Source organism: Nonomuraea sp. MTCD27 (assembly GCF_041950495.1).
GTDB lineage: Bacteria > Actinomycetota > Actinomycetes > Streptosporangiales > Streptosporangiaceae > Nonomuraea.
Window position 1 is genome coordinate 227,949 of record NZ_JBGNUW010000003.1, and the last position, 57,487, is coordinate 285,435.

The window sequence follows — 57,487 nt, forward strand, 5'->3', positions numbered from 1 at the left end:
CCTGTCTGAAGGTCCGTACGAGCCGCCTCAGGACTGTCCGGCATCTGAACCGATATCAGCATCTAGGCTCCAATTATCGATATCGATAATTGGAGAGTAGATGGCATGATCTAAGAGTCAAGGGGCATTTTGGCCCTCGAAGCCGCAGGAGGCCTGTTGCCGGAACCCACGGGGAGCCCGTCCACCGTCCCGTCCACCGTCCCGCGCTCCGCACGACCGACCCTGAGCCGGCAGATCCGCGACGGTCTGCTGCGACGGATCGTCGCCGGCGAGCTCGGTGAGGGCGACCGGCTGATCGAGACGAAGATCGCCGCCGAGTTCGGCACCAGCCAGGCCCCGGTCCGGGAGGCGCTGCGGCAGCTCGAGGGCCTCGGCCTCATCGAGGGCCAGCCCCGTCACGGCAGCCGGGTGCTTCCCTTCGCCGAGCAGACGATCCGCGAGGCGTACATCCTGCGGGCGGCGCTCGAGGAGACCGCGACGCGGCTCGCGATGCTGGCCGGGACCCTGCCCTTCGACCGCCTGGGGGAGGCGGTCGAGGAGATGTACCGCCGCGCCCGGGACAACGACGTGCCCGGCATCGGCCTGGCCAGCGCCCGGTTCCACCGGCACGTCGTACAGGCCGGCGGCAACGCGCTGCTGACCCGCGCCTGGGAGGCGCTGCAGATCGAGGCGCGCACGGCCATCGCCCTGATGGTCACCAGGCCGGAGCTCGAGCGGGTCGCCGACGAGCACCGCGAGCTGCTGGACGTGATGCGCGCCGGGGACGTCGAGACGGCCTGCCGGCACGCCCGCGACCACCAGTGGGCCTACGCCGACACACCGCACGACCCGTACGGGACGCCGAGGACGCCTCCACCGGCTTGACCTCCCTGCTACGGCCGGGTGCCATCGCCAAGTTCCTCCCCGCCGCCCCCTGAACGCCCTCGGCGGCCCGGAGCTGGACGGGCTGCGAGAGCCGAGCGCGGAGCTGCCGCACCGGGTGGGCAACCAGAGATCTTGGTTCCGTATAGGCTGCCCGGAAGCCGACAGCCACCGCATCCACGCCAGCCGGGACCATCGCCATGAACGCCGACAAGCACGGCCTCGCGCAGACTCCGGAACGCGCAGCCGCGCTCATGCGCGCCTCCCTGGCGGGGTTGTCGGTCGGAGACGCGTTCGGCGACCAGTTCTTCCTGCATGCCAATCGCCATCTCACCGCCGCGGACCTTCCCGCACCGCCGTGGGAGTGGAGCGACGACACCGAGATGGCCTGCTCGGTCGTCAGCTGCCTGCATCGTCACGGACGCATCGACCAGGACACTCTCGCGACCTCCTTCGCCACCCGCATGGACACCGGCCGTCGCTACGGCGCCGGAGCCTTCGGACTCCTCGAACGCATCCGCGACGGACACCCGTGGCGGGTCGCCTCGGTCGAGTCCTTCGGCGGCAACGGCTCCTTCGGCAACGGCGCCGCCATGCGCGTCGCCCCCCTGGGCGCCTACTACAGCGGCGACCCGGCCCGCGCCGCCGCCGAGGCCACCCGCCAAGCCGAGATCACCCATACCCACACCGAAGGGATGGCCGGCGCGATCGCCGTAGCAGTCGCAGCCTCCCTCGCCGCCACCGGCACCGCGGAGAACATGATCGAGGCAGCGCTCGACCACGTTCCCGGAACCTACGTCCGACGAGGACTCCTACGCGCTCGCCGCCTCAGGAAGGCGACACCGGAGCAAGCAGCGCAGGTCCTGGGCAACGGATCGCGAGTCACCGCCCAGGACACCGTGCCGTTCGCGCTCTGGGCAGCCACCCGCCACCTGGACGACTATCCGGCCGGAGTCCGGGCCTGCGTCACGGTCGGCGGCGACATGGACACCACCGCCGCGATCGTCGGCGGCGTCATCGCCGCCAGCACCGGGATCGGCGGCATCCCGCCAGAGTGGCTCGACTCCCGCGAACCGCTTCCGGGATGGCTGGAGGACGGCCCGGCAGCCTGACGTCGGCGGGTTGTCGAGCGTCGTGGCGGCAAGGCTCCGTGAGCGGCTGCCACCCCCTGCGGATCACCTGAGCGCGGGCCATCAACCGATCGGTGGATGCCGGAGATCGCGCCGGCGGGGGAATCTCGGAACATGACAGACATCATCGAGATCAACGACCTGAGCAAGACCTATGGTGGACCGCGTTTCAGCGGTCCACCGCAGGTAGCGGACGAAGTCCGCACCTCCGGAGCCGGCAAGGCGGTGGACGGCGTCTCCCTGAGGGTGGCGCGTGGCGAGATCTTCGGGATCGCCGGTCCGAACGGGGCGGGCAAGACCACGCTCGTGGAGTGCATGTCAGGGCTGCGGCGGCCGGACGGCGGCACGCTGCGGGTGCTGGGGCTGGACCCGCAGAACGACCGGCGGGAGCTCCTCCAGCGCATCGGCGCGCAGCTGCAGGAGGCGGCCCTGCCCGACGCGATCAAGGTGGGAGAGGCGTTACGGATGTACGCCTCCTTCTACGACAAGCCGGCCGACTGGCGGGCGCTCATGAGCGAATGGGGGCTGGCGGACCGGAAGGGGGAGCGGTTCGCGAACCTGTCCGGCGGGTGGAAGCAGCGGTTGTTCATCGCGCTGGCCCTGGTCGGCAACCCGGAGGTGGTGTTCCTCGACGAGCTGACCACCGGGCTGGACCCGGCCGCCCGCCGTACCACGTGGGGGCAGATCCGCGAAATGCGCGATCGCGGGGTCACCGTCGTGCTGGTCACCCACTTCATGGACGAGGCCGAGGCGCTGTGCGACCGTCTCGCGGTCATCTGCCGCGGCCGCGTCGTCGCCGAGGGCAGCCCGCGCGAGCTGATCGCGCAGGCGGGTTCCGACTCGCTGGAGAACGCGTACTTCGCTCTGACCGAAGGAGAACTGGCATGAAGGGCAGCACGCAGGTCATCGGGGTCGAACTCAAGCTGATCATGCGCGACCCCATGTCGGCCTTCTTCGCGCTCGCATTCCCGGTGATCATGCTCTGGGTCAAGCTGCGCAGTGGCAACAAGCCCCTGCCGGGCGGGGTGCTCGCCATCGACGCCACGGTGCCGATGCTGACCGCCTTCGTCATCGGCCTGGCCGCGCTGGTCGTCCTGCCGGCCACGCTGGCCCACTACCGGGATCGCCGAGTGCTCAAGCGGCTGCGCGTCACGCCCGCCTCGCCGGTGATGCTGTTCGGAGCGCAGTGGGCGGCGCACATGCTGCTGGCCGTGCTCGGATCGGTGCTGGTGATCCTCATCGGCCTGGTCGCGTACGGGCTGACGGGACCGGCCAGCGTTCCCGTCGTCCTGCTGGCGTGGCTGCTCGGCGCGCTCAGCCTCGGCTCCATCGGGCTCCTGCTCGGCGCGATCGCCCCGAGCGGCCGCGCGGCGACCGTGATCGGGCTGGGCGTGTTCTTCCCGATGGTGTTCATGTCCGGCGCCGTGATCCCCCGCGAGAGCATGTCGGGCTCGATGCGCGCGATCGGCGACCTGACCCCGATGGCGCCGGTGGTCCAGGCGATCCGCGAGGGCTGGTCCGCCGGCACGACGTCCCCGCTTACGCTGGGCATCATGGTCGCGATTTCGGTCATCGCCGGGGGCATCGCGCTGAGGGCGTTCCGGTGGTAGCCGTCTCGCGCTGGGACCGGGCCCAGGCCGCGCTGCCGTACGCGCTGGTCCTGCTCCCCGCGCTCTTCTCCCTGGTGCGGGAGTGGCGGGTGGAGGTGCTGGCCCTGGCGTTGTTCGCGGCGGCCTGGCACTGGCTGGTGGTGGCCTCGGGCCGGATCGCGCGGCCCGTGGTGCTCGTCGTCTACTTCGCCGTGCTGCTCGCCGTCGTCGGGGTGCTGGTCAGGTTCGACTCGGTCTTCACAGTCACGGGGATCGGGGCGTTCATCCAGTGCTTCGTGCTGCTGCCCGGGTGGTGGGCGTACGGGGGCGTGGCCGTGACGGTCGGCGTGCTGATCTCGTCCCGGCCCCGGCCGCCGGTCGAGATGATCTCCTCCTTCCTCGTCGGGGTGCTGGTCGCCTCCACGGTGGGGCTGATCGTCAAGACCATCTCCGACCAGAACGACGAGCGCAAGAAGATGATCGTGGAGCTGAGGGAGACCGGCGCCAAGCTGGCCGCGCTCGCCGAGGAGAACGCGAACCTGCAGGCCCAGCTGCTGACCCAGGCCCGGGAGGCCGGGGTCCTGGAGGAACGACAGCGGATGGCCAGAGAGATCCACGACACGATCGCGCAGGGCCTGACCGGCATCGTCACCCAGCTCGAAGCCGTCGACACGGAGACCGGCTCACCAGCCGTACGCTCCCGCCTGGACCAGGTACGCACCCTGGCCAGGGACAGCCTGACGGAGGCCCGCCGCTCGGTGCAGGCGTTGCGCCCCTCGCCGCTGCAGCACGAAGCCCAACTGGCCACCGCACTGGAGGAGGTCGCGGCGAAATGGTCGCTGAGCACCGGCGTGCCCGCCTCCGTGTCGGTCACCGGCGATCCGCGGCCGCTGCACGTGGAGGTGGAGACCGCCCTGTTACGGGTGGCGCAGGAGGCGCTGGCCAACGTCGCCAAGCACGCCTCCGCCGGGCGTGTCGGGCTGACGCTCTCGTACATGGAGGATGTGGTGGCGCTGGACGTACGCGACGACGGCCGCGGCTTCACCCCCGGGCCGGGTGAGGGAGGCTTCGGCCTCATCGCGATGCGCCAGCGGATCATCCGCCTGGCCGGCGACTTCGCCGTCGAGTCCGCCCCCGGCCAGGGCACGGGAATCTCGGCCACCGTCCCCGCCATCCCCACCGACCCCAGCCCCGACCGCAGCCCCGACCGCATCTCCGACCGCAGCCCCGATCCCAGCCCCGATCGCAGCCCCGCCCCTGACTCTGGACCGTGAGCCGATGCCGCCGATTCGTTTGATCATCGTGGACGATCACCCGGTCGTCCGGGACGGCCTGCGCGGGATCTTCGCCGCCGACGACGCCTTCGAAGTCGTCGGCGAGGCGGCCGACGGCCCGGAGGCGCTCGTCGTGGCCCTCCGCACGGGCCCGGACGTCGTCCTCCTGGACCTCCGGATGCCGAAGATGAGCGGTGCCGAGGTCATCCGCAGGCTGCGTGCGCAGACCCCCGGCATCCATGTGCTGGTCCTGACCACGTTCGGCGACGACGCCGACGTCCTGCCCGCGATCGAGCAAGGAGCCACCGGCTACCTGCTCAAGGACACCCCGGGCGCTGACCTGCGCCGCGCGGTGCGGGCGGCGGCCCGCGGCGAGACGGTCCTGTCCCCTGCGGTGGCCGGCGTGCTACGGCAGGGAGCACGGGCGCCGGAGGCCGGGCCCACGCTGACGTTGAGCCCGCGCGAGCTCGAAGTGCTCAGGCTCATCGCGCGCGGCGCCACCAACCGGGAGGTCGCCGGGAAACTGTTCATCACCGAGGCGACGGTGAAGACGCACCTCCTGCACGTCTTCGCCAAGCTCGAGGTGAACGACCGGGCCGCGGCGGTGTCGGCGGCGTACGAGGCCGGCCTGCTCAAACCGGCCACCGAGAGCTCTTGATGCGGCTGCGCGCCGGTCTGCTCCACGGCCGGGCGGTGGCCGTGTCCGCCGCCCGTGACCACAGGGGCCGCGGAACGACGGGACGGCCGTTCGCCGCGCTATCCGGCGGGGCGCAGGTAGACGGGGAACTGCTGGTGACCGTTGCTGATGAGGGTGGGCACCGGCCGCAACGAGTCTGCCGGCGCCGCCAGCGCCATCTCGGGGAAGCGCCCGAAGAGCTGACGCAGGGCCTCGGCGACTTCGAGCCGGGCGAGCGGGGCTCCGAGGCAGTAGTGCACGCCGTAGCCGAACGCCAGATGATCCTTGACCTTGCGGGTGACGTCGAAGGTGTCCGCGTCGGGCCCGTGCCAGTCCGGGTGATGGTTCGCGGCCCCGTACGCGGCGAGGATGGGATCTCCCGACGGGATGACCTGCCCGTCCGGGAGCTTGATGTCGGTCACGGCGAAGCGCAGCGGCAGGTATTTGATGGCGGGCTCGTGGCGAAGGGTCTCCTCCACCACGTCCTCCCAGGTCGCCTGGCCGGTCCGGACGAGGTCGAGCTGGCCGGGGGACGTCAGCATCGCGAAGACGGCCTGGTCGATGACGTTGACGGTCGTCTCGTACCCGGCGTTGATCATCAGGATCATCGTGTCGCGCAGTTCGTCGTCGGTGAAGCCGCCGCCGTCCGACTCCTCGTCGCGGGCCGCGATGAGCAGGGAGGTCATGTCGTCGCCGGGGTCGGCGCGCTTGGTGGCGATCAACTGGTCGGTGCGCTCGAAGAGCCGCGCGGCGTTGGCCTGGGCCTCCTCGGGCGTGAGCGTGCTGTCGAAGACGCGGTCGACGATCTGCCGGAAATCGTGGCGCTGGTCCTCCGGCACGCCCATCAGGTGGCCGATCACGGCGATGGGCAGCGGGTAGGCCAGCCGCTCGCGCAGGTCCACCGCCTGACCTGCGGGCACCGCGGCAAGGTCGTCGATCAAGCCGGTGACCAGGGATTCGACGATCGGCTTCAGCTTGGCGATGCGGCGCGCGCCGAAGACGGGGGCCACCATCCGCCGTAATCTGCGGTGGTCGGCGCCGTACGCGGTGAGCATGCTCCGCACCTCGATCCACAGGGCGAGCGGCCAGGTGCCGGTCGTCCGCTGGAAGTCCGGATAGTGAGCGCGGCCGTCCTTGGACACATCGGGGCTGGTGAGCATGGTCTTGAGGAGTGCCGGGTCGGAGACCGCCCAGGCGCGCAGCCCGAGGACGTCCACGGGGGTGGCCGAGCCACGGGCCCGCAGGGCCCGGTACTCGGCGTGCCGGTCGGCACCGGTCGGATCGATCACGAACGGCAGGGGCTGGGACATGTGTCTTCTCCTTCAGGTCGCAGCAGCGAAGCGGAGGGAACCGAGGGCTCACGGGCACCTGGAACGGTCCGGCCCGACACGGCGGCCGGAGGCGAAATGGCGGGTCTGTCTTGGGCGACCGAACTCATCGGTGGCCCCATCGGCTGCCCGGTCGCCGGTGTCGGCCGTACCGGAGCAGGCGTGATCGCGTGTCAGGCTGCGATCACGTTGACGCGCTGCGCGCTTTCTCCCGCCCGGGTGGCGTCTTCAGCGTGCCGGAATGGTTGAGCCGCGATTCCAACGGTGCTCCTCGCCGTGTTACGGATACACCCACTTGACCGGACAGCCCGGCCGATGCGTGACAGAAAGCCCGATGTGACGTACGTCTCACCTGAGCCGCCCATTGAACGGGACGGCCCAAGTGACCGCTTTCAGTGATGGCCTGGAGGGCCCGAGCCGGGTGGCCGTTGGCCTTCGTCAGGGGCGGCGGCCGGTGAAGCAGAGGAACGCCGTCTGGGGGTCGGCGCCTGCCGGAGGCGTGATCTCCGGCTGGAAGGCGTTGGTCGCCTGGAGGCCGGCGTAGTGGTGGCGCAGGGCGTCGTGGGTGCGTACGACGGCCTCCGGGTCCAGGGCCTCGTCGCCGCCGACGGCGCGGGCCAGGTCCCAGGTGTGGACGAGCAGTTCCAGCGCCCCCACCACGTCGACCGCCCGCTCCACGGGCACGGGGCCGAGCGGGCTGAACGGGAGCGGGGTGGCGGCCAGGCCGGGGTCGGTGAGGAGGGCCCGCAGCCCGGCTCTGGCCTCGGCGTACGCGGCCGCGAGGTCGGCGCCGGGCTCGACCTTCGGGGCGTCGCCCATGCCGGACACGCCCACCCCGTGCGAGGGCTGCGGCGGGGTCCGGCGAACGACCGCGATGATGCCGCGGTGCCCGTTGACGACATGGGCGACGACGTCCCGGGCCGTCCATCCCGCGCAGGGGCTGACGCGATCCCAGCGGTCGGCGGGGGTGGCCTCGATCCGGGCCTGGAAGGCGCCCGCGAGCAGGTCGAACCGGTCGGCGATCTCAGACATGGGTGGTCCAATCTTGGCTGTCGCCAGGGTGATGGCGGGCGGCGTGGTGCCGCGTCCGGGGGGACCACTATATGTAGGAAAATTCCTACATGTCATGTCGATCTAGAGGTGGTCGGCCGTCACCCCACGTGACAGCGTGAGATGTGCCGCGAGTGCCTGCCGCAGGGCGAGCAGACCGGCGGAGGCGGGGGAGGCGCCCCATGACAGGGGGGCGCGGGCGTGCCGCGCCAGCATCCGGGCCCACGACCGATGCGGGAACAGCTCCACATCTGGTTCGCACGGGGTGAAGGCCACCGGCCGACCGCCGTCGGCACGTCCCACGGCGGGTGGGGTGAAGGCGACGGGCCGCTGCCCGCCGGCGCTCTCGCCTGCCGGATGACGAGCCGCTGACGCCACGGATGCCCGTCGTGCCGGTCGGCGGCGCGGATCGGGGCTCCTCCCGCTCCCGGCCCGGTCGTTCGCGCCCAGGCCGGCGAGCTGGAGGCTGACGTAGGTGCCGGACCCGGCCCGGCGCTCGACGAAGCCCTCGGCCGCGAGCCGGTCGAACGCTTCCACCACGGTCGAGCGGGAGACGCCGAGAGAGCCGGCCAGCGTACGGGTGGACGGCAGGCGGCTGCCCGGCTCGAACTGCCCGTTCATGATGGCCGCCCGGAACCCTTGGTGCAGCCGCCAGCGCAGGGGCCTGCCGCTCTCCTGGGCGAGCGGAATGATCGCGGGCGGGAGGTTCACAGAGGGGCGCGGCACGATACTGGACTGCTCCACTTCGCATAGGCGGACCTGTCGGGACAACCACTTTGAGCGTACGGTCTCGCCCATGAGGTTCGCTCTGGAGGATCAGATCGCCGCACAACCGGACATGGTCGCGAACGCGCTCACCGCCGACCCGCCCCGCCTGGACGGAGGCAGGCCGATCATCTTCACGGGCATCGGCACCTCGCTGCACGCGGCGCGCATCGCCGCCGCGTGGGCGTGGCACGTCTCCGGCGGCCGTAGCCGAGCGGTGGCGGTCGATGCGCACGACCTGGCCCTGCGCTTCCCGATCACCGCCGAGGACCAGGTCGTGGTGATCAGCCACCGCGGCTACAAGCGGTATCCGCGCGCCGTGCTCGGCAAGGCGCGCGCGGCGGGCGCCACCACGATCGCGGTCGTGGGGACGGACGCGCCCGATCAGCAGGCCGACGTCGTCGCGCGTACGTGCCCCGACGAGACGGCCGGCACCTTCACCGTTTCCTACCTGTCGTCGCTGGCCGTCCTGGGCGGGATGGTCGCCGGTCTGGAGGGGCCGTACCGGGAGCGGTTCGCGGCCGCGCTGCGGACCGTGCCGCAGGCGCTGAAGGCGACTCTGGCGGAGCCCGCCCCGGTTCGGGCCGCCGAGGGCTGCGCCGCCGGCGAGCCGCTGCTGCTCGTCGGCTTCGATCTCGACGCGATCACCGCGGCCGAGGCCGCGCTCAAGATCAAGGAGGGGGCTCGCCTGTGGGCGGAGGCGATGTCCACGGAATTCTCCTTGCACGGCACCCCCGCCGCCTTCCGCGCTGGAATGAACGTCATCAGCATCACCCCGGGCACTGACGACCAAGGACGGACGAACACGCTGCGGGCGCTGCTGGCCGAGCTGGGGGCGACCGTGTGGACCAGCGGCGAGGACGACGAAGAGCTGAGGTTCGCACCGGTTGACCCGTTGATGCGGCCTTTCACGTCGATCGTGCCGTTGCAGCGGCTCACCGCGGAGCTCGCCCGGCTACGTGGCACCGATCCCGACACGCTCCACGGCGGGGTGGAGCCGTGGCTGTCGGCCATGACCGGACTGGAGTTGTGACATGCCTCCCGCACCGCCTGTCCGGGAACCCTTCGCGCTGCCCGGGGAGCCGTACCGGCCGCGCAGGACCGAGTGGCTCGGCGTCACCGAGCACGCGGGCTGGCGGCTGAAGCTCATCGCCATCACGGCCGTCGGCGCGCTTCCTGACGATGCCGGGATCAAGGCCGCGCTCGGGGCGGCCGAGCGAGAGGTGCCACAGCCCGCGCGGGCCGGCGCGCGGCCGGGCGTCGGATTCCTGATCGTGCACCGTGGCGCCGAGGCGCTGTGGGTGCTCGTGTGCTGGTGGGAGGGCGACATCCTGTACGAGAGGCTGTGGCGGGCCGATCCCGGCACGACGGAGCTGCGGCCCGTACCACCGGAGGGGCCTACGGCCTGCGTCTGGGAGCTGCAGGCCATCGACCACGAACGGCGAGCCTGGATCAGGTACGTGCTGGAGCACCCTGGCGCTCCGGACCTCGCCGGGTATCTCAGATCGGGCCCCGCCGGAGGGGAGCCGGCGCCGTGACCACCCGACGCGTCGCCGTCGTGCAGGCCGCGCCCCGCCTGTTCGACCTGCCCGAGACGCTGCGCCGCTTCGAGGACCTCCTGGCGCGGGCGGCCGCCGGGGGAGCGCACCTCGTGGTGTTCCCGGAGGCGTTCATCGGTGGCTACCCCAAGGGCTCCACCTTCGGCGCGACTGTCGGACGGCGCGACGACGAGGGACGCGCGTTGTTCGCCCGGTATCGCAGGTCAGCGATCGAGATCCCGGGCGAGGCGTTCGAGCGGATGAGCGCCGCCGTGGCGGCCCGGCAGGCCCATGTGGTCGTCGGCGTCATCGAACGGTACGGCCGTACGTTGTACTGCTCGGCGCTGTTGTTCGCGCCGGACGGCACGCTGCTGGCTCGTCACCGCAAGCTGGTGCCCACGGGAACCGAGCGCGTGATCTGGGGGCGCGGCGACGCCCGCGACGTCGTCGTCGCGGACACCGACGTCGGACGCATCGGCCTGGCGATCTGCTGGGAGAGCTACATGCCGCTCTACCGGACCGCCCTCTACCAGCGGGACGTGCAGATCTATTGCGCGCCGACAGTGGACGATCGCGACGTGTGGACGTCGACCATGCGGCACATCGCCGTCGAGGGCCGTTGCTTCGTGCTCTCGGCCAACCAGTTCGCCGGCCGGGACGACTATCCGGGCGACTTCCCCGCGGCCGACCCGGCCGCCGCGGCCGCGGCCACCATCCAAGGGGGCAGTTGCGTCGTGGATCCCTTCGGACACGTGCTCGCCGGGCCGTCCTTCGGCAAGCAGGACGTGCTCATCGCCGACATCGACCTCGCCGTGCTCGACGGCGCTTATCTCGACCTGGATGTCGTCGGCCACTACGCGCGCCCCGACATCTTCCGGTTCCGCACCGCTCGGCCCGAGTCGCAGGAGCGGCACGATCACTCGTAGGCAGCGCGCTCAGCGGGACATGGGGTCGGCGGCGATGAGGGCTTCCAGGGGGAGCAGGGCGGAGCCCGTGGCCACGGCGTCGCCGCCGAACCTGGCGACCAGCAGCTCGAACTGGCCGCCGGGGCGCGCCAGGCTGTGCCTCCTGGTCGCCTCGGTGATGCGCTCGCCCAGGGACTCCATCAGCCGGAGCCCGACCCAGCCGCCGATGACGATGCGTTGCGGCCCGGTCAGGTTGACCAGCCCGCCCAGCGCGGCGCCGAGGCAGTCGACGACGTCGCCGACGATCTCGCCCGCGACCGGGTCGCCGGCGTGCGCGTCGGCGATGAGCTTGCCGACGGCGCCCCAGCCGGTGCCCTCGAAGACGCCGCCCCTGGCCCGCCACGCGGACAGGATCGCGTCGGAGCCGAGGTACGCCTCCACGCACCCGCGGTTGCCGCACCGGCACACCCGGCCCCCGCGTTCGATCACCGTGTGCCCCCACTCCCCGGCGCTGGAGTGAGCGCCGGACAGCAGCTGCCCGTCGCTGACGATCCCCAGCCCGACCCCCCGGCCGAGCAGGGCGATCAGGGCGTGCGCGGCCCCGCGGGCGTTGCCGAACCAGTGTTCGGCCCTGGCCTGCATCTTGGCGCCGTTCTCCGCGAGGACGGGGACGTGCCCGACGTCGCACAGCGCCGAGACGGGGACGGGCGGCCAGCCCAGGCTCTGGGCGTAGAGGGTCTGGCCGCCGTCGGGGGCGGTCTCGACGACGCCGGGCAGGCCGAGCCCGACGCCGAGCAGGGTCGGCCAGCGGTTGGCGTTGCGCTCGCGCAGCGCGACGAGGGCCTCCTGGAGGTCCGCGCCGATCCGCTCCGGCTCCTCCTCCTTGGCGCCGCCGCGGAACTCCCGGTCGATCCGGTTCACCGCCAGGTCGAACATCTCCACGGCCACGCCGCGCTCTCCGATGTCGGCGCCGATGGTGATCGCGCTCTCGGCGCGCGGCCCGATGAGCGTGATGGGCCGCCCGCCGCGCGAGGAGATCGAGCCGCGCTCCTCCACGAGCCCCGCGGCGATCAGGTCGGTGACGAGATTGGCCGCGGAGGCCGCGGACAGGCCCGTCTCCTGGGCGATGGCGGCCCGGGTGGTCTCCTGCGCGAGGATCACGTGCTTGAGGGCCAGCGCCCGGTTGCGCTGCCGGAGGGTCGTCACGGTGGACGCCTCGGGCAAGGAGAGATGGGGCCGACCACCACGGGGTTCGACGCTCATGATCCCCCGATCCTAGCAATCAGCCGTCCGCGCCCGGGCCGGGCCGAGGCCGCTGATCAGGTGCGCGTCACCGGGCCACCGCCTGCCGGTAGGTCTCGTCGGTGTGGAGGAGGTTGCGGTGGGTGTCCTCGGCGGTGATGACGCCGCCGTCCAGGACGAGGACCCGGTCGGCGGCGTCCAGGAGGGCGGGGCTGCTGGTGATCACGATCATGGTGCGGTTCCGGCGCAGCCGGGCGAGGTTGCGGGCGATGAGCTGTTCGGTGACCGCGTCCACCGCCGTCGTCGGGTCGTGCAGGACCAGGATGTCGGGGTCGGCGGCCAGGGCGCGGGCCAGGGACAGCCGCTGGCGCTGCCCGCCGGAGAGGTTCCCGCCGCGGTCGCGGACCTCGTGGTCGAGCCCCTCGCGGTGGAGGGCGACGACGTCGGTCAGCATGGACGCCTCGACGGCCTCGGCGATCATGCGGCCGGCGCCCGCCGGGTCGATGTTCGTGCGGAGGGTGCCCGCGAAGATCTCCCCGTCGTACGGGTTCACCAGCAGGTGCTCGCGGACCGCCCCGATCGACAGGTCCTTCAGCTCCCGCCCGCTGACCCGCACCACGCCCTCGTACGCGCCGGGCGGGACGTGCACGGCCAGGATCGACACGAGATCGGCCGCCGCCCCCGGCTGGTAGGCGGCGACCGCCACGAACTCCCCGGCGGGCACGTGGAGCTTCAGCTCGCGCAGCGACCCGTACCGGACGCCGTCGACCTCGAGGTCCCCGCCCGCGGACGGTCGTTCCCGCCCCGGGGTCATCACCGGCGGCGCGGCCAGGACCAGCGCCATCCGCTCGGCCGACGCGCGCGCCATCATCACGTATTTCGGCATCTCCGAGAACAGCCGGAGCGGTTCCATGATGAACTGCGCCAGCCCCACGGCCATGACCAGCTCCCCGACGGTGATCCCGCCGCCCAGTGCCAGCCCGCCCGCCGTCAGCGTCACGGCGATGGCGAGGATCGCATTGAGCGCCAGCGCGGTGCCCGCGTACGCGCCGTTCACCTTGGCGACGGTGATCGCCTGGTTCTTCGCCTCCGTGCTGACCTTCCGGTACGACAGGAACGCCGCGTGCGTGCCGCCGAAGCCGTGCAGCGGGCGCAGGCCGGAGATCAGGTCGGCCACCTTCGCGCCCGCCCGCGCCACCCGGGCCTGCTGCTCGCGGGTCCCGGTACCGATCCACCTGGACATGACGCTGAGGATCGACAGGATCGCGATGGTGCCCACGATCACCAGCACGCCGAGCCGGACGTCGGCCAGGCCCAGCGCGACCGCCGTGATCAGCACCGCCACCAGCGAGCTGACCAGCAGCGGCACCACCTCGATGATGTCGGCGGTCTGGTCGGCGTCCTCGGTGGCGATGGTCAGGACCTCGCCGGACTTGAGATCGACGTCCCTGGCCACCGGCTGCAGCCCGCAGTCCGCGACCCGCACCCGCCAGCGGTGCGCCTCGGTCGTGTTGGCCTTCTGCAGGATGCGCATCCCGAACCGCCACGACAGCGACACGGTCGTGATGATCACAGCCAGCGCCGCGATCGACAGCCCGAGCGAGCCGAGGCTGCGCTCCCGCAACGTGTGCTCGACGATCAGGCCGAGCGCGATGGGGAAGGCGGTCTCGCCCGCCTGGTACAGGCCCATGAGGACGGTGCCCCCGGCCATGGCGCCCTTGTTGCGGCGCAGCGCGGTCCACAGGATGTCGGACCCCGTGCGGGGCCCGCGCTCGTCAGGAGTGCTCATCGAGGTGCCGGGCAATCGCTTCGGGGGTCCGCAGGGCGAACAGGTCGCGAACGGTGATCAGGGGGCCGTACTCGCGGCGGAGCAGCCCGATCAGCCGCACCGCCAGCATGGAGTGCCCGCCGAGGGACATGAAGTCGCTCACCGCGCTCACCTCGTCGTCGTCCAGGTCCAGCGCCTCGGCGAAGAACTCGCACACCGCGGTCTCGGTCCCGGTCGCCGGGCCGCGGCCGGCCGACGTGGTCAGCGCGCCCAGCGGCTTGGCCGCCGGCAGCGCCTTGGTGTCGGCCTTCCCGTTCACGGTCAGCGGGATGGCGTCGACCTGGGCGTAGTGCGTGGGGCGCAGGAAGTCCGGCAGCCCGGCGCCCACCTCGGCGGCGACCGTCGCCAGGTCGGAGCCGCCCAGCACGAGGTACGCGGCCAGCCGGAACGCGCCGTCGACCTGCGGATCGGGCTGGGCGACCGCGGCGGCGAAGCGCACCGCCGGGTGCGCCGTGAACGCGGCCTCCACCTCGCCCGGCTCGACCCGGTGCCCCCGGATCTTGACCTGCTGGTCGGTGCGGCCCAGGTACATCAGGTTCCCGTCGGGCCGCCGGAGCACGAGGTCCCCGGTGCGGTACATGCGCTCGCCTGGCTCGCCGAACGGGCACGCGACGAAGCGGTGCGCGGTCTGGCCGGTCTGGCCGAGGTAGCCGCGGGCGATGCCGATGCCCGACACGTACAGCTCGCCGGGCACGCCGTCCGGCACGGGCCGCAGCCACGGGTCGAGCACGTACACGTCGGTGTTGTCGATCGGCACGCCCACGACCGGGTCCCCGCACTCGAAGGTGCCGACGCCGAGGGTGTTGATGGTGTATTCGGTGGGTCCGTACAGGTTGTAGCCGATAGTCCCCTCGGTCGCGGCGAGCCGGTGCCACAACGCCGGGGTGACCGCCTCACCGCCCAGCAGCACCAGCGCGGGCCGCCGCGCGGGGTCGTCGAGCAGCCCCTCGGCCACCAGCTGCTGCGCGTAGGTGGGGGTCACGTTGATGACGTCGATCCCGTGCTCGAGGCAGTACGCGACCAGGCGCGGCGCGTCCCGGCGCAACTCCTCGTCGCAGATGTGCACCTCGTGGCCGTCGGCCAGCCACAGCAGCTCCTCCCACGACATGTCGAACGCGAACGACACGGTGTGCGCGATCCGGAAGACCCGGTGGCCGTGCTCCGCCAGCACCGGCTCGAAGATCCGGCGCTGGTGGTTGATCAGCATGTTGGTGAGCCCGGCGTACTCGGTCACCACGCCCTTGGGCCGGCCGGTCGATCCGGAGGTGTAGATCGTGTACGCGGGATACCGCAGGCGGTCCGGGTCGTCGGGCGCGAACGTCACGAACGGCTCGGCCGCGGGCAGGGGGCGGTCCAGCTCGATCAGGTCGCCGGTCAGCCGGGGGGAGACGGCGCTCACGGTGAGGATCACGTCCGGGCGGGCGTCCGCCACGATCGCGGCGATCCGCTCGTCGGGGTGGTCCAGCTCCAGCGGCACGTACGCGGCCCCGACCCGCAGCACGGCGAACAGCGCCACGATCGAGTCCAGCGAACGCGGGATCGCCAGCCCCACGGTCGTCTCGGGACCGATGCCGCGCCCGGCGAGCACCCCCGCCACCGCCCGGCTGCGCTCCTGGAGCTCGGCGAACGTCATGGTCCGCCCGTGGGCGACGAGCGCGACCCGCCCCGGGCTGCGGTCCGCCGCCCGGTCGAACCGGTCGACCACGGTGTCGGTGCCGATGTCCGTGCAGCTGCTCGGCGCGGGCTCCGGCCCGAATCCTGGCAGCGCGCCCACCGGCCCCTCCGTCCGGGCCAGGTCGTCGAGCAGGCGCAGGTAGCCGTCCAGGAGACGGCGGGCGCGCTCGGTGTCGCCGTCGCGGTACTCCAGCTTGACCGTGAACCGGTCGCCGGGCGTGACGACCCAGGTGAACGGGTAGTGCGTGGAGTCGTCGGCCCGCACCGAGGTGATACCGTGCCGGGCGTTCAGCTCGGCGAACGTGTCCTGGTCGAGGAAGTTCTGCAGCACGAACAGGTTGTCGAACAGGGTGTCGTGCCCGCTGCTCCGCTGGATCTCGCCGAGCCCCAGGTGCTCGTGCTCCATCGCCGCGACCCTGGCCGCCTGCACCGCCGACAGGTACTCCCGCACCGTGTCCGCCGGCCGGGCCCGCGTCCACATGGGCACGGTGTTGAGCAGCACGCCGACGATGCCGGACAGGCCCTCGCCCTCCCGGCCCGAGACGGTCACCCCGAACACGGCGTCGCTCCGGCCCGTGTGCGCGCCCAGCAGCAGGCCGAACGCGCCGGTCAGCACCGAGTTCAGCGTGACGCCGTGCGTCCTGGCCGCCTCCCGCAGCAGCTCCGACTGTTCGGCGCTCAGCGTGTGCACGAGCGCGCGCGGCAGCTCGTCCGGGAGCGACGGCGACGGTCCGGCGAGCAGCGTGGGGCCCGGCAGGCCGGTCAGGTGCTCCGCCCAGAAGCGCTCGGACGCGGACGGGTCCGCGGCGTCGAGGGCGCGGGCGTAGTCCTCGAAACTCGGCGTGGCCGGGGCCGGGTCCAGCGGCTCGCCCGCGACGGCGGCCTCGTAGGCGCCGAACAGGTCGCGCAGCACGATCTCGCGTGACCAGCCGTCCCACAGCAGCAGGTGGTAGCTCAGCAGCAGGCCGTCGTGGCCGCCGGGCAGGCGCACCACGGTCAGCCGGAGCAGCGGCGGCTCGTCCGGGTCGAAGCCCGTGTCGCGGTCCCGGGCGAGCAGGGCTTCGACCTCCGCGTCCGTCCCCGGCACGACCGTGCGGACCTCGACCGGCCGGCTCGCCGCGAGCACCTGGACCGGGTTGCCGTCGGCGTCGGTGCTGAAACCGGCGCCCACGACCGGGTGCCGCGCGATCACGTACGCCATCGCCTCGGCCAGGGCGCCGGTGTCGAGCCGCCGGTCGAAGGTGAAGTAGCTCTGGGCGACATAGTGTCCGGCCGGGCCCGTCAGCTGGGCCTGGAAGAACAGGCCCCTCTGGAGCGGGGTCACCGGCGCCGTCCGCTCGGCCGTCGCGGAGGCGTCCGCGATCCGCTCCAGCGCGCGCAGCCAGTGCCCGGTGAGCTCGTCGGGGATGCCGTCGGCGAGCGTGAAGGCCGCGCGCAGGCTTCCGGTGGCCGCGTCGATCCACGCGTTGACCTCGACGGCGTACGGGCTGCTCCGGTCGCCGCCGGTGATGTGCAGGGCTTGGGACTCGCTGCCCTGGCCGAGGTAGTTGAGCAGCACCTGCGGGCGCGCGGTCAGCAGCGGGGCCGTCTGCGGGTCGAGGTATCGGAGCCGGCCGTAGGCGACGTGCCCGCGCTCGTCCGGCTGGCGCGCGGCGACCTCGCGCGCCGCCGCGACGGGGTCGGTGTGCGGGGTGAGCCGTACGGGGGCGATGGAGGTGAACCAGCCGACGGTCCGGGTGTAGTCGTGGTGTCCGAGCACCGGGACCCGGCCGTGCCGCTCCAGCTCGATCGCGAGATCGGCGGGCGACGGCTGGACGTGCGTCAGCGCGGTCCGGAGCGCGCCGCACAGCAACTCGGTGAGACCGACGCCGAGCGCGGCGGGCGCGGTACGCGTCACCTGGGCGGTCACCTCCGGCGCGAGCTCCACGACGGTCTCGCGCAGCCCCTCGACCACCGGCAGCAGGACGGGCGCCGCGAGCGTGGTGAGCCAGTGCCCGAGGTCGTCGATCAGGCCGGCGGAGCGGGCCGCCAGCGCGTCGGCGTACTCGGCGTACGGCGTGGTCGGCGGCGCCGGCACCGCGCCCCGCAGGGCGGTGGCCAGGTCGTCCAGCAGGATCAGCCAGGACACCGAGTCGACCGCGAGGTGGTGCACGGCGATCACCAGGGTCCGGCTCGCCGCCACCCACGAGAACGCGATCACCTGCCCGGCCTCGGGGTCGAGCCGTCCGGCGGCCTCGTTCGCCGCGATCGTGGCGTCGGCCGTGTCCGCCCGGGCGACGGTGACCTCGCGGGCGGGCTCGGTGCTCAGTGCCCACACGCCGTGCTCGACGCGCAGCCGCAGCCGGAGGATCGGGTGGGCGGCCACGACCGCGTTCGCGGCCCGCACGGCGTCGTCGAAGCCGGTGCCCTCAGGCGCCACCAGCGCCCTGGCCTGGGCGAACCGGGCGAGGGAGCCGCCCAGCTCCCGCTGGCGCAGGATGATCGGCGTCGGCGTCAGCGGGCCGTCGCCGGGGCGGGCGGGTGCGGGCGCCGTGGCGCGGGGCGTGCGGGTCCCCAGGTGCTCGGCGAGTGCGCGCGGCGTCCTGAGCAGGAACACGTCCCGCGGGGCGATCGGCAGGCCGAGCGCCCGCGCCCGGTTGACCACGGTGATGGCGACGATGCTGTCGCCCCCGGCCCTGAAGAAGTCGGTGTCGCCGTTCACCTCGGTGCCGGGCAGCGCTCCGGCGAAGACACCGACCAGCGCGGCGAGCGGGGACTCGACCGCGGGTACCGGGGTGTCGCCCCGCGCGGCGCGCTCGATCAGGGCCTTGCGGTCCAGCTTGCCGTTGACCGTCAGCGGCAGGGCGTCGATCGGCAGCACCCGGCCCGGCACCATGTGCGCGGGCAGCTTCGCTGACAGCTGGCCGGCGAGGTCGCCGGGCACCCCGCCCACGACGTGCGCGACCAGGTGGTCGCCGCTGTCCGCCACGGTGACGGCCGCGTCGGTCACGCCGTCGAGCTCCCGGATCGCGGCCTCCACCTCGCCGAGCTCGATGCGGAAGCCCTTGAGCTGCACCTGGTCGTCGGATCGGCCGACGAACCGCAGCTCGCCGCCGAGCGTACGGCGGGCGAGGTCACCCGTGTGGTACATGCGGGAGCCGTCCCCCGCGAACGGGTTCGCCACGAACCGGCTCGCGGTGAGCCCCGGCCTGCCCAGGTAGCCCAGCGCGACCTGGTCGCCGGCGACGTAGATGGCGCCCACCCGGCCCGGCGGCACCGGCCGGAGCCGGTCGTCGAGCAGGTAGGTGACCAGGCCGGGGATCGGGCCGCCGATCGGGCCGTCGCCGTCGCCGGGGGCGAAGTCCCCGTCGGTCAGCACCCGGTGGGTGACGTGGACGGTGGTCTCGGTGATGCCGTACATGTTGACCAGCTCCGGCGAGCGGGCGCCGTGCCGCTCGACCCAGCCGCGCAGCCGCCCGAGGTCGAGCGCCTCGCCGCCGAAGATGATCCGGCGCAGCGCGGTGACCGGCTCGCCGGCGTGCCGGTCGGCCTCCATGAACTGGTAGAACGCCGACGGGGTCTGGTTGAGCACGGTCACGCCGCGCTCGCGGACCAGCCGGTGGAAGTCGACGGGGGAGCGGGTCAGCCCGTACTCGGGCACCAGCAGCTCACCGCCGTGCGCCAGCGCGCCCCACAGCTCCCACACCGCGAAGTCGAAGGAGGCGGAGTGGAACTGGACCCACACGTCGTCCGGGCCGAAGCCCATGTCGGGCCGGGTGTTCGCGAGCAGCCTCACCACGCTGGAGTGCGGGACGACGACGCCCTTGGGCCGGCCGGTCGATCCGGAGGTGTAGATGACGTACGCCGGGTCGTGCCAGGTGACCTCGGGCGCGGTGGCGTCCACCGGCGACGCGTCCTCCTGCACGAGCACGCGGGCCGACGGGCCCGCCAGCTCCGTGAAGCGGGCCTGCTGCTCCCGGTTCACGAGCACGACCCGCGGGGCGCTGTCGGCGAGGATGTACTCCAGCCGCTCGTCCGGGTACGCCGGGTCCAGCGGCACGTACGCGCCCCCCGCGGTGACGATCGCGACCAGCGCGACGACCTGCTCGAGAGAGCGCGGGACGGCGACCGCCACCCGCTCGCCCGGTCCGACCCCGGCCGCGCGCAACGCCGAGGCCAGCCGGTCCTTCGCCTCCGCCAGCTCGCGGTAGGTCAGTGACCGGGTGCCGCCGTCGAGAGCGCACTGGGTGACGGCGGTGGCGGCCGGGTCGCGCTTCGCCGCGGCGTCGAACAGCGCGCCCAGGGTGGTCGGGGCGATCGGCGCGGGCGGCCGGGAGCCGTCGGGCACCAGGTCGCCGACCAGGTCGCCGGGCCGGGTGAGCAGGCCGGTCAGGGCCCGGCCGAACCCGTGCAGGATCGCCCGCGCGTCGCTCTCCCGCAGCAGCTCGCTGTCGTGGATCAGGTTGAAGCGCGGGCGGCCGTCGGGCGCGCGCTCCACCACCAGCGTCAAGGGGTAGTGCGGGGCGCCCTCGTTCACGATTCCGGTGATGACGAGCTCGTCGCCGGGCCCGCGCAGGCTGCTCAGGTCGGTGGCGACGTCGAACACCACCAGGGTGTCGAACAGCGGGCCGCCGCCGGCCTGACGGCCGATCGCGGTCAGCGAGACGTGCTGGTGCGGCAGGACCGCGCTCTGGTGCTCCCGCACCGAGGCGAGCAGCTCGCGCGCCGTGGTGGCGCCGGTCCATCGGGCGCGTACGGGGATCGTGTTGATGAGCAGGCCCACCATGTCCTCGATGCCGGGCACGTCGGCGTCCCGCCCCGACACCGTGGAGCCGAACACCACGTCCGCGCGGTGCAGGATGCCGCCCAGCGTCGCCGCCCACGCGCTGTGCACGGCGGCGCTGAGCGGCACGCCCGCCGCCCGGGCGGCCTCGTCGACGTCGGCGCCCGGCTCCAGCGCGGTCTCGGCGAACCGGCCGGACGGGGTGTGCCCTTCGGCGACCAGCGAGGGGCCGGGCAGACCGGCGAGCTGGTCGCGCCACACCCGCTCGCTCGCCTCGTCGTCGCGTCCGGCGAGCCGGCGCACGTGGTCGGGGAAGCCGCCGCGCGGGTGCACGGTGCCCGGCGCGTGATACTCGGCCAGCAGCGCACGCAGCATCGCGGGCACCGACCAGCCGTCGGCGACCATGTGGTGCACGGTCTGCACCAGCACGCTCCGGCCGGACCCCCGGCGGATGAGGGTGTAGCGCATCAGCGGGCCGGTGGCCAGGTCGAATCCGGCGCGGCGGTCCCGCTCGGCGTGGTCGCGGATCTCGGCGTCGGTGATGCCGGGGCGGTCCAGCGTGGTGAACGGGGCCCGCACGCCGCTCTCCAGCACCGACACCACCCGGCCGTCGGCGAGGGCCACGAACCGCGCGGCCAGGTTCGGGTAGAGGGCGAGCAGCCGGGTGGCCGCCGTGGCCAGCCGGTCGGCGTCCACCTCGCCCTCCAGCGTCAGCAGCTGCTGCTCGACGTAGCTGCCCGCCGAGTCGTCGTCGAAGACCGAGTGGAAGTACAGGCCCTCCTGCAGCGGGGTCAGCGGCAGGATGTCGCGCAGCGCGGGGCCGTCCAGGGCGTCCACGTCGGCCTGCGTGAGGGGCAGCGGGGCGAAGTCGCTGGGGGAGTGGCCACCCTGGTCGAGCGCGGCCAGCCCGGCCAGGGCCGTGGCGAAATAGTCGCCGATCGTCGCGATGTCCGCGTCGGTGAACATCCCGTCCGGCCACGAGATGGCGGTGACCAGCTCGTACGCGCCGGTCGGGCCGGGTTCGGCGATCGCGTTGAACTCCAGGGCGCGCGGCAGGCGCATCCCCGGGTCGCGCCGCTCGCCCAGCTGCCCCGTGGCGCCGGCGAGCTGCCAGTCCCCGGCCGCCCCCGCGTCGAAGCGGCCCAGGTAGTTGAACAACACCTGCGGGGCGGGCGCGCCGAACCCGGCGTCGGCCAGGTAGCGCAGCGCGCCGTAGGACACGCCGTGGTCCGGCACCCGGGCCAGGTCCTCCTTGACCGCCTTGAGCGCGGCGGACAGGTACGCGGGGTCGGTGAAGTCGGCGGCCGCCCCCGGGTCCACGGTCACCGGGAACAGGGTGGTGAACCAGCCCACGGTCCGCGAAAGGTCCGGCTCGAAGCCGGCGGCGCCCGCGACGAACCGTCCCTCGCGGCCGTGGCCCTCCAGCTCGATGTGCGCGTACGTCTGGTCCTGCCCCAGGTCGCGGCGCCACCGGGCGAGGGTGACGGCGAGCGCGGTCAGCAGCACGTCGTTGACGCCCGCGTGGAACCTCGCGGGAACCTCCCCCAGCAGCGCGGCCGTGACCTCGGGGCCCACCGGGACGACCCGTACCCTCTCACGGGCGACGGTGTCGGCCTCGGACAGCGGGCGCCTGCCCACCGGTCCGTCCGCGCCCGGCAGGGGACGCCGGTAGTAGCCGGGGTCGGCGCCGGACGCCGCCCGCTCCAGCAACTGCGTCCAGCGCCGGAACGACGTGCCCACCGGCGGCAGCTCGATCGGCGCGCCGGAGGTGAGCTGCCGCCACGCCGTGGCCAGGTCGTCCATCAGGATGCGCCAGGACACGCCGTCGATCACCACGTGGTGGACGACCACGACCAGCTGCCGTGCCCGGCGCCGCCAGACCGCGCGGAGCAGCACGCCGTGGTCCGGGTCCAGGCCGGCGGTGGCGAGCGCGACGCACTCGTCCACCGGCCGGTCGCTCTCCTGCCACCCCGCGACGGCACGGTCCGCCGCCGGGACCTCGAAGCCCCAGCGCTCGCCCCGCACCAGCCGGGCCCGCAGCATGTCGTGCCGCCCGACCAGGGCGGAGAGCATCGCGTCGAGGGCGTCGCCGGTCAGGTCCGCCGGGGTGTTCAGCACCACCGACTGCACGAAGCCGTCGATGGCGTCCGTGGTCTCGCCGAGCCACCGCACGATGGGCGACCCCGTGACGGGACCGGTCGCGACGTCCGCACGGTCGACGGGGGCGACCTCGTCCCGGCTCACCACCGCCGCCAGCGCCCCCACGGTCGCGCTGGTGAAGATCTCCGTCGCCCGGACGTGCAGGCCCGCGTCGCGCAGCGCGCCCAGCAGCGAGATCGCCAGCAGGCTGTCCCCGCCGAGCCGGAAGAAGTTCTGGTCGACACCGACCGCCTCCAGTCCCAGCACCGACGCGACCGCCGCGCACACCACGCGCTCGTTCTCGGTGGCGGGCGGGACGAGCGCGGTCGGCTCGGCGGCCGGCTCCGGCAGCGCGTTCCGGTCCAGCTTGCCGTTCTCGGTGAGCGGGAACTCCTTCAGCACGACGACGTGCGCGGGCACCATGTAGTCGACCATGTGCTTGTCGGCCCACGCCCTGACCTCCTCAGCCCGCAGGTCCTCGCGCCCGGCCACCGGGATCACGTACCCCACCAGGTACGTGCCGCCCGCCGCGTGCTCCTTCGCGACGACGCAGGAATGGCGTACCCCCGGGTGCTCGGCGAGGCCGACCTCGACGTCCTCGAGCTCCAGCCGCATCCCGCGGATCTTGATCTGGTTGTCGGCCCGGCCGAGGAAGTCCAGCGATCCGTCCGGGGCGAACCGCGCGAGGTCACCGGTCCGGTACAGCCGGGAGCCGTCCGTGGCGAAGGGGTTCGCCACGAACCGGGACGCCGTCAGGCCGGGCGCGTTGACGTAGCCGCGCCCCAGGAGGAACCCGCCCACGTACAGCTCGCCGCCGACGCCGATCGGGACCGGGCGCAGCTCGTCGTCCAGCACGTACAGGGCGGTGTTGGGGTTGGCCTTGCCGATGGAGGTCGACAGGCGTTCCGCCGCGCCCCGGTAGATGACGTGCGAGACGCCGATCGTCGTCTCGGCCGGGCCGTAGCCGTGGTAGAGGGGGATGCCGAGGCGGGCGCGGAAGCGTTCGTACAGGTCGGGGGTCAGCACCTCGCCGCCGCACCACACGTGCCGCAGGCTGTCCAGCTGCCCCGAGTCGCCCGCGATCTCCAGCAGCACGTCCAGCATGGACGACACCAGGTACGTGAAGGTGACGCGCTGCTCGGCGATCACGCTCAGCAGGTGGTGCGGGTCGCGTTCGCCGCCGGGCCGCAGGACCACCAGCCGGCCGCCGCACACCAGCGGCAGGAAGATCTCGTTGACGGAGATGTCGAACGACAGCGGCGCCTTGAACAGCGAGGCGTCGTCGTGGCCGAAGTGCAGGATCTCGCCGACCTGCCACAGCAGGCGCTCGCTGATCGCCTCGTGCCGGATCATCGCGCCCTTGGGCCGCCCGGTCGAACCGGAGGTGAAGATCACGTACGCCAGGGCCGGTCCGGGGACGGCGACCTCGGGCGGCTCGGCGGGGTAGGAGCCGAAGCGCCAGTCGCCGAGGTCCACGGCCACGGCTTCGGGCTCGCCCGCCGCGTGCACGCCGGAGTCGTTGAGCTGGGCCACCAGCCGTGCGTCGTCGATGACGACCGCCCGCCGCGCGGCGGGCCATCGCGGATCGAGCGGCACGAACGCGCCCCCGGCCATGAGCACGCCCAGCAGGCCGATCACCATCTCGGCGGAGCGGTCCAGCGAGATGCCGACGGTCTGCTCGGCGGTGAGCCCGCGGTCGATGAGGTGATGGGCCAGCTGGCCGGCCAGCCCGGCCGCCTCGCGGTAGGTCAGCGACCGGTGCCGGTCGACGATGGCGACGGCGTCCGGCCTGGCCCGCGCCTGCTCGCGGAACATCTCCACGATGGTGGGCCGGACCCGGTCGGCCCGGGTGTCGTTCCACCCGGCCAGGGTCTCGAGCCGGGCCGCCACGCTCGACGGGCCGATGGTCCCGACGGGCCGCTCCGGGAAGTCGGCCAGGTCGTCCAGCGCGAGCTGCGCGTCGCTCAGCATGACGCCCTCGGGGACGGTGATGCTCCGGCCGTCCGCTCCGACCTCCCAGCCGGCTGTCCCGCGCCCGCCGTGGCCGGCCCAGCCGAGGACGTCGGCGAACGGCGTGCCGGGGGTGAGGTCGAGGCCGTGCGGGCTCCGGCCCGTCGCCCAGTACGCCAGTCCGATGGCGCACGCTCCGGCGAGAGTCCGGTCGGAATGTTCGCCGGTGCGCCGGCGCAGGCCGGCCAGGTGCGCGGCGGAAAGCGACACGCGCCGGGTTCTCGGTTCCGTCATCGAATGATCAGCCGTCCCTTCAAGCGAAGTCAGGATCCCTGACTGCCGTCTCGCCACGCCCGCCACAGACGCGCGTACCGGCCGCCCAGAGCCACCAGTTCCTCGTGCGTTCCCTGCTCCACCACGCGCCCGGCGTCCAGCACGGCGATCCGGTCCGCCGCCATCGCCTGGGTCAGCCGGTGCGCCACGAACAGGGAGGTACGGCCCCGGCACGCGGCCAGCACGGCCCGTTCCAGCTCGGCGGCGCCCTGGCTGCCCGCCTCGGCCGTCGATTCGTCCAGCACCACCACCGGTGCCCGGCCCAGCACCAGCCGGGCCAGGGCGATCTGGGCGACCTTGGTGCCGTCCAGGCGCTCACCGCCCTCGCCGACCACCGTGTCCAGCCCGTCGGGCAGCGTCTCGACCCACGTGCCGGCGCCGACCGTGCGCAACGCGTCCATCAGCTCGGCGTCCGTCGCCTCCGGCGCGGCCAGCCGCAGGTCGTCGGCGAGCGGGCCGGAGAACACGTGCGTCTCCTGCGTCAGGATGCTCGTCAGCACCCGGGCCCCGGCCTCGTCCAGATCGGCGAGGTCGGTCGACCCGATGCGCACCGACCCGGCCTGCGGGGTGCCGATGCCCGCGATCAGCGCCGCCAGGGTCGACTTGCCGGCGCCCGTCGCCCCCACCAGTGCCAGCGAACCGCCCGCCGGGATGACCAGGTCGACGTCGTCGAGGACCGGCCGCTCGGAGCCGGGATAGCTGAAGGTCAGCCCCGCCACCGTCACCGGGTACGGCCCGCTGTCCGCCCGCGCGACGGCCGCACCGCCCACCAGGCGCTCCTCCGTGGCCTCTCCCAGCACCCCGACCAGCCGGGTCAGGCTGGCCCCCGACTTCTGCGCCTCGTCGAAGGTGAACATGATGGCGCCCAGCGGGGTGAACAGCCGGTGGAACAGCAGCGGGGCCACCGCGGCCTCGCCCAGGGAGACGGCGCCGGCCTCCAGCAGCACGTACCCGACCACGATGATCAGGACCAGCCCGATGAACTCGGCGCGGTTCTCCCGGCCGACGAACCGGCCGAAGAGCCGGAACACCTCGATGCCGAGCTCGCGCACCCGCCACGACTCGGCGGCGACCTTCTCGCGGAAGACCTGCTCCAGGCGGTACGCCCGGACGGTGCCGATCCCGTTCAGCCCGCTGATCAGCGCCTGCGCGCGGTCGGCCTGGGCCTCCCGCTGCCGCCGGTAGAGCGGCGCGGACCGGGGCAGATACCAGCGCAGGGCCAGCGCGTACGCGGGCAGCGCCCCGGCACCCGCCAGCCCGAGCCGCCAGTCCAGCCCGAACATGCCCGCCGTCGCGATGACGACCAGCACTCCCGCCGAGAACACCGTGGGGACGGCCGCCCGGATGCCCCTGGACACCACGGCCACGTCGTCGCCGACCCTGGACAGCACGTCACCGCGGCCGACCTGCTCGATCCGCGCGCTCGGCAGCCCCAGCACCGCCCGGACGGCGCCCTCCCGCAGCCGCGCGAGCAGCTCCGCCCCCAGCCGCCCGATCAGGTACGCCGACGCGGCGGCGGCCGCCGCACCGAGCAGCGCGGCGGTCACCATCAGCACCCCGATCGTGACCAGGATGGAGTGCGGCTCGCCCGCGACCACCCCGTCGACCACCTGACCGAGCAGGAACACCGGCAGCACCTGGAGCGCCGCCCCCGCCACCGTGGTGAGGACGGTGGCGGCCGTCAGCCAGGGCGCGTCGCGGCAGTGCGCGGCGACCCATCGGGTGGCCTCGCGTCCGGTCGCCGTGCGCAGGACGGCCGAGGCCACGCCCGTGTCGGTGCTGCTCACATCAGGACCGCGGCGGGCCGGGGACGGGACACGCTGACCCGCATCGCTAGCCGACCGACTTGACGAGCTCGTCGATCGCGTACGGCAGGGACAGCAGGGTGCCCTGCGACATGGCCGCGCCGATCGCCGGGCCCTCGCTGTCCAGCAGGTACGACACCTTGCCGTTCTTGACCGCGGGCAGGTTGGCGAACAGCTCGAACTTCTTCAGCGCGTCCTGGTCAGCCTGGTCGGCGATGACGAAGATGCGGTCGACGTCGATCAGGTCGATGCGCTCGGGGGACAGCACGGTGTAGAAGCTGCCGCCCGCGATCTTGTCGATCTCCGTCGTGCCCTTGAAGCCGATCCCCGTCACCATCCGCCCGCGCACGTCGGTGGTGGTGAACGGGGCGACCGAGTTCTTGTACCAGGACACCGCGACGGCGGTCTGCTCGGCGAACTCCGGGTGCGCCGCACGGGCCGCGTCGAGCTTGGCCTGGATGTCCTGCACCATCTTGGCGCCCTCATCGGCCTTGCCGAGCGCCTTCGCGATGTGCAGTGCGTTGTCCTGCCAGGGCGCGCTGAACGGCTCCTTCTCGCCCTTGGTGCGTCCCACCGTCGGGGCGATCTTGGAGAGCCGGTCGTAGGCGGCCTGGTCGATCTCGGAGTAGACCGCGATGATCAGGTCCGGCCGCAGGGCGGCGATCTTCTCGTAGTTCGGGCCGGAGTCCCCGTTGGTCATGATGACCTCGGGGCGGGTGTCGCCCCACTTGTCCTTCACCCAGGGCCACTGGGTGTTGATGTCGGGGGTCTTGCCCGGCGGGTTCGGGTACTGGTCGACCATGCCGACCGGCTTCACGCCGAACGCCAGGATGGCCTGGTCGTCGGTGTAGCCGACGGAGACGACCCGCTGCGGGGCCTTGGTGATCTGGGTGGAGCCGAACGCGTGCTCCACGGTGACCGGGAACGCGCCGCCCGCGGCGGGCGCGGTGGTGCCGGCGCTCGTCGGAGCGTCCGCCGGGGCGGATCCGCACCCCGAGAGGAGGCCGGCGCCGAGGGTGGCTGCGGACAGAGCCACGGTCAACCGCCGTAAGGTCCGCACAACATTCGTTCGCTGGAGGAGCATCCGCAGTCCCTTGTCGAGTCGTGCCCAAGCGTCGTCGGGCCCACTTTACTTAGGTTAGCCTATCCTTCATATCCCTCTCCTGAGGTTCGTCCGTACCAGCAGGTAGACGAGGAAGGGGCCGCCGATCGCGGCGGTGATCACGCCGACCGGGAGGGTGAACGGCAGCGCCGTACGCGCCACCAGGTCCGCGCCGATCAACAGCAGCGCGCCCACCAGCCCGGAGGCCACCAGCGGCGGCGTCGCGTACCGCGTCAGGCGCATCGCCACCTGCGGCGCGACCAGCGCCACGAACGGGACCGGCCCGGCCGCGCTCACCGCCACCCCGGCCAGCAGCACCGCGCACAGCAGCAGGACCGCCCGCACCATCGAGTAGCGGACGCCCAGGCTCGCCGCGACCTGGTCGCCGAAGTGCATCGGCCTGAGGTGGAACGCCACGAGCGACACCACGGCCAGGAGGGCGAGCGCGCACCACAGCGCCACCCAGACCTCGCCCCACGACCGGTTGTCCAGCGAGCCGACCAGCCACGCCTGGGCCCGGGCCACGTCCCGGATGTCGGCCCTGGCCAGCAGCCAGACGGTGATCGCCTCCATCACGGCGCTCACCGAGATGCCGATGAGGATGAGCCGGAGACCGTCGATCCCGCGCCGCCAGGCCAGGAAGTAGACCAGCAGACCCGTGCCGAGACCGCCCGCGAGCGCCGCCGCGGACAGCCCCACGGAGCTGACGATCGCCGCGGCGGCCCCGCCCGACACCGTCACCAGGAACACCGCGACCGCGCTCGCGCCCCCGGTGATCCCGAGAACGTCCGGGCTGGCCAGCGGGTTGCGCGCGATGGACTGCGTGATCGCCCCGGACACCCCGAGCGCGCCCCCCACGACGAGACCGGCCAGGGCGCGCGGCATCCGCAGATCCATGATCACGAACTCGTCGACCCGCTCCCCCCGGCCGAGGATCGTGGCGATCACCTGGGGCAGGCCGATGGGGAAGTCCCCGGCGCCGATGGACAGGCAGAACACCAGGAAGGCGGCCGCCGCCAGCAGCAGCGTGATCAGCACCATCCAGGGCCGCCACACGAACGACGCGTTCCCGAGCCGCACGCCCGGCACCACCGTCCGCCGCACCGCCGGCCCGGTCATGTCTTCCTGAACTTCCCGCGCCACACCAGCGCCGCGAAGAAGGGCGCGCCGGCGAGGGCGACGACGACTCCCGCCTGCAGCTCGCCCGGCCGGATCACCACGCGTCCCACGATGTCGCAGGCCAGCAGGACGACCGCGCCGAGCAGGCCCGCGTACGGCACCAGCCAGCGATAGTCCGGCCCGGTGAGGTACCGGGCGACGTGGGCCACCATGAGCCCGAGGAACGCGATGGGGCCGCACGCCGCCGTCGCCGCGCCCGCCAGCACGGTGATGGCGGCGATGCCGGCGGTCCGGCTCAGCGCGGTGTTCACCCCCAGGCCCCGCGCCACGTCGTCACCCAGGTTGAGCAGGTTGAGGGCGGGCAGCGTACTCAGCGCCAGCACCAGCCCGGCCGCGACGAACACGGTCACCGGCCAGATGACGTCGAATCCCACACCGGCCACGGACGCCTCGTTCCAGAACCGCAGCGCGTTCAGCGACGCCTGGTCCGACAGCGCGACCGCCGTGGTCATCGCCGCCAGGAACACCGTGATCCCCTGCCCGACCAGCGCCAGCGTCAGAGGGCTGCCCGCCACTCGGCCGATGCTCGCCAGCCCGAACACCACGACACCGGCCGCCGCCGCCCCGAGGAAGGCGAACCACACGTACTGGTACGGATTGCTCAGCCCGAACAGCAGGATCGCCGACACCACGGCGAACGAGGCGCCGGAGTTCACCCCGAGTAACCCCGTGTCCGCGATCGGGTTGCGGGTGAACCCCTGGATCAGCGCCCCGCCGACCCCCAGGGCGACGCCCGCCACGATCGCGAGCACGGTCCTGGGCACCCGCACGGTCTGCACGATGAGCGTGATCTCGGTCAGCCGCTGGTCGGAGCCCGCCGCCGCGAACAACCCGTGCCACACCTCCAGAGGGCTCAGCGCGCGCGCCCCGACGGCCAGCGACGCCGCCCCCACGACCGCGAGGACCACCACCAGCACGCCGACGCCGGCCACCCGCCGGCCGCGGGACCGCTCACCATTTCGATCACTCAATTTAGGTAAAGCTATCCTTAATTGCCGGTCGGCGGTAGGGACGGATGGGGACTTGCGCATGGAGAGCACCTTCGCGAAGTTCGGGCTTCCCGGTGAACCCGGTACAGAGGAGTTCTGGGCGGCGGCGGGGGGACCCGCGTCGGTACCCGCCGGGGGCGGCTGGCTGACGCTGTTCCTGTGGCGCGGGTCCCCGGCGAGCATCGGCTTCGAGAGCTGGTCCGAGCCGGTGCCGCTGCGCCGGTGGGGTGACACGGACTGCTGGTACGCCGAGGTGGCCATGCCCGCGCGGCTGCGCGTGACCTACCAGCTCCGCACGGCCGACGGGGCGCACGCCGACCCGCTCAACCCGGTGGGCGCGGGCGGCGACCGGTCCATCGCCGCGACCCCGGACGTCCCCGCCCAGCCGCACTGGCCCGCCGTCGGCGCCGCCGACGTGCTGCCCCTCCCGCGCACCCGCCTGCGCTGGACCAGCGAACGGCTCGGCGGGCGGCGCACCGTGCGCGTCCACCCGGCGGGCGGCGGCGGGCCGATGGTCCTGCTGCTCGACGGGGACGACTGGCTGTACCTGCACCCGGCCATGATGGCGTTCGACTCGGCCGTCGCCTGCGGCGACCTGCCTCCTGTCACGCTCGTCTTCCTGCCTGCCCGGGCGAGGGACGCCGAGTTCGGCTGCCGGCCCGAGCTGTGGGAGGCGATCCGGGACGAGCTGCTGCCGCTGGTGGCCGGGAGCGGCGTGCCCGCCGAGCCGGACCGGCTGGTGGTCGCCGGGCAGAGTCTCGGCGGGCTGAGCGCGATGTACGCGGCACTGGAGTTCCCCGAGCTGGTGTCCGGCATCGCCTGCCAGTCGGCGTCGTTCTGGTGGGCGCCCGGCGCCACCGACTTGGCCGACCCCATGGGCGGCCCGGCCGGCGGCGCCGTCGCCGCGCGGTTGCGGGACCGGCCCGACCTGTCCGGCCTGCGGGCCGCGTTCGACGTGGGGGAGCACGAGACGCGGATGCTCCCGCACTGCGAGCTGGTCGAGACGCTGGCCGAACGGGCCGGGGCGACCGTGCGGGTCTCGCGGTCGCCCTCGGGCCACGATCGAGCGGGCTGGCGGCACGCCCTGCTCAGGGACGTCTCCTGGGTGCTCGACCGGCCGGCGGCGCCGGCGACGGGGTCGGTCATGGGCGACCGGTGAGGTAGCCGCCCATCGTGCGGAACACCTCGGTGGCGGGCAGGTCCGCGCCGTCCTCCGTACGCACGCGCTCGATCACCAGCCCGTGGCTGCGGCCGCGGCGGGCCTCGGCCCCCGCCACGATGACCACGCCGTCACCCTCCCGGATGAAGACCCGGCCGGGGGTGCCGCCGTAGACGCCCTTGGAGACCGAGGCCTTCAGCACCCGGATGCGCTCGCCGTTGTGGTAGGTGAAGGCGTTGGGATACGGGTCGGACTGGGCGCGGACCAGGCGGGCGATGTCCTCGGCGGGCCAGGTCCAGTCGATGTTGCTGTCCTCGATCGACCGCTTGTGGAAGAAGCTGGCCTTCGACCGGTCCTGCGGGGTCCAGGAGGACCGGCCGGAGTCGATGAGGTCGAGCGCCTCGGTGACGATCGGCGCGATCAGGTCGACCGTGCGGTGGAAGAGGTCGGTGGCGGTGTCCTCGGGCCCTACGGGCACCGCGCGCTGCACCACGATGTCCCCGGCGTCCAGTTCCTCGTCCATCATGTGCGCGGTGACCCCCACCTCCTTCTCGCCGTTGATCAGCGCCCAGATCAGCGGGGAGAAGCCGGCGTAGGCGGGCAGCAACGAGTCGTGCACGTTGAGGGTGCCGTGGCGGGGGAGGTTGAAGATCTCCGGCGGGATCCAGGTCCGCCAGTTGTTCGCGACGATGAGATCCGGCTCGGCCTCCTTGAGCCGGGCCATCAGTTCCTCGTCGTCCGGCCTGTTGCGCAGGAGCACCGGCACATCGTGGGCCTCGGCCAGCTCGGCCACCGAGTCGTTCCAGATCCTCTCGTAGGCGTGGTCGCTCCTGGGGTGGGTCACCACCAGCACGACCTCGTGCGTGGAGTCCAGCAGTGCCTGGAGCGTGCGATGGCCCCAGGTTTGGTAGCCGAACATCACGACCCGCATGGTGCCTCCTTGTCGGTGGGGCCTGATTAAGTTAGGCTCACCTTAATAAGGGGAGCCTAACCTAAATTAAGCGATGTCTCCACCCCTGATCCAGCCGGCGGAAGGCCTCTATGTCCTCAGCGGAGCAGCACGTCCACGACCTCGTAGGCATCGGTTTCGGACCGTCCAACCTCGCCCTGGCGATCGCGCTTCGGGAACGCCAGGAACGAACAGGCGACCAGGCCGACGCCGTGTTCCTGGAGAAACAGCCCGCCTTCGGATGGCACCGGGGCATGCTGCTCGAAGGCACGACCATGCAGGTGTCCTTTTTGAAGGACCTGGTCACCATGCGAAATCCGACGAGCGAATTCAGCTTTCTCTGCTATCTCCGGGACCGGGGCCGGCTGCTCGACTTCATCAACCACAAAACCATGTTTCCGTCCCGGATCGAATTTCACGACTATCTCGAATGGGCCGCCGCCCGCTTCACCGAGCAGGTGGAGTACGCCTCCGAGGTCGTCGCGGTCACCCCCGTCGAGGTGGACGGGACGATCGAGTTCCTGGACGTGGTCGTCCGGCAGGGCGACGGCACGCTGGTCACCCGCCGGGGCCGCAACCTGGTCCTGGCCGCCGGGCTCGAACCGGTCCTGCCGGACGGAACGGTGAGCGACGAGCGGGTCTGGCACAGCGGGGAATTACTCGACAAGCTGCCCGGGACGCGCGCCCCGCGCAGGTTCGTGGTGGTCGGGGCGGGGCAGAGCGCGGCCGAGGTGACCGACCACCTGCACGCCGCCTTCCCCGGGGCCGAAGTCTGCGCCGTCTTCACCAAGTACGGATACACCCCCGCGGACGACAGCTCCTTCGCCAACCGCATCTTCGACCCGGCGGCGGTCGACCACTTCTACGCCGCGCCCGACGAGGTGAAGGCGCGGCTGCGCGCCTACCACGCCTCCACCAACTACTCCGTCGTGGACCTGGAGCTCATCGACGAGCTCTACCGCCGCCACTACCAGGAAAGGGTGCAGGGCAAGGAACGGCTGCGCATCTTCAACGCCTCCCGGCTCGCCGACGTCGAGCGGGACGAGACCGGCCTGCGGGTCACGGTGGAGTTCCTGCCCACCGGCGAGCGCACCCTGCTGGAGGCCGACGTCATGGTCTACGCGACCGGCTACCGGCCGGCCGACCCGCTCACCCTGCTGGGCACGACCGGCAGGCTCTGCGACCGGCTCCCCGGCGGCGGTGTCCGCCTGGGACGCGACTACCGGATCGTCACCTCCCAGGCGCTGCGCTGCGGCATCTACGTCCAGGGCGCGAGCGAGCACACCCACGGCCTCACCTCGACCCTGCTGTCCAACACCGCGGTCCGGGCGGGTGAGATCGCCGAGTCGGTGGCCGAACGGCTCCGGAGGGGCAGCTCGTACGCGCTGTCGCACTGACCCGCCGGCCGCGCGCCGTCGGCGGGCTCAGGCGACCTTGGCGGAGCCGGCCGTCCAGGTGTTGCACGCGCCCGGCTTGCCCGCCTTGTAGCCCTTCTCGAGCCAGTAGAGCCGGTTGGCGGTCTTGCCGTGGAACCTGTTCTTCCAGAACTCCGGCACCTTGACGACGGGCTTCCAGTCCTTGACCTGGCGTCCCAGGGCCTTCGCCGACACGGCCTGGAAGCAGTCGATCTGCAGGTAGTACCGGCGGTTGTGCTCGTTCATCATGGACTCGGACCGGTCGTTCTCCAGCCCCCACCAGGCCTCGCCGATGCCGGTCTGCCCGGTCACGACCGAGCTCCAGGTCCTGGTGATGGACGTGAACACCGCCAGGTCGCTCTTGGCCCTGATCCAGTCGTCGGCCAGCCGGACCTTGATCTGCACGGCGCAGATCTCGGAGAAGGAGCGGGAGACGTCCATCCCGGTGGAGCAGGACTGCTTGTCGTCGGCGTCCTTGAACACCACCTCCACCGGGCGGAAGTCCTTGATCGCCGGCTTCCACGCCTTGTTCAGGCAGCCGACGAGCCCGGTGACGTACTTCTGGGTGGACGCCTTGCTCGTGCCCTTGGTCAGCTTGCAGGAGACCTTGGGCAGCTTGGCCGCCTTGTAGACCTCGTTGTGGGTCAGCTCGGGGGCGCCCTTGACCGGCTCGGCGGAGGCGGAGGCGGAGGCAGGGGCGGAGACGAGCGCCAGGCCGACGGCGGCCCCGGCTAATGCGCGAATGATCATAAGCGTGGATCCTAGCCATCCCCGGAAGATCCGGGCGTACGGCGTCTCCGGCCGCGCGCCGTGACCTAACTCACCCTCCCCGAGGGGCCCATGGGCGTCACATTTCCCCGGCCGATGTCGTCAATGGCATGGGAGTCGAAACGAGGAGGGCACAATGCGCTCGTGGGTGATGAGACGTCGGTCGTTCCGGTTCAGCCATTGGTCATTCATGTTCGCCGAAGTGGCAATCTGGTCTTTCGTCGTCCTGGTGCTGACCGGAGCATTTCTCATGGTCTTCTACGACCCCGGCATGTCTCCGGTGCTCTACCGGGGCGTGTACACGCCGCTGCGTGACATCCCGGTCAGCGAGGCCTACAACTCCACCATGTACCTGAGCCTGGAGGTGCGCGGCGGCCTGTTCGTCCGGCAGGTGCACCACTGGTCGGCGCTGGTGTTCGTGGCCGCGGTCGCACTCCAGTTGTTGCGCATGTTCGTCACCGGCGCCTTCCGCCGCCCGCGCATGCTGCAGTGGCTGATCTGGGTGGCGCTGCTGCCGCTGGGCATGTTCGCGGGGGAGACCGGCAACGTTCTGCCCGACGACCTGCTGTCCGGCGGGAGCCTGTGGCTGATCCAGTCGGTTCTGCTGGCGATCCCCGTGGTGGGCTCGTACGCGGTGCAGCTGTTGTTCGGCGCCGAATTCCCCGGGGACACCGTCATCCCGGTGATGTACTGGGTGCACGTGCTGCTGTTCCCGGTCGCCATCGCGGCGCTCCTCGGCGCCCGCGAATGGCTGGTGCGGCGCAACGGCCACTCGCGCTTCGCCGGGTCGGTGCCGGGGCGGCGGGGTGCGCGCCCCCTGATGGCGGGCGCGACGATCGGGGTGCTCGTCATTCTCGGGGTGGGCTTCCAGATCGCGCCGATCTGGTTGTACGGCCCGGCGGGCCCGGGCCAGATCTCGGCGGGGTCGGTGCCCGACTGGTACATGGGCTTCCTCGACGGCGCTCTGCGGATCATGCCGGGGTGGGAGCTGACCGTCGCGGGATACACGCTCAGCCTCGCGGTCCTGGTGCCCGCGCTCGTGGTGCCGGGCGCCTTCTTCACCGTCCTGGCCGGCTACCCCTTGGGGGAGCGCTTCGTCCTCCAGCGCCTGGCCCGGCGGGACGCGCTCGGCCGGCCCAAGAGCAGCAGCCGCCTGGCCAAGGAGGGGACCATGCTCGCGGTGCCCGCCGTGCTCGACCGGCCGCGCGACGTCGCGGTGCGGACGGGTGTCGCGGCGGCCGGCGTCACCTTCTACGGGCTGCTGTGGGCCGCCGCGTCCAACGACCAGCTGGCGCACCAGATGCAGCTCTCGGTGGAGGCCGTGACGATCTTCTTCAGGTTCGGCGTGGTCATCGGCCCGTTCATCGCCTACTGGGTGACCCACCGGCTCTGCCTGGGCCTGCAACTGCAGGAGCGGCACAGCAGGGAGCACGGGCCGGAGAGCGGAGTGATCGTCCGGAGCGCGCAGGGCGGGTTCCACGAGCGGCCCATGCAGGTGGACCGGGAGCGGCGGCCGGCCCTCACCGCGTCCGCCGACTGACCGCCTCAGGGCAGGCCCAGCAGGGCGCAGGTCTCCGCGTGCAGCCGGGTGCCCGGTTCGGCGAGCTCCAGCGGCGCGTCGAAGTGGTTGCGCCCGGCCTGCTCGTACGCGGTCACCCGGCAGCCGCGCGCCCGCAGGTGCGCGGCGAACTCGGCCGACTGCCGCTTGAACTCGTCCGTCTCATGTTCCCCCCAGGCGACGACCACGGGGCAGCAAGCGCCCGAAAGGAACATCGGGCTGCAGTCACGGACCTCGCCGGGGTCGATGCCGACGACCTCGTTCACGTACGTGTGCCGCACCGGGGCCAGATCGTAGATCCCGCTGAGCAGCACCGCCCCGGCGATGGGCGCGGGCGGCAGACCCCACCGCCGCCAGGGCGTGGCCAGCAACATGGCGGCCAGATGCGCCCCCGCGGACGACCCGGAGACCACGATCCGATCCGGGTCGATCCGGTGGTCGGCCGCGTGCCGCCACAACCAGGCGAAGGCGTCGCGCACCTGGTCGACGATCTCGGCGAGCCGGGCACGCGGGGCCAGTGTGTAGTCGGTCGTGGCGTAGACGCCGCCCGCCCCGACGACGGCCGGCGCCGGGAACGTGCTGTCCTCCTTGGACAGCTGCTGCCAGTATCCGCCGTGGATGAAGAACAGCGCCGGGTGACCCTCCGCGCGGTCCCCCGCCGGGCCGTAGACGTCCAGCAGGTCGTCCGGCCCCGGCCCGAAACGCAGGTCGCGGTGGGCCACCCCGGCCAGCTCGGCCCGGACGCGCCGGCTGTGCTCGGCGTAGTCGTCGAGGTACGGCTGCAGATCGCCCACCAGGCTGCTCGGCGAGTACTGGACGTCCAGCTGCTCCTGGTCGAACCGCCCGTAGACGGGGCCCGTCATGGCAGCAGCCGTTCGACGGTCTCCTCGCGGGCTCTCCTCAGGAAGTCGGCGAAGTCACTGCCACCGGTCCCCTTGGCCTGCTCGCCGCGCTCGAACCGCTGGATGTAGCGCCCGGTGATGCCGATGTGCAGCGCCCTGAGCCGGGCGAGGGCGGCCACGGCCGCGTTGTACGCCTCGGACAGCCGCGGCCGGGCGGCGCGGTGCCGCTCGACGTGGTCGCGCACCGAGGGACCGGCCTCCAGGTCCGCGAGGAAGCGGCGGTGCGGCCCCGGCATGTACGCGCGCATGCCCGTCAGGAAACCGGCGGTCAACCCGTCGCGATGCGGCACGTCGAGCCCGGCGTCGAAGGCCTGGATGAGGGAGCTCTGCGCGGCGCTGCCGCCGGCCAGCACCAGAGGCTCCCGATCGACCCCCTCGAACCGCAGCCCCGGCGCGGCCCAGCCCGTCAGGAACGGCCTGATCCGGTGGTAGAAGACGTGGGGGTCGCACCACCGCTCGATGTCGAGGAGCGCGTCGACCACCCGGCCGAGCACCTCCCGGACGCCGATCAGCGCCTCGGTGAGCCGGTCGTGCTCGTCGCCGGCCACGGCCTGCCGGACCCGCGCGAGGAGCGGCAGCCCGGGGGCGCCGGCCAGCTCCACCCCCACGGTCGCGAGATAGAACCACTTCTCGTCCACGCCGCCGAGGAAGGTCAGCTGGGTGTCGACGTTCGAGGTGCTCAGCGGCTCCGTCCTGTCGATGCGCCGCCAGTTGTTCAGGACGGCCGAGGCATGCGCGACGATCGGCATCCGGTCCAGGCGCCGGGCGAGCTCGTGAAGGGGATGTGCCACCGGGGCCGGGAGCGTGTGTGCGGGCTGGTCGGCGCCGCGTACGTAGCCGTTCGCGAGGAAGGTCAGCAGGAGCATGGCCCGCTCCCGCTCCCCGGGGGAATCGAGGGCGTCCGGCGTGAGCACGGGCATGGACTCGATCGCCGGGCGCAGGCGCCCGGTCATGATCAGGGCCGAGAGGTTCCGCCCGGCCCGCTCCCACGGGAGGTAGTACGGCGGCAGCGCGTCCACCGGGTCGTCGGCGGGCAGGAACCCGTGGCGCGGGTCGATGGCGTATTCGCTCAGCGGGGCGATCCCCGGTCCACGGGCGCGGGTGCGCATGGTCTCGGGCCTCAACGGACTTTCCTCCTCCTCGCCCCGCCGGTCTCGCGGCGTCCTGGCCGCTCGATGCCCCTTGATCCGCCCGCCGAAACCGGGGTCGCGCCCCGGCCTCCGGCCGTCGGACTGAGCGGCATGATGCGATCTTGCCTGATGATCGTGACCGGTGCCGCGCTGATCTCCTTGATCCTGTGGCCGGGCCGGCCGACGGCGCCGCTGCTGGCCGCGGTCGTCCTGCTGGGCCGGCTGGGGCCGCGGGCCCTGGCATGGTGCCGGATGCGGCAGCTCGCCGGGACGCGACAGCAGCTCACCGCCTCCGCTGAGTGACGCGGGCGCCCCGCTGCGCCGAGCCGGACATCTCCCCGGTGAGCCGGGCGTGGGGCGTTGTCAGCCGGTGGTCTCCTGGGCCGAGGCGTGCCGCGGGCGGACGTGGTGGCGGCCGATGGGGAGCATCAGGGGACGGCCGGAGACGGGGTCCTCGATGATGCGGCTGTCGAGGCCGAAGACGGTGCGGACGCAGTCCTCCGTGAGCACCTCGGCCGGGGCGCCGCAGGCGTGCAGGCGGCCGTCGGCGAGGGCGATGAGGTGGTCGGCGTAGCGGGCCGCCAGGTTGAGGTCGTGCAGGACCATCACGATCGTGGTGCCGCGGCCGCGGTTCAGGTCGGTCAGCAGGTCGAGGACCTCGATCTGGTGGCTGGCGTCGAGGAAGGTGGTGGGCTCGTCGAGGAGGAGCAGGTCGGTCTGCTGGGCCAGCGCCATGGCGATCCAGACCCGCTGGCGCTGGCCGCCGGACAGCTCGTCGACGGCGCGGTCGGCCAGGTCCGTCGTCCGCGTGGCCTCCAGGGCGGCCGCCACGGCGACGTCGTCCTCGTGGTTCCACCGGGAGAAGATCCCCTGGTGGGGGTGGCGGCCCCGGCCGACGAGATCGAGCACGGTGATGCCCTCGGGCGCGACCGGCGACTGGGGCAGCAGCCCGAGCGTGCGGGCCAGCTTCTTGGCGGGCATGCGGTGCACCTCCTTGCCGTCCAGCACCACCCGGCCCGCGCGCGGCGCGAGCAGCCGCGACAGGGAACGCAGCAGCGTCGACTTCCCGCAGGCGTTCGCGCCGACGATGACGGTGATCTCCCCGGGCGGCACGACCAGGTCGAGGGACTCGACGACGACGCGGTCGCCGTACCCGAGCGTGAGCCCCTCGGCCGCGAGGGAGTGGGACGTGGTCATAGGGAGCCTCCGGCCCGGTGCGAGCGGATGATCAGATAGACGAGGTACGGCGCCCCGAGCACGCCGGTGACGACGCCCACCGGGTAGCGGACGTCGAAGGCGAACTGCCCGGCGAAGTCGGCGACGAGGACCAGGAGGGCGCCGACCAGCCCGGCGGGCACGAGCAGCGAGGTGCCCGGGCCCACGAGCCGGGCCGCGATGGGGCCGGACAGGAACGCCACGAACGCGATCGGCCCGGCCGCCGCCGTGGCGAACGCGATCAGCCCGACGGCGGCGACGATCACCGTGATGCGGGTGCGTTCGACGCGGACCCCGAGCGCCGCGCCGGTGTCGTCGCCGAGCTGCATCGCCGACAGGTCGCGCGCCCGGGCCAGCAGGACCGGGGTGAGGACGACCAGGGCGACGAGGGCGGGCAGGGTCTGGTCCCAGGTCGTGCCGTTGAGGCTGCCGGTCAGCCAGCGCGTGGCCTCCTGGAGGTCCCATTCGGCGGCCCGGGACAGCACGTACGCGGTGATGCTGTCGAGGATCGCGGAGATCCCGATGCCGATCAGGATGAGCCGCGTGCCGACGACGCCGTCCCGGAAGGCGAGGGTGTACACGAGCAGGGCGACGACGAGGGCGGAGACGATGGCGAAGACCGACACCTGCGTCCCGCCGAGAGAAAGCGACACGATCGCGACGGCCGCCGCGGCGCTCGCGCCCGAGCTGATGCCGATCACGTCGGGGCTGGCCAGCGGGTTGCGGAGCATCGTCTGGAAGGTGACGCCGGCCAGGCCGAAGCTGAAGCCCGCGACCACGGCGAGGACGGCCCGCGGCAGCCGGAGCCGCCCGACCGTGAAGGTCGCCCCCGGCACCCGCTCGCCGAGGATGACGCGGACCACGTCCTCGGGCGGGTAGAACGTCTGCCCGGCCATCAGGGTCACGGCGAACGCGGCGACGGCGAGCACGGCCAGCGTCAGGACGACGAGGCGGCGGCGCGCGGCGCGCCGGCGCCGGCCGCGGGTGACCGCCCGGACCACGGTCGGGGCGACGGTCGGGGCGACCGCCTGGACGGCTGTCTGGACGGCGGGCGGCCGGCCGGCGGCAGGGGCGCTCACAGCTCACGGACCTTCTGACGGCGGACGATGTGGATGAAGAACGGGGCCCCGATCAGCGCCGTCACGATGCCCACCTCGATGTCCGAGGGCCTGGCCACCACGCGGCCGACGACGTCGGCGGCGGTGAGCAGCGACGCGCCGACCAGGGCGGAGAACGGCAGCATCCAGCGGTGGTCCACGCCGACGAGCAGGCGGCACGCGTGCGGGACGACGAGCCCGACGAAGGCGATCGGCCCGGCGACGGCCGTGGCGGCGCCGCACAGCACGACGGCGCCGAGCGCGGCCGTGCCCCGGATGACGGCGACCCGCTCGCCGAGCCCGGCCGCGATCTCGTCGCCCAGGGCGAGCGAGTTCAGCGCCCGCGCGGACAGGAGGCAGATGGCGAAGCCGACGGCGAGGAACGGCAGGACCTGCCCGATGCGCTCGTAGGAGGCGCCGCCGACGCCGCCGATCTGCCAGAGCCGGAAGCTGCCGGCGATGTCGTTGCGGGGCAGGACGACGGCGCTGACGAGGGACGCGAAGGCCGCCGACGTGGCGGCGCCGGCCAGCGCCAGCTTGAGCGGCGTGGCCCCGCCGCGCCCGAGGGAGCCGACGGTGTACACGAAGGCGGCCGAGACGGCGGCCCCCGCCATCGCGACCCAGATGTACCCGGTCGGCGACGTGAGCCCGAAGAACGCGACCGCGGTGACGACGGAGAGCGAGGCGCCCATGTTGACGCCCAGGATCCCCGGGTCGGCCAGCGGGTTGCGGGTCACGCCCTGCATGACGCCGCCGGCCAGGCCGAGCGCCGCACCGATGACCACGGCGAGCAGGGTGCGCGGGATCCGCTTGGTGACCGCCGCCTGTTCGAGGGAGCCGTCCGTACCGCCGAGGGCCGCCCAGACGTCGGACCAGGCGACGTCGCGCGACCCCAGGGCGACGGAGGCCACCATGATCACGGTCAGGACCAGCACCGCGACGAGCAGCCACAGGACCCGGACACGCGCCGGACGCCGCACGAGGGCGGCGTCCGGCGCGCGGTCGGTGTCGGCCGTGCGTTCGGGCGTGCGGTCTGGCCGGGGAGTGGGCGGGGGAGCGGGCAGGGTCACTTGACCTTGTCCGCGGCCTCGGCGAGCGCCTTGACGTAGTCCTCCAGCACCCACGAGATCGACAGCGGGGTCGGGTTCGCGGCGGTGCCCAGCGGCTTGCTGTCGGGCAGCAGGTAGACCGAGCCGCGCTCGACGGCGGGGATCTTCGACAGCAGCGGGTCCTTGCGGATCTTCGCGAGCAGCTCGCCCTTCTCGTCGCCGTACCCGGTGATGATGTCGACGTCGTCGAACACGTCGATCTGCTCGGCGCTGCGGCTCAGGGCGAACTTCTCCGTGCCCTTGGACGCCTCCGCGATGCTGCCCGGGATCGTCAGCCCGAGATCCTCGAAGAACAGCGTGCGGGTGTCGTGCGTCGTGTAGAAGCCGATCTCGCTCACGTCGTTGGGGTCGACGTGCGTCATGAACATCGCCGACTTGCCCTTGAGCTGCGGGTACTTGTCGACGACCGCCTTGATGTCGGCCTCGATGTCGCCGATGAGCTTGTCGCCCTCGGCGGCCAGGCCGATGGCCTTGCTGTTCAGCCGGATGATCTCGCGCCACGGGGTCGCCCAGGCGGCGTCCGGGTAGGCCACCACGGGCGCGATGTCGCTCAGGGTGTCGTAGTCCTGCTGGGTCAGGCCCGAGTAGGCGGCCAGGATGACGTCCGGCTTGGTGTCGGCGACGGCCTCGAAGTCGATGCCGTCGGTCTCGTCGAAGAGTACGGGCTTGCCGGCCTTGAGCTCCTCCAGCCGCTCCTCGACCCAGGGCAGGAGCCCGTCGCCGTCGTCGTCGCCGAAGTTCGCGGCCGCCATGCCGACCGGGACGACGCCCAGGGCCAGCGGGGCCTCGTGGTTGGCCCAGTTGACCGTGGCCACCCGCTGCGGCTTGGCCTCGATGATGGTCGTCCCCAGCGCGTGCTCGATCGTCATGGGGAAGGCGCTCGCGCTGTTGCCGGCGCTGGTGGTGGCACTGGCGCTCGCGCCGGCGCCCGTGGTCTCGTCCTTGGTCTCCGAGGTGCCGCCACAGGCCGTGATGCCCAGCAGGACGGCCGCCACGGTGAGGATGCGAAGGCTAGGTGGACGCTTCAATCCCGTACTCCACTTCAGAATCCGCTGGTGCCCGGCCCTCGGATTAGTTAGGTAAGGCTTGCCTTTTCTATGGGCACCATAGGAGAAATGGGCGACTTGTCGCAATCAATCATTTGAGACATCGACTGTCGCGATCGGGACACGCGTGGCCTCAACGTGCCCGGAACGCCCCCGGTGTGAGCCCGGTCGTCCGGCGGAAGGCCGCGCCGAACGCGCTCGCCGAGCGGTAGCCGACCTCCTCGGCCACGGCATCGACGTCCCAGCCCCGGGTGAGCAGGCCGACCGCGTGCTGGGCGCGTACCGCCGCCACCCAGCGCGCGAAGCTGGTGCCCGTCTCCGCGTTGAAGGCCCGGCTGATCGTGCGGGCGCTCACGCCGAGGCGGGCCGCCCAGTCCGCCAGCGTCCGCTGGTCGCCCGGGTCGTCGCGCACCGCGTCGGCGATCGGGCGCAGCAGGTCGGAGGTGGGCACCTGCAGGAGCAGCTCGTGCGAGGAGGGCGTGAGCACGTCGAGCACCATCGCCTCGGTCACCGCCCGCGAGCCGGAGGGCAGCTCGGTGTCGGTGAGCCGCTCCAGCAGCAGCCGCAGCAGCGGGGTGATCTCGACGCCGACGGGCGTGGGGGAGATCGGGGTCACGGCGCCGAAGGCGAGGAAACCGGCGCGGCACCAGGTGCCGGCCGTGGCCGAACCGGAGTGCAGGGTGCCGGCGGGCATCCACAGGCCCAGGGTGGGCGTGATCGTCCAGACCCGTGCCCCCACCACGGCCGTGGACGCGCCGCGCTCGTTCCAGAGCAACTCGTGCCAGGGGTGGGAATGCTCGTTCCACGTGGTGTCGTGGACGAAGGTCTCGCTCCAGCTGAGGATCGTGTACGGCATGTCGGCCGGCCCGGCGGCCAGGGCGGGCAGCGTGCGGATCTGCCTGGTCATGGGAGGAAGAGGTCCGGCACGGGCGGCATCGCCCCAGCTTAGTACCGCCCTGACAGTCCTGGTTAGGCTCACCTAAGATCGAGTGATGAACGCTTCTGAGATCCGTACGGTGGGGACCCACGCCGAGCTCCGGGAGATCGTGAAAGAGCCGCCGCAGCCCATCTGGGACAAGGACATCGCCCGGATCGACGAGCACGCGCGCACGATCATCGCGCACTCGCCGTTCGTGCTGCTGGCGACCTCGAACTCCGACGGCACCTGCGACGTCTCACCCCGGGGGGATCCGGCCGGGTCGGTGCTGGTCCTCGACGACCACCGGCTGGCGCTGGCCGACCGGCCCGGCAACCACCGGCTCGACAGCCTCCGCAACGTGCTGGACAACCCCCACGTCGGGCTGCTGTTCATCGTGCCGGGGATGAACGAGACCCTCCGGGTGAACGGGCGCGCGACGCTCGTGTCGGACGCGCCGTTCTTCGACGACCTGGTGGTCCAGGGCAAGCGACCGCGCCTGGCGGTCCTCGTGGAGGTCGAGGAGCTGTACATGCACTGTGCGAAGGCGTTCCTGCGCTCGTCGCTGTGGAAGCCCGAGACCTGGCCGGACCGCAAGAGCCTGCCCACGCTCGGCCGGATCGCCAAGGACCAGCTGGGCCTCAAGGGGGTCTCCGCGAAGGAGCTCGACGCGGGGCTCGACCTGGACGCCGAGACGAACCGGTACTGACCTCTAGCCGGCCGCCGCCCTGGGGCGCATCCGGACGGCCACGACCAGCGCGAGGACGACGACCGCGGCCATGGCCAGGAAGGCGTCGGAGTAGGCGGCGCCCTCGTGCCCGGGGAACAGCGGGTTGACGGCGCCCGCGCCGCTCTGCTGTCTCGCGGTCACCAGCGCGCCGAGCAGGGCCGGGCCGGTGCCGGCGCCGAGGAACTGGGCTCCCTGGAGAATCCCGATGCCGACGCCGACCCGGTCGCCCGGCAGCGTGCCGGCCGCGGCGCTGATGATCGGGGTCAGCACGAAGATGAAGCCGACGCCGAGCCCGAGGACCCCGATCCCCGCGGGGATCACCGACGTGCCTCCCGCGCAGGCCGACAGGAACACGGCGAACAGTCCCATGGCGGCCAGGCCCGCCAGCACCAGGGGCCGGGTGCCGACCCGGTCGGAGAGGCGGCCGATCAGCGGCGAGACGGCGGCGACGGCGACCCCGGCCGGGATCATGACCAGCGCCCCCGCCCCCGGGCCGAGCCCGTTGACGTCCACCACCAGCAGCGGGACGAGGACCAGGCCGCCGAGGTTGACGATCATGGCCAGGAACGCGATGACGACGGCCGCCCGGTAGACCGGGTCGGCGAACAGCGCGGGCGGGACGAACGGCTCCGCGACGCGGGCCGTACGCCACCCGAAGAGCGCGATCGCCACGACCGCCACCGCGAGACTGGCCCAGGACGAGGGCGCCGCCAGGCCGGAGACCTGGGCCTGGGTGATGCCGAACAGCACCAGCCCGGCGCCCAGCCCCAGCAGGATGCCGCCGGGGAGGTCGAACCGCCCCGCGCCGGACGGGGCGTCGCCCGGCAGCACGCGTGCCGCCGCGGGCAGCAGGACCAGCGCGATCGCGAGCATGATCCAGAACAGCGCGGGCCAGCCGAGGAACTGCCCGATGCCGCCGCCGACGGCCGGTCCGGCGGCGGTGCCGATGCCGGCGGACGCGGAGATGACGCCGATCCCCGCGCCCCGCCGGTCGGCCGGCATCAGCGTGGTGACGGCGATGATCGACAGCACGGGTATCGCGGCCGCGCCGACCCCCATCACGACGCGCCCGAGCACGAGCACGAGGAGGTCCGGGGCGAGCGCGCAGATCAGGCTCCCGGCGGCGTAGGCCAGCAGCGCGAAGCAGAAGAGGCGGCGCAGGCTCACCCGGTCGGAGATGCGGCCGTAGAAGGGGATGCCGACCGAGAACATCAGCAGGAAGCCGGTGACGACCCAGGCGAGCTCCGCCTCCGAGGCGCCGAACTCCGTCCCGATGGCGGGGAGCACGAGGTTGACCATGTCGCTGGCGATGACCGTGGCGAGCATCGCTGGCAGGAGCACCGCCAGCAGGGCCGGTGCCGAGCCGGTCCGTGCGGTCGTGCCCGTCGTGGATGTCATGCTGTCCGTCCTCCAGCTGTCTTTTCTGTAACTGTCACGGTTACAGTTAGGGCGAAAAGAACGGCGGAGGACCGGCCTCCGCCGTCGCTCGGCCCGCGGCAGGGGCTACCGCGGCAGTGCGAGTTCGCGCTCGATGGTCAGCACCTGCTGGTGCAGGTGGGCGATGGTCGTGCGGCCGAGCCGCTCCTCCAGGGCTCGCTCCGCGTCCCGGAACTCGGACTCCAGCAGGGCCTGGATGTTGCGCCCCACCTCGCAGTCGGCGCTGGGCGGGTGGGGGTGGCGGGACAGGATCGGCCCCTCCTCGACGGCGGCGTACGCGTCGTACAGCGTGATCTCGCGGGGGCCGCGGGCGAGCGACCAGCCGCCGCCCCGGCCCTCCGTGGCCCGCACCAGGCCGGCCTCCCGCAGGCTGCCGAGGACGCGCCGCACGAGAACCGGGTTGCTCTCCAGGCTGTCCGCGATCTCCGCGGAGGTCAGCGTGCGCTCGCCCCAGCGCGCCAGCAGTGTGAGCGCGTGGATCGCGACCGCGGTCCTGCTGCTGAGGCTCACCGTGTCCCCCTTCGCCGCCGATTGAACTGTAACAAAGCTAGTTGCAGTTCGATGGGCGGTCAACCCGCCCGGCGGTCAGGTGACCTCGTTAGTGCAGGGAGACGATGCCCGAGCCGAACGCGCGCGTGTCGCGCAGCTGCTTGATCTTCCGTGCCTCCGTCGCCAGGTCGCCGGTGACGAGCGTGCTGTTCCGCTCGACCCTGTCGAGGGTGGCGGAGAAGACCTCCCGCGCCCGGGAGCTCATCGGGTGGGACGTGCCTTCTTCGGGCCGCCGGACAGCTCTGCCAGGAGGTTGAACCCGGGACGGTCCACGGAGGCCGCGGTGGCGGACAGCACGACCACGCCGGTTCCCGAGGCGCGGTGGAGCCCGAGCCAGGAGCGGAAGCCGCCCGTGCCGCCATTGTGCAGGGTGAAGCCGCTCCCGACCGTCAGGACGAGCCAGGCGGCACCGATGTGCACCCTGCCCTGGAAGGGGGCGACCGGGTCGAGCGCGGCGACGCCGGGTGCCGTGCCCTTCAGCAGCGCGTCCGTCAGCAGGGCCATGTCCCGGATGGCGGCGCGGGCGCCGCCCGCGGGCCCGAGCGCCTCGCCCGTCCACGCCTCCCGTGGCCGTCCCCGCTTGCTCCGGCCGGTCAGGGCCGTGGGGCGGAGCCGCTCCGGACCCGCGGGCACGTAGAGGCCGCCGAGCTTGAGGGGGCCGGCGATCCGGTCGCGCACCAGGCCGGCGTACGTCGTGCCGGCGGCGCGGGCGATGGCGTGGCCGAGCAGCTCGAACCCGAAGTTCGAGTATCGCGGCGCCGGCTTGCCCACCTTGGTCCCCCGCGCCTGGGCCAGGAGCTGTTCGAGGTCCTCCCCGTACGGGTTCGTCCCGTGCCGCCACAGGGCGACGGTCCGGCGTAACGGGTGCATGGCGGCGGGAAGCCGGGGCAGCCCGGATCGATGCGTGCTGAGGGCGGCCAGGCTGATCCGCGCGGCGGGGACGTCGCCGATCGGCAGCAGCTCGCCGAGGAGCGTGTCGCGGCTGATCTCGCCCCGTGCCAGCGCGTCGACATAGAGCAGCCCGGTGATCCCCTTCGTGATCGACCCGATCTCGAAGTCCCCCTCCATCGGGGCGCCGCGGCTCGCCACGGTCATCCCCGAAGACGTGACCGTGGCGACGGCGGCCACGGGGTGGCGGGCGGGGTCGAGCACCTCGTTCAGCTTCGCCGCGAGCCGATCGTCACCGTACGTCCCCGGCGTCATGCGCCGCGCCTCTTCCATAGAGGTCAACCTAGCTTGACCAAGGGCCGTCCGCGGGAGCGGATCCGGTCCCGGAGGCCCGGCGGTCAGAAGCGGCGGCACTGGCCTTCCTTGTCGCCGCGCACGGAGTTCCCGCCGCCGGTGACCTTCGAGCGGTTGTCCGCGCACTCCAGGTCGCCCTTGACCGTGTTGCGGTGGACCCGCAGGCCCCGGCGGTTGTCCTTGAGCTGGATGTTGCCGTCCACCCGGTTGCCGTCGACGCGTACGTGGCGGCGGTTGCCCTCGATCTGGATGTCGCCGTCGACCCGGGTCGAGGTCACCGTGACGCTGCCGCCGTCCTTCACCTGGATGTTGCCGTCCACCTTCGAGCCGCTGGTGACGGAGACCGCGCGGGCGCCCTCCGCCTGGATGTCGCCGGCGACCCGGACGCCGCGCGCCACGAGGCCGGCCCCGTCGCCGACCTTGACGTTGCCGCTCACCCGGGTGCCGAGGAGGGTGCAGGTGGCGCCGTCGGGCACGCGTACGTCGTCGACGCCGGTGGCGCGGATCGTGCCGGCGCAGGTGCGCGTGTCGGCCGCGGCCGGTGTGGCCAGGGTGAGGCCGCCGAGGACGGTGCCCAGGACGGCGCCGGCCACGGTCAGTCCGATCTTGTTCATGTCATTCCCCTCGTCAGTCCCGGTGCGGGCCGCCCGCCCGGTCATGAGAAGGCTCTCGATCGGCCGTGGCTCCCACGTGAGAGGGACATGAGGGATTTCTCATGAAAGATCAGGACATCTTCCACGGCGTCGGCGAAGATCCGGTGAGTCGTCCGGCCCCGTCCGGGTAGCGGAGCCCCTCGTGAGCCAGAACGTGACCGAGAAGCTGATCGCCGCGCACCTGACCAGGGGCGAGATGCGGGCGGGCGAGGAGATCGGGCTGCGGATCGACCAGGCGCTGATCCAGGACGCCACCGGCACGATGGTGATGCTCGAACTGGAGGCCCTCGCCCTGGACCGGGTACGCACCGAGACGGCGGTCCAGTACGTCGACCACAACCTCCTGCAGACCGACGAGCGCAACATGGCCGACCACGTGTTCCTCCGCTCGGCCTGCCGGCGGTTCGGGATCTGGCACTCGCGCCCGGGCAACGGCGTGTCCCATCCCACCCACATGCAGCACTTCGGCGTACCCGGCAAGACGCTGGCCGGCTCCGACTCGCACACCTGCGCCGCCGGCTCGCTCGGCATGCTGGCCATCGGCGTGGGCGGGCTCGAGGTGGCCATGGCCATGGCCGGGGAGCCGCTGTTCGTCACGATGCCCGAGGTCTGGGGCGTGCGGCTCACCGGCGAGCTGCCGCCGTGGGTGAGCGCCAAGGACGTGATCCTGGAGATGTTGCGGCGGCACGGCGTACGGGGCGGCGTGCACCGCGTCATCGAATACCACGGACCCGCGCTCGCCACGCTGACCGCGATGGACCGGCACGTCATCGCCAACATGGGCGCCGAGCTGGGCGCGACCACCACGGTCTTCCCCTCCGACGAGCGGGTGCTGGAGTTCCTGCGGGCCCAGGGCCGGGCCGGCGACTTCACCGAATGCGTGGCCGATCCCGGCGCCGGCTACGACGTGCACGAGGAGATCGACCTGTCCGGCCTGGAGCCGCTGATCGCCCGGCCCGGCTCGCCCGGCAACGTCATCCCGGTACGCCACGCCGCGGGCGAGCCGGTCCACCAGGTCGTCGTGGGCTCCTCGGCCAACCCCGGCCTGCGCGACTTCGCCGTGGTGGCGGAGATCCTGCGCGGCAGGCAGGTGCACCCCCAGGTGTCCCTGGACGTGAACCCCACCTCGCGGCAGATCCTCATCGACCTCACCAAGATGGGCGCGATCACCGCGCTGATCGAGGCCGGCGCCCGCATCCACCAGACCGGCTGCCTGGGCTGCATCGGCATGGGCCAGGCCCCGGCCGTCGGCCGCAACAGCCTGCGTACGTTCCCCCGCAACTTCCCCGGCCGCTCCGGCACCCACGACGACTCCGTCTGGCTCTGCTCACCCGAGACCGCGGCCGCCGCGGCACTCACCGGCGCCATCACCGACCCGCGCGACCTGGGCCTCGACCCGCCGCGCGGGCAGCTGCCGCGCACGGTCAGCGCGGGCGCCGCGCTGCTGGAGCCGCCCCCGCCGGTCGACCAGGCCCGCGAGGCGGAGCTGGTCAAGGCCCCGAGCATCGGCACGCTGCCGGAGCTGGATCCGCTGCCCGACTCCCTCACCCTGCCGGTCGTGCTCAAGGTGGGCGACGACATCTCGACCGACGAGATCATGCCGGCGGGCGCGCGGGCGCTGCCGTACCGCAGCAACATCGCGGCGCTGGCCGACTTCGCCTTCACCCAGATCGACGAGGATTACCCGCGACGGGCCCGCGACACGGGACCGCACGCCATCGTCGGCGGCCGCAACTACGGCCAGGGCTCCTCCCGCGAACACGCCGCCATCGTCCCCCGCTACCTCGGGCTCCGGGTCGTCGTCGCCAAGTCCTTCGCCCGCATCCACTGGCAGAACCTGGCCAACTTCGGCGTGCTCGCGCTCGAGTTCGCCGACGAGTCCGACTACGACAGGATCGGCCCCGAGCTGCGTTTCGAGGGCCTGCGCGACGCGGTCGAGCACGGCACGGAGCTGGCCGTGAACGGCATCGTGCTCAGGCACCGCCTCTCCGCCCGCCAGCGCGCCATGGTCCTGGCGGGCGGCTGGATCCCGCTGTTCAGGCAATGAGCGGCCGCTCGTTCCCGTCGAAGGTGAACCCGCCGGCCCGCCCTTGACGCGTCATGCCCGCCGCCCGGGCCGATCGGCTCGGTCATGGATGAGGAGAGCCTCGGTCACAGCCGCCGGGGCCGGGCCGAAAATAGCGTCGGCGCATGCATACAGAGCAGGTCGTACGTGGAGGCGGCACGGGTGACGGCACCGCCGGTGTGCCACCGGTCCCCAGGGCCGATCGGTGGCGCTGGGCCTGGCTGGGGGCGGGAACGCTGCTGTGGCTCCTCGCCGTCCACGGTCGTTACGACGTCGCGGTGGCGGCCTGGCTGTCGCCCGTTCTCCTCCTCAGGTTCGTCAGGACCGGCCCGGCCCTCGCCGGCCTGCTCGCGGTGTGGGCGGCGTCCGCGTCGGCGGGCCTGTTCTGGATGGTCGAGACCGCGGTGCCGATGACGCCGATCACCGTGCTCGGGATCATCGCCCTGGGCACCCTGACCGTCGTGCCGTACGTCGCCGACCGGCTCGTCACCCCGCGGGCGGGCACCGTGACGGGGCTGCTGCTGTTCCCGGCGGCGCTGGCGGCGTGCGAGTTCCTGATGACGCTCCTCAGCCCCTTCGGCACCGCGTTCGGCGTGCCGGCCGCGACCCAGCACGACAACCTCGCGCTGCTGCAGGTGGTGGCCGTGACGGGTCCGTACGGGGTGGGCTTCCTGATCGGCTGGTTCGCCACCGTGGCGAACCACGTCTGGGCGAACCCGCGGGCGCTGCGCGTGCTGTGGTCGTACGCCGCCGTGACCCTGGTCGTGCTGCTGGCGGGCGGGACCAGGCTGGCCTTCCCCGCGCCGGACGCCACCACCGTGCGGGTCGCGGGCATCAGCCCGGACACCTCGGCCACCCGCGAGCTGCGCGGCGTGATCGGCGAGAATTACACCCCCGAAGGGGTGGCCGGGCAGGATCAGGCGGCCGTGCGGGCCGCCTTCGACAGGGTCAACGCCAACCTGCTGGCACGTACGCGGGAGGCGGCGCAGGCGGGAGCGAGGATCGTGGCGTGGTCGGAGCAGGCGGCCAACGTCCTGGCGGCCGACGAACCGGCCTTCCTGGCCCGGGTGGCCGCCGCCGCGCGGGAGAACCGGATCTATTTGCAGGCCGCGGTGTCCCTCTTCCTGCCGCGGGCCCCGTACGCCGCCAACCGGGTCCACCTGTTCGGCCCGGAGGGCGAGCGGGTCTGGGCGTACGACAAGGCCCATCCCATTCCGGGCCTGGAGGCGTACCCGGCGGGCGACGGCGTGGTGCCGGTCGCGCGGACGCCCTACGGCCGGCTGGCCACCGTGATCTGCTTCGACGCCGACTTCCCCGAGCTCATGCGCGTGGACGCGGACATCATGATCGTGCCCGCGCGCGACTGGGCGGAGATCGGGCCCGTGCACAGCCAGAAGGCCGGCCTGCGCTCGATCGAGAACGGGTACGCGATGGTCCGGCAGGCCGAGTTCGGCGTGTCGGGAGCCTTCGACGCGCAGGGGCGGGCGCTGGCCGTGCACGACTACGCCGGCGGCGACCGGCACGTCGTCTACTCCGACGTGCCCACGCGCGGAGCGGCCACGGTCTACCGCGTGATCGGCGACGTCTTCGCCTGGGCATGCCTGGCGGGCACGGCCGTCATGATCGCCCTCCCGCCATGGCGCCTCCGTCCCCGCCGCCCCACCACCGCCACACAGACCACGTAGCCGCCCGCCGCCCGCCGCCCGCCTTTGGGACGCTCCCCTTTGGGACGCCTGCCTTCGGGGCGCCGCCCGGCGCCGCCCATCGCGCTCACGGCCCCGGTGCCCCGGGGGTGCCGGGCCTCCGGGGGCGACCGCGGCGACGCTGTGCGTGCCGGCGGGTCCCGGGGGTCAGTTCCGTGCCGAGAGGGCGGCGTGCCGGTCGCGGTATTCGCCCGGCGGGCTGCCGACCCAGCGGGTGAAGGCCCGCCGGAACGCGCTGGGCTCGGAGAACCCGAGCCGGGAGGAGAGCTCGTCCACGGACTCGTCGCCGCGGCGCAGGCCGGCGATGGCGAGGTCCCTCAGGACCTCCTCCCGGATCCGGTGGAACGAGGTGCCCTCCCGCCGCAGGAGGCGGCGCAGGTGCGGGACGCTGATCGACAGCCGGGCGGCGACGTCCTCGGCGCGCGCCCGGCTGCTCGTGTCGCCGCGTTCGAGGATGTTGCGGACCCGGTCGGCGGTCGTGGTGCCGTAGTCGCGATGGTGGATCAGATCGGCCGGGGACCGCTGGAGATAGCTCAGCAGCTCCCGCTCCTCCCGCACGACGGGGGCCGCGAGATGGCCGGCGTCGAAGGAGACGGCGGCCACCGGAGCGTCGAAGGACGGCGCCCTGCCGAAGATGTGCAGGTATTCGGCGCTGTAGCCGGGCTCCGGGAAGGGCAGCTCCACCCCGGTGAGCGGGATCCGCCGGGCGGCCAGCCACGCCGGGAACCGGTGCGCGAAGGCGAGCATGATCTCGGCCGCCAGCGGCGGGACATCGGCGCCCGGCTCGGCGGCGATCTCGATCCGGCAGGCGGTGCCGTCCACGACGAGCCGGCTGCGCGAGTAGCCCGTGGTGATCGACGCGAACTCCACCAGCCGCTCGAGCGCGGTCCGCAGATCCGGGGCGTGGATCAGGCCCAGCGAGATCATCCGGAAGGTGCCCGGCGGCACGGGGCGCGGCCCGAGCAGGAACAACTCGTCCCGAGTGAGCCGCAACAGGCCCCGGAGCGCCGTGACCGCCTGCTCGCAGCCGATGTGGGTGGTGCCCGGCCGCGCCAGCTCGCGCCACAGCGAGGTGTCGCGGGTCGCCCCGCGTACGTCGATCCCGGCCGACTCGGTCGAGGCGATGGCCGCCCGGACGAACTGGACCGCGACGCCGTCCGCGGACATGACCCACCTCCTCGCCGCCGCCGACGCTAGCAGACGACCGTCCGGGTCCAGGTCAGGGGTGCTCGGGCACCGTCACGGGGGCGCTGAACGGCAGCACGAACAGCGGTCCCGTCACCACCGCGCGCTCGCTTCCCGGGCCGTAGGGGAGGTCGGCGATCTGCCGGCAGGTGCCGCGGTCCTCGATCCCGTACGTGGGGGCCTGGCCGTCGCCGCCGGAGTTGAAGCGGCCGACGAGCGAGATGCGGTCGCGTACGCGGCCCTGCTGATCGACGAAGAACCCGTGGATCGGCGCCGTCGCGGAGAAGCCGTCCGGCGTCAGGACCTCCTGCACCAGGTCCGAGATCAGGAAGTTCAGCGTCTCCCCGGCGGCGTCGGTCACCGTGCCTTTGAGCTCGCCGACGAACGGCGTGAAGATGCCCGGCGCGCCGGTGGCGAACCCCTCGGGGTAGGGGAGCGGCCGCTTGGCGAGCTGCGAGACCCGCCAGGTGCGCTGGAAGGTGCCGGTCCTGATCGTGTACGTGCCGTTGCGGCACTCGAAGGGGCGCAGCGTGAGCCCGGTGAGGTTGATCGTCTGCCGGACGATCGGGTTGCCGGTGGCGGGGTCGCCGAACCGCTCCTCGTCGATGCGCGTGTCCAGCTTGCGCGGGGTCAGTTTCAGCACGAAGCCGGGGCCGATCGCCTTGACGTGGTACCGGCTCTCCTTGATCCTCAGGCCGGGAGCGCCTGGTTGCGCGTGGGCGGCGGTCGCGGGCAGGAGGCCGACGGCCAGCGCCGCGAGCACGATGATGGTGATCCGCATGACGGGAAACTCCCTCGCAGCCGCGGTGATCAGGCGACCCGATCATACGTTCGCGGGGCGATTCCGTATATCGCCTTCCTGCCGCCGGCGCCTCAGAGGGGGAGCAGGAACAGGCTGACCGGAGTGCTCACCACGGTCAGGGCGACGAGCAGGAGCAGGGCCCGCACGGGCCACGGGCTGTGCGGTTGCCCGCTGAGCCGGTCGATGCGCGCATCAAGATCATGCCCGCCCCTGCCATCCGTGCCGCCGGTGCCGTCCCGGCCACCCGTGCCGCTGGTGTCCCCAAGCGTGCCGAGCGTGCCGGGCGGGGTGGCGAGGCGCTCACAGGAGCGGAACCGGCGCAGCGCGGTGGCCAGCGGGCGGCGGCCGCTGTCGCGCGCGGCACGGTCGTCGGCGCGCATCTCGACGAGCAGCGCGACCGCGTCCAGCATCGCCCGGACCCGGCGGCTGGACGGGAGGGCGCGGTGCAGGGCGGCGAACGGCAGGATCACCAGGTCGTGGCGCTCGCGGGCGTGCGCGCGCTCGTGGGCCAGGACCGCCCGCAGCTCCTGCCCGGTGAGGAGGTCGAGGCTGCCGGTGCTGACCACGATCGCGGCCCTGCGCCCCGGCAGGCAGTACGCGGCCACCGCCGGATGCTCCACCACCAGCGCCTCCCGCAGGTCGGGATGCGGGCGGGCGATCAGGTTGAGCAGCGTCCGCTGCCGGCGTCGCAGGGCGGCCACGGAGCGGGCGCTGCGGGCGAACGCGACGGCGATCCAGGCGGTCGCCGCCAGACCGCCGGCGGTGCACAGCAGGTGCAGGGGGGTGAGCGCGGCGGGCAGCCGGCCGCCGGCCAGGTCGCGGGCGAAGGCGACCAGGGCGGGGACGATGCCGAGCCGGTAGGGGGCCAGGCCGATCGCGATGGCCGTGCCGACGGCCGACAGGACGAGGGTCAGGCCGACCGTCTGCCAGATCAGCAGCGACGTTCGCGGCGCCCGCCACGCGAGCCGCGAGCGCGGCATGACCGCCATGGCGACCAGGGCCGCCGCGAGCGTGAGGAGGTGGTGGGCGGCGTAGGTCATGACGTCTCCTGCCCGTCGGGCAGCGCCTGCCGCAACGCGGCGGCTTCCTCGGGGGTGACCGAGCGGGCGAAGTGGCCGAGCGCGGCGAGCCGGTCACCCGTCTCGCCGAGCGCCGAGAGCATCAGCTCGGCGACGTACGCCTCCCGCCCCGCCGCCGGCCGGTAACGCCAGGTGCGGCCGTCGTCGTCGCGTTCGCGCCGGATGAAGTCCTTGCGGACGAGCCGGTTCATCACGGTCATCACGGTCGTGTACGCGAGCTTGCGGTCGCTGAGCCGGTTGACGACGTCGCGTACGGTCAGCCACGCGTCGCTGCTCCACAGCACGTCCATGATCGAGCGTTCCAGCTCGCCGAGGCTGTTCACGCCTCCTCCTCCTGTCCTGCGGGTTCCAGCGCGGGCACGGCCAGGACGGCAGCGGCCGCCAGGGCCGCCGAGAGTGCCCCGGCCAGGTACGGTAACGCCGTCCCGACGTCGAACAGTAGCCCCGCGCCGGCCGGGCCGATGATCCGCGCCGCGGCGCCCGCCGACTGCCCGGTCCCCAGACGCGCCCCGCGACGCTCCGGCGGCCCCGCGGCGGCCAGCAGGCTGGACACGGTCGGGGTGAGCAGGCCGTGCCCGGCGGAGAGCAGGCAGACGGCGACCATGCACTGCCACCAGGTCGCCGAAACCGAGACCGCCACCATGCACCCGGCCATCGTCACGGCCCCGGCCGCCGCGACCCGAGCATCGCCCCAGCGGCGGGCCAGCCAGGACACCAGCCCGGCCTGTACGGCGGCCATCGCCAGCCCGGCCGCCGCCAGCGCCAGCCCGATCGTGGTGGCGTCCCACCCGTAACGGTCCCGGCCGAGGAAGGCCAGCGTGGTCTCCATCCCCACGAAGGCGGCCATGGCCAGGAACCCGGTCCCGGCCAGCAACGCCACGGCCCTGCTCCCGCGCCCACCGGCCGCGGGCCCGCCCGGCGCGGTGCCCGGCCGGGAGACGCCGAGGGGGCGGATCGGCCGGCGGCCGTCCCGGCTCCCGCCGAGCCCGGCCCGCTGGGACGCGTCCCGCCCCTGATCGCCATCGGGGTGATCCCGAGCCGGTGCGGCGCGCTGGTGGTCGGGAAGGGGGTGTGGCCGGCGCGTGGCGGAGGAGGCCCGTGCGGATTCGGGGAGCCAGGCGAAGGCGGCGGCGAGGTTGAGCGCGGCCAGGCCCGCCGCCGCGTACGCGCAGGCCGCGAACCCCAGCGGCGCCAGCAGCCCGCCCAGGGCCGGCCCGACCACGAAAGCCATCCCGATCGCGGCCCCCAGCTGCGCCATCGCTCCCGTACGCCGCTCGGCGGGCACCGCGTCGGCCAGGTACGCCTGGGCCACCGAGATGCTCCCGCCGCACGCCCCCGCCAGCAGCCGGCAGACCAGGAGCCCGGCCAGCGACGTGGCCAGGCCCGTGAGGGTCATGGACACGGCCGACCCGGCGAGGGCCAGCAGCACCAGGGGCCGCCGCCCGTACCGGTCCGACAGCCTGCCCAGCACGGGCGCGGCGACGAGCTGCGCCACCGAGTACGCGCTCATCAGCGCCCCGAACCACAAACCGCCGGCCCCCAGCTCGGAGGCGTAGAACGGCAGCGCCGGCAGGATCAGCGTGAAGCCGAGCAGATCCACGAACACCGTGGCCGAGATGACCAGCTGCGCCGAGCGCCGCATCACGTCCCCTTCCCACCGGGCGGGGCCGTCTGTCCGGAGCCACCGCTACTACAGCGCGTAATGCTACAAGGTGTAGTAGTCGGTCCTCGCCGGAGCCCGCCCCTAGCCCGGCCGCTCCGGAGCCATGGCGTGGTTGTACAGGTAGAACGCCGTGGCCCCGATCAGCAGGACGACCAGGACCAGCAGCACGGCGCCCGCGGCCAGCAGCAGGCGCCGCGCCGCCGTGGGCTCTACCGGCTCGCCGTCGCCGGGCGGGCGCGGCACCGGGGGCGGACCGGACACGGGAGCCTGGCCCCGGCCCTAGCACCCACCGCGGCCAGGACGGGCGCAGGGGACGGACAGGTGAGCGGACAGAGGGGCGGACAGAGGGGCGGACAAGGGAGCGGGCCGAGCGGCGGGAGCGGGTGCGGCGGTGGAGACGGTGGCGCGGCGGGGGAGGGAAGGCACGGCCGGGACCAGGCGGCGGTCGCGTACCAGCCAGACGGCCCGCTCCAGGTCAGGAGTCAGATACCGGTCCTCGCTCAACGGCGCGATGTGCCGCCTGATCTCCGCCTGCAGGCCCCGCGTCACGGCGCCGAGCGGCAGGCCCGCCATCTTCCCGGCGATGAGGTCGATGCCCTGGGCCGCCATCAGGTACTGGACGGCCAGGACGATCTCGAGCCGGTCGAGGTTCTCGTGCAGGTTCCGGACCGAGGCCATCGCCATCGTGTTGTGGTCCTCCTGCCCGTCCTTGACCGGCCGGGACAGCGTCCCCGCCGGGGTGGCCCTGACCTGCATCTCCGGGATCAGCGCGGCGGCCACCGTCTGGACCTGCACCATCCCGGAGTTCAGCCCGGCCGTCCCGCCGGCGAGGTTGGCCGGCAGGCCGTAGCTCCACCTGGGGGACAGCAGCCGCCCCGACAGCTCCTGCGACAGGACCCCGACGTCGGCGATCTCCGCGTTCAGAGTGTCGGCGAGATGGCCCATCACGGAGCCGTCCCAGTTGCCGCCCATGACGAACTCGTAGCCCGGGCCCCG

At 72.9% G+C, this 57,487-nt stretch carries 48 protein-coding genes (2 of these 48 only partly in view); 16 read left to right on the forward strand and 32 right to left on the reverse strand.

From position 1 onward, the window contains the following. Positions 1-62 carry the beginning of an FAD binding domain-containing protein gene (locus ACBJ59_RS09140; RefSeq protein WP_375109708.1) on the reverse strand. Its footprint begins 736 nt before the window's first position, so 62 of the gene's 798 nt are visible here — the first part of the coding sequence; it begins with the start codon at positions 60-62; its stop codon lies beyond the left edge, outside the window. 94 nt (positions 63-156) lie between these two features. On the opposite strand from ACBJ59_RS09140, the gene ACBJ59_RS09145 reads away from it, so the two are divergent. From ACBJ59_RS09145 to ACBJ59_RS09170, 6 genes are all read left to right on the forward strand, one after another. Further along, entirely contained in the window at positions 157-864 is a 708-nt protein-coding gene (locus ACBJ59_RS09145; RefSeq protein WP_375109709.1) for a GntR family transcriptional regulator, read from the forward strand. 197 nt (positions 865-1,061) lie between these two features. Next, positions 1,062-1,973: an ADP-ribosylglycohydrolase family protein gene (locus ACBJ59_RS09150; protein WP_375109710.1), complete on the forward strand. Its 912-nt coding sequence runs from the start codon at positions 1,062-1,064 to the stop codon at positions 1,971-1,973. Positions 1,974-2,105: 132 nt separating this feature from the next. Then, positions 2,106-2,879, forward strand: a complete 774-nt coding sequence (locus tag ACBJ59_RS09155) for an ABC transporter ATP-binding protein (protein ID WP_375109711.1) — start codon at positions 2,106-2,108, stop codon at positions 2,877-2,879. After that, positions 2,876-3,601 (forward strand): ABC transporter permease, encoded by a 726-nt coding sequence (locus ACBJ59_RS09160; RefSeq protein ID WP_375109712.1) that lies wholly within the window; start codon positions 2,876-2,878, stop codon positions 3,599-3,601. The genes ACBJ59_RS09155 and ACBJ59_RS09160 overlap by 4 nt, the downstream gene beginning before the upstream one ends. Continuing rightward, the gene (locus ACBJ59_RS09165) at positions 3,595-4,854 is read left to right on the forward strand and encodes a sensor histidine kinase (protein WP_375109713.1); all 1,260 of its coding nucleotides are present in this window, start codon (positions 3,595-3,597) and stop codon (positions 4,852-4,854) included. The genes ACBJ59_RS09160 and ACBJ59_RS09165 overlap by 7 nt, the downstream gene beginning before the upstream one ends. Before the next feature lie 4 nt (positions 4,855-4,858). Beyond that, positions 4,859-5,512: a response regulator gene (locus tag ACBJ59_RS09170; RefSeq protein ID WP_375109714.1), complete on the forward strand. Its 654-nt coding sequence runs from the start codon at positions 4,859-4,861 to the stop codon at positions 5,510-5,512. A 98-nt stretch (positions 5,513-5,610) separates the two neighbouring features. Here the strand turns inward: ACBJ59_RS09170 and ACBJ59_RS09175 are convergent, their stop codons facing one another. The 3 genes from ACBJ59_RS09175 to ACBJ59_RS09185 all read right to left on the reverse strand — a co-directional run bounded on the left by ACBJ59_RS09175 (position 5,611) and on the right by ACBJ59_RS09185 (position 8,619). After that, positions 5,611-6,840 (reverse strand): cytochrome P450, encoded by a 1,230-nt coding sequence (locus ACBJ59_RS09175; protein WP_375109715.1) that lies wholly within the window; start codon positions 6,838-6,840, stop codon positions 5,611-5,613. 456 nt (positions 6,841-7,296) lie between these two features. Then, positions 7,297-7,890, reverse strand: coding sequence for a TIGR03086 family metal-binding protein (locus ACBJ59_RS09180; RefSeq protein ID WP_375109716.1), 594 nt, complete (start codon positions 7,888-7,890; stop codon positions 7,297-7,299). Positions 7,891-7,992: 102 nt separating this feature from the next. Beyond that, a complete protein-coding gene (locus ACBJ59_RS09185) occupies positions 7,993-8,619 on the reverse strand; it encodes a GntR family transcriptional regulator (protein WP_375109717.1) in 627 nt (208 codons plus the stop codon). An 85-nt stretch (positions 8,620-8,704) separates the two neighbouring features. Between ACBJ59_RS09185 and ACBJ59_RS09190 the strand changes: the two genes are divergently transcribed. Genes ACBJ59_RS09190 through ACBJ59_RS09200 form a run of 3 tightly spaced genes read left to right on the forward strand, consistent with a single transcriptional unit; the run spans position 8,705 to position 11,137 of the window. Next, positions 8,705-9,706, forward strand: a complete 1,002-nt coding sequence (locus tag ACBJ59_RS09190; RefSeq protein ID WP_375109718.1) for an SIS domain-containing protein — start codon at positions 8,705-8,707, stop codon at positions 9,704-9,706. 1 nt (position 9,707) lies between these two features. Then, positions 9,708-10,211, forward strand: coding sequence for a hypothetical protein (locus ACBJ59_RS09195; protein ID WP_375109719.1), 504 nt, complete (start codon positions 9,708-9,710; stop codon positions 10,209-10,211). Next, positions 10,208-11,137 carry a carbon-nitrogen hydrolase family protein gene (locus ACBJ59_RS09200; protein ID WP_375109720.1) on the forward strand — a complete coding sequence of 310 codons (930 nt, stop codon included), beginning with the start codon at positions 10,208-10,210 and terminating at the stop codon, positions 11,135-11,137. The genes ACBJ59_RS09195 and ACBJ59_RS09200 overlap by 4 nt, the downstream gene beginning before the upstream one ends. 9 nt (positions 11,138-11,146) lie before the next feature. On the opposite strand, the gene ACBJ59_RS09205 is transcribed toward ACBJ59_RS09200, so the two are convergent. From ACBJ59_RS09205 to ACBJ59_RS09235, 7 genes are all read right to left on the reverse strand, one after another. Further along, positions 11,147-12,322 (reverse strand): ROK family transcriptional regulator, encoded by a 1,176-nt coding sequence (locus tag ACBJ59_RS09205; RefSeq protein WP_375109721.1) that lies wholly within the window; start codon positions 12,320-12,322, stop codon positions 11,147-11,149. 124 nt (positions 12,323-12,446) lie between these two features. Further along, the gene (locus ACBJ59_RS09210; RefSeq protein WP_375109722.1) at positions 12,447-14,147 is read right to left on the reverse strand and encodes an ABC transporter ATP-binding protein; all 1,701 of its coding nucleotides are present in this window, start codon (positions 14,145-14,147) and stop codon (positions 12,447-12,449) included. Then, a complete protein-coding gene (locus ACBJ59_RS09215; RefSeq protein WP_375109723.1) occupies positions 14,134-25,005 on the reverse strand; it encodes an amino acid adenylation domain-containing protein in 10,872 nt (3,623 codons plus the stop codon). Before ACBJ59_RS09215 ends, ACBJ59_RS09210 begins: the two co-directional genes overlap by 14 nt. A 29-nt stretch (positions 25,006-25,034) precedes the next feature. After that, positions 25,035-26,831 (reverse strand): ABC transporter ATP-binding protein, encoded by a 1,797-nt coding sequence (locus ACBJ59_RS09220; RefSeq protein WP_375109724.1) that lies wholly within the window; start codon positions 26,829-26,831, stop codon positions 25,035-25,037. A gap of 46 nt (positions 26,832-26,877) precedes the next feature. Further along, positions 26,878-27,885: an iron-siderophore ABC transporter substrate-binding protein gene (locus ACBJ59_RS09225; protein ID WP_375109725.1), complete on the reverse strand. Its 1,008-nt coding sequence runs from the start codon at positions 27,883-27,885 to the stop codon at positions 26,878-26,880. A gap of 114 nt (positions 27,886-27,999) precedes the next feature. Next, entirely contained in the window at positions 28,000-29,070 is a 1,071-nt protein-coding gene (locus tag ACBJ59_RS09230; RefSeq protein ID WP_375109726.1) for a FecCD family ABC transporter permease, read from the reverse strand. After that, on the reverse strand, positions 29,067-30,101 hold the full coding sequence (locus tag ACBJ59_RS09235; RefSeq protein WP_375109727.1) for a FecCD family ABC transporter permease: 1,035 nt from the start codon (positions 30,099-30,101) through the stop codon (positions 29,067-29,069). The genes ACBJ59_RS09230 and ACBJ59_RS09235 overlap by 4 nt, the downstream gene beginning before the upstream one ends. A gap of 58 nt (positions 30,102-30,159) precedes the next feature. On the opposite strand from ACBJ59_RS09235, the gene ACBJ59_RS09240 reads away from it, so the two are divergent. Beyond that, positions 30,160-31,278, forward strand: a complete 1,119-nt coding sequence (locus tag ACBJ59_RS09240; RefSeq protein WP_375109728.1) for an alpha/beta hydrolase-fold protein — start codon at positions 30,160-30,162, stop codon at positions 31,276-31,278. Here ACBJ59_RS09240 and ACBJ59_RS09245 read toward each other — a convergent pair. After that, positions 31,262-32,209 (reverse strand): methionyl-tRNA formyltransferase, encoded by a 948-nt coding sequence (locus tag ACBJ59_RS09245; protein ID WP_375109729.1) that lies wholly within the window; start codon positions 32,207-32,209, stop codon positions 31,262-31,264. The two genes, ACBJ59_RS09240 and ACBJ59_RS09245, sit on opposite strands and share 17 nt — an antisense overlap. Before the next feature lie 110 nt (positions 32,210-32,319). Here ACBJ59_RS09245 and ACBJ59_RS09250 point away from each other — a divergent pair, with 110 nt between their 5' ends. After that, positions 32,320-33,624 carry a lysine N(6)-hydroxylase/L-ornithine N(5)-oxygenase family protein gene (locus ACBJ59_RS09250; protein WP_375109730.1) on the forward strand — a complete coding sequence of 435 codons (1,305 nt, stop codon included), beginning with the start codon at positions 32,320-32,322 and terminating at the stop codon, positions 33,622-33,624. Positions 33,625-33,651: 27 nt separating this feature from the next. Here ACBJ59_RS09250 and ACBJ59_RS09255 read toward each other — a convergent pair whose 3' ends face one another. After that, complete coding sequence (locus ACBJ59_RS09255; RefSeq protein WP_375109731.1) at positions 33,652-34,392, reverse strand: hypothetical protein; 741 nt, start codon at positions 34,390-34,392, stop codon at positions 33,652-33,654. 220 nt (positions 34,393-34,612) lie between these two features. On the opposite strand from ACBJ59_RS09255, the gene ACBJ59_RS09260 reads away from it, so the two are divergent. Then, positions 34,613-35,950 (forward strand): cytochrome bc complex cytochrome b subunit, encoded by a 1,338-nt coding sequence (locus ACBJ59_RS09260; protein WP_375109732.1) that lies wholly within the window; start codon positions 34,613-34,615, stop codon positions 35,948-35,950. A 5-nt stretch (positions 35,951-35,955) separates the two neighbouring features. Here the strand turns inward: ACBJ59_RS09260 and ACBJ59_RS09265 are convergent, their stop codons facing one another. Further along, positions 35,956-36,831 (reverse strand): alpha/beta hydrolase, encoded by an 876-nt coding sequence (locus tag ACBJ59_RS09265; RefSeq protein ID WP_375109733.1) that lies wholly within the window; start codon positions 36,829-36,831, stop codon positions 35,956-35,958. Next, positions 36,828-37,994, reverse strand: a complete 1,167-nt coding sequence (locus ACBJ59_RS09270; protein ID WP_375109734.1) for a hypothetical protein — start codon at positions 37,992-37,994, stop codon at positions 36,828-36,830. Before ACBJ59_RS09270 ends, ACBJ59_RS09265 begins: the two co-directional genes overlap by 4 nt. A 135-nt stretch (positions 37,995-38,129) precedes the next feature. On the opposite strand from ACBJ59_RS09270, the gene ACBJ59_RS09275 reads away from it, so the two are divergent. Continuing rightward, complete coding sequence (locus tag ACBJ59_RS09275) at positions 38,130-38,303, forward strand: hypothetical protein (protein ID WP_375109735.1); 174 nt, start codon at positions 38,130-38,132, stop codon at positions 38,301-38,303. A 60-nt stretch (positions 38,304-38,363) separates the two neighbouring features. On the opposite strand, the gene ACBJ59_RS09280 is transcribed toward ACBJ59_RS09275, so the two are convergent. From ACBJ59_RS09280 to ACBJ59_RS09300, 5 genes are all read right to left on the reverse strand, one after another. Next, on the reverse strand, positions 38,364-39,197 hold the full coding sequence (locus tag ACBJ59_RS09280; RefSeq protein ID WP_375109736.1) for an ABC transporter ATP-binding protein: 834 nt from the start codon (positions 39,195-39,197) through the stop codon (positions 38,364-38,366). After that, complete coding sequence (locus ACBJ59_RS09285; protein WP_375110213.1) at positions 39,194-40,216, reverse strand: FecCD family ABC transporter permease; 1,023 nt, start codon at positions 40,214-40,216, stop codon at positions 39,194-39,196. Before ACBJ59_RS09285 ends, ACBJ59_RS09280 begins: the two co-directional genes overlap by 4 nt. 74 nt (positions 40,217-40,290) lie before the next feature. Continuing rightward, positions 40,291-41,382: a FecCD family ABC transporter permease gene (locus ACBJ59_RS09290; protein WP_375109737.1), complete on the reverse strand. Its 1,092-nt coding sequence runs from the start codon at positions 41,380-41,382 to the stop codon at positions 40,291-40,293. Further along, positions 41,379-42,449 (reverse strand): iron-siderophore ABC transporter substrate-binding protein, encoded by a 1,071-nt coding sequence (locus tag ACBJ59_RS09295; RefSeq protein ID WP_375109738.1) that lies wholly within the window; start codon positions 42,447-42,449, stop codon positions 41,379-41,381. Before ACBJ59_RS09295 ends, ACBJ59_RS09290 begins: the two co-directional genes overlap by 4 nt. Positions 42,450-42,600: 151 nt before the next feature. After that, entirely contained in the window at positions 42,601-43,374 is a 774-nt protein-coding gene (locus ACBJ59_RS09300; RefSeq protein WP_375109739.1) for a helix-turn-helix transcriptional regulator, read from the reverse strand. A gap of 85 nt (positions 43,375-43,459) precedes the next feature. On the opposite strand from ACBJ59_RS09300, the gene ACBJ59_RS09305 reads away from it, so the two are divergent. Then, entirely contained in the window at positions 43,460-44,092 is a 633-nt protein-coding gene (locus ACBJ59_RS09305) for a pyridoxamine 5'-phosphate oxidase family protein (RefSeq protein ID WP_375109740.1), read from the forward strand. A gap of 3 nt (positions 44,093-44,095) precedes the next feature. Here ACBJ59_RS09305 and ACBJ59_RS09310 read toward each other — a convergent pair whose 3' ends face one another. From ACBJ59_RS09310 to ACBJ59_RS09330, 5 genes are all read right to left on the reverse strand, one after another. Beyond that, positions 44,096-45,511 (reverse strand): MFS transporter, encoded by a 1,416-nt coding sequence (locus ACBJ59_RS09310; protein WP_375109741.1) that lies wholly within the window; start codon positions 45,509-45,511, stop codon positions 44,096-44,098. A gap of 105 nt (positions 45,512-45,616) precedes the next feature. Further along, positions 45,617-46,060, reverse strand: coding sequence for an Rrf2 family transcriptional regulator (locus tag ACBJ59_RS09315; protein ID WP_375109742.1), 444 nt, complete (start codon positions 46,058-46,060; stop codon positions 45,617-45,619). An 88-nt stretch (positions 46,061-46,148) separates the two neighbouring features. Continuing rightward, positions 46,149-46,304 (reverse strand): hypothetical protein, encoded by a 156-nt coding sequence (locus tag ACBJ59_RS09320; RefSeq protein ID WP_375109743.1) that lies wholly within the window; start codon positions 46,302-46,304, stop codon positions 46,149-46,151. After that, positions 46,301-47,320, reverse strand: a complete 1,020-nt coding sequence (locus ACBJ59_RS09325; RefSeq protein WP_375109744.1) for a serine hydrolase domain-containing protein — start codon at positions 47,318-47,320, stop codon at positions 46,301-46,303. Before ACBJ59_RS09325 ends, ACBJ59_RS09320 begins: the two co-directional genes overlap by 4 nt. A gap of 65 nt (positions 47,321-47,385) precedes the next feature. Then, positions 47,386-47,955 (reverse strand): hypothetical protein, encoded by a 570-nt coding sequence (locus ACBJ59_RS09330; protein ID WP_375109745.1) that lies wholly within the window; start codon positions 47,953-47,955, stop codon positions 47,386-47,388. 181 nt (positions 47,956-48,136) lie between these two features. Between ACBJ59_RS09330 and ACBJ59_RS09335 the strand changes: the two genes are divergently transcribed. Together ACBJ59_RS09335 and ACBJ59_RS09340 are read left to right on the forward strand one after the other, a co-directional pair. Further along, positions 48,137-50,041: an aconitate hydratase gene (locus tag ACBJ59_RS09335; RefSeq protein ID WP_375109746.1), complete on the forward strand. Its 1,905-nt coding sequence runs from the start codon at positions 48,137-48,139 to the stop codon at positions 50,039-50,041. Between the two features lie 143 nt (positions 50,042-50,184). Then, entirely contained in the window at positions 50,185-51,744 is a 1,560-nt protein-coding gene (locus tag ACBJ59_RS09340; RefSeq protein WP_375109747.1) for a nitrilase-related carbon-nitrogen hydrolase, read from the forward strand. 165 nt (positions 51,745-51,909) lie between these two features. On the opposite strand, the gene ACBJ59_RS09345 is transcribed toward ACBJ59_RS09340, so the two are convergent. The 7 genes from ACBJ59_RS09345 to hutH form a co-directional block, all read right to left on the reverse strand. Continuing rightward, positions 51,910-52,929, reverse strand: coding sequence for an AraC family transcriptional regulator ligand-binding domain-containing protein (locus ACBJ59_RS09345; protein ID WP_375109748.1), 1,020 nt, complete (start codon positions 52,927-52,929; stop codon positions 51,910-51,912). Positions 52,930-52,981: 52 nt separating this feature from the next. After that, on the reverse strand, positions 52,982-53,728 hold the full coding sequence (locus ACBJ59_RS09350) for a hypothetical protein (protein ID WP_375109749.1): 747 nt from the start codon (positions 53,726-53,728) through the stop codon (positions 52,982-52,984). Between the two features lie 92 nt (positions 53,729-53,820). After that, positions 53,821-54,789, reverse strand: coding sequence for a M56 family metallopeptidase (locus ACBJ59_RS09355; protein ID WP_375109750.1), 969 nt, complete (start codon positions 54,787-54,789; stop codon positions 53,821-53,823). Beyond that, positions 54,786-55,151, reverse strand: a complete 366-nt coding sequence (locus ACBJ59_RS09360) for a BlaI/MecI/CopY family transcriptional regulator (RefSeq protein WP_375109751.1) — start codon at positions 55,149-55,151, stop codon at positions 54,786-54,788. The genes ACBJ59_RS09355 and ACBJ59_RS09360 overlap by 4 nt, the downstream gene beginning before the upstream one ends. Next, on the reverse strand, positions 55,148-56,470 hold the full coding sequence (locus ACBJ59_RS09365) for an MFS transporter (RefSeq protein ID WP_375109752.1): 1,323 nt from the start codon (positions 56,468-56,470) through the stop codon (positions 55,148-55,150). Before ACBJ59_RS09365 ends, ACBJ59_RS09360 begins: the two co-directional genes overlap by 4 nt. 102 nt (positions 56,471-56,572) lie before the next feature. Continuing rightward, entirely contained in the window at positions 56,573-56,752 is a 180-nt protein-coding gene (locus tag ACBJ59_RS09370) for a hypothetical protein (protein WP_375109753.1), read from the reverse strand. Positions 56,753-56,770: 18 nt separating this feature from the next. Continuing rightward, a protein-coding gene (gene hutH / locus ACBJ59_RS09375; protein ID WP_375109754.1) for a histidine ammonia-lyase crosses the window boundary here: on the reverse strand, positions 56,771-57,487 show its 3' end. The gene runs 1,089 nt beyond the window's last position; only the last 717 of its 1,806 coding nucleotides appear in the window; its start codon lies off the right edge, out of view; its stop codon occupies positions 56,771-56,773.

Coding starts and splice junctions, on each gene's coding strand:
- ACBJ59_RS09265 (WP_375109733.1), bottom strand. CDS start 36,831: ATGACGGGCCCCGTCTACGGGCGGTTCGACCAGGAGCAGCTGGACGTC.
- ACBJ59_RS09150 (WP_375109710.1), top strand. CDS start 1,062: ATGAACGCCGACAAGCACGGCCTCGCGCAGACTCCGGAACGCGCAGCC.
- ACBJ59_RS09175 (WP_375109715.1), bottom strand. CDS start 6,840: ATGTCCCAGCCCCTGCCGTTCGTGATCGATCCGACCGGTGCCGACCGG.
- ACBJ59_RS09250 (WP_375109730.1), top strand. CDS start 32,320: ATGTCCTCAGCGGAGCAGCACGTCCACGACCTCGTAGGCATCGGTTTC.
- ACBJ59_RS09190 (WP_375109718.1), top strand. CDS start 8,705: ATGAGGTTCGCTCTGGAGGATCAGATCGCCGCACAACCGGACATGGTC.
- ACBJ59_RS09230 (WP_375109726.1), bottom strand. CDS start 29,070: ATGACCGGGCCGGCGGTGCGGCGGACGGTGGTGCCGGGCGTGCGGCTC.
- ACBJ59_RS09300 (WP_375109739.1), bottom strand. CDS start 43,374: ATGACCAGGCAGATCCGCACGCTGCCCGCCCTGGCCGCCGGGCCGGCC.
- ACBJ59_RS09320 (WP_375109743.1), bottom strand. CDS start 46,304: ATGAGCTCCCGGGCGCGGGAGGTCTTCTCCGCCACCCTCGACAGGGTC.
- ACBJ59_RS09155 (WP_375109711.1), top strand. CDS start 2,106: ATGACAGACATCATCGAGATCAACGACCTGAGCAAGACCTATGGTGGA.
- ACBJ59_RS09195 (WP_375109719.1), top strand. CDS start 9,708: ATGCCTCCCGCACCGCCTGTCCGGGAACCCTTCGCGCTGCCCGGGGAG.
- ACBJ59_RS09305 (WP_375109740.1), top strand. CDS start 43,460: ATGAACGCTTCTGAGATCCGTACGGTGGGGACCCACGCCGAGCTCCGG.
- ACBJ59_RS09355 (WP_375109750.1), bottom strand. CDS start 54,789: ATGACCTACGCCGCCCACCACCTCCTCACGCTCGCGGCGGCCCTGGTC.
- ACBJ59_RS09350 (WP_375109749.1), bottom strand. CDS start 53,728: ATGCGGATCACCATCATCGTGCTCGCGGCGCTGGCCGTCGGCCTCCTG.
- ACBJ59_RS09365 (WP_375109752.1), bottom strand. CDS start 56,470: ATGCGGCGCTCGGCGCAGCTGGTCATCTCGGCCACGGTGTTCGTGGAT.
- ACBJ59_RS09160 (WP_375109712.1), top strand. CDS start 2,876: ATGAAGGGCAGCACGCAGGTCATCGGGGTCGAACTCAAGCTGATCATG.
- ACBJ59_RS09280 (WP_375109736.1), bottom strand. CDS start 39,197: ATGACCACGTCCCACTCCCTCGCGGCCGAGGGGCTCACGCTCGGGTAC.
- ACBJ59_RS09345 (WP_375109748.1), bottom strand. CDS start 52,929: ATGTCCGCGGACGGCGTCGCGGTCCAGTTCGTCCGGGCGGCCATCGCC.
- ACBJ59_RS09255 (WP_375109731.1), bottom strand. CDS start 34,392: ATGATCATTCGCGCATTAGCCGGGGCCGCCGTCGGCCTGGCGCTCGTC.
- ACBJ59_RS09330 (WP_375109745.1), bottom strand. CDS start 47,955: ATGAACAAGATCGGACTGACCGTGGCCGGCGCCGTCCTGGGCACCGTC.
- ACBJ59_RS09215 (WP_375109723.1), bottom strand. CDS start 25,005: ATGACGGAACCGAGAACCCGGCGCGTGTCGCTTTCCGCCGCGCACCTG.
- ACBJ59_RS09275 (WP_375109735.1), top strand. CDS start 38,130: ATGATCGTGACCGGTGCCGCGCTGATCTCCTTGATCCTGTGGCCGGGC.
- ACBJ59_RS09310 (WP_375109741.1), bottom strand. CDS start 45,511: ATGACATCCACGACGGGCACGACCGCACGGACCGGCTCGGCACCGGCC.
- ACBJ59_RS09170 (WP_375109714.1), top strand. CDS start 4,859: ATGCCGCCGATTCGTTTGATCATCGTGGACGATCACCCGGTCGTCCGG.
- ACBJ59_RS09245 (WP_375109729.1), bottom strand. CDS start 32,209: ATGCGGGTCGTGATGTTCGGCTACCAAACCTGGGGCCATCGCACGCTC.
- ACBJ59_RS09325 (WP_375109744.1), bottom strand. CDS start 47,320: ATGGAAGAGGCGCGGCGCATGACGCCGGGGACGTACGGTGACGATCGG.
- ACBJ59_RS09210 (WP_375109722.1), bottom strand. CDS start 14,147: ATGAGCACTCCTGACGAGCGCGGGCCCCGCACGGGGTCCGACATCCTG.
- ACBJ59_RS09180 (WP_375109716.1), bottom strand. CDS start 7,890: ATGTCTGAGATCGCCGACCGGTTCGACCTGCTCGCGGGCGCCTTCCAG.
- ACBJ59_RS09240 (WP_375109728.1), top strand. CDS start 30,160: ATGGAGAGCACCTTCGCGAAGTTCGGGCTTCCCGGTGAACCCGGTACA.
- ACBJ59_RS09340 (WP_375109747.1), top strand. CDS start 50,185: ATGCATACAGAGCAGGTCGTACGTGGAGGCGGCACGGGTGACGGCACC.